This window comes from Flavobacterium sp. Arc3 (assembly GCF_041431375.1).
Classification (GTDB): domain Bacteria; phylum Bacteroidota; class Bacteroidia; order Flavobacteriales; family Flavobacteriaceae; genus Flavobacterium.
Map to the genome: position 1 here is coordinate 1 of NZ_JASMRI010000022.1, position 57,671 is coordinate 57,671.

General features: G+C 35.1%; 42 protein-coding genes and 1 tRNA gene (1 of these 43 running past the window's edge). 17 read left to right on the top strand and 26 right to left on the bottom strand.

Annotated features, from left to right (window positions below; all coding sequences use genetic code 11):
• Positions 1-91: 91 nt before the first annotated feature.
• The 3 genes from lpxB (at position 92) to QO200_RS14885 (ending at position 3,882) form a co-directional block, all read left to right on the top strand.
• Positions 92-1,201, top strand: coding sequence for a lipid-A-disaccharide synthase (gene lpxB / locus QO200_RS14875; RefSeq protein WP_371541453.1), 1,110 nt, complete (start codon positions 92-94; stop codon positions 1,199-1,201).
• 47 nt (positions 1,202-1,248) lie between these two features.
• Positions 1,249-1,746, top strand: a complete 498-nt coding sequence (locus QO200_RS14880; protein WP_371541456.1) for a C40 family peptidase — start codon at positions 1,249-1,251, stop codon at positions 1,744-1,746.
• Positions 1,747-1,845: 99 nt separating this feature from the next.
• Entirely contained in the window at positions 1,846-3,882 is a 2,037-nt protein-coding gene (locus QO200_RS14885) for a ComEC/Rec2 family competence protein (protein WP_371541459.1), read from the top strand.
• Positions 3,883-3,885: 3 nt separating this feature from the next.
• Here the strand turns inward: QO200_RS14885 and QO200_RS14890 are convergent, their stop codons facing one another.
• Genes QO200_RS14890 through QO200_RS14910 form a run of 5 tightly spaced genes read right to left on the bottom strand, consistent with a single transcriptional unit; the run spans position 3,886 to position 11,203 of the window.
• Positions 3,886-4,347: a thioredoxin family protein gene (locus QO200_RS14890; RefSeq protein ID WP_371541462.1), complete on the bottom strand. Its 462-nt coding sequence runs from the start codon at positions 4,345-4,347 to the stop codon at positions 3,886-3,888.
• Between the two features lie 45 nt (positions 4,348-4,392).
• Positions 4,393-5,943, bottom strand: coding sequence for a peptide MFS transporter (locus QO200_RS14895; RefSeq protein WP_371541465.1), 1,551 nt, complete (start codon positions 5,941-5,943; stop codon positions 4,393-4,395).
• Between the two features lie 32 nt (positions 5,944-5,975).
• The gene (locus tag QO200_RS14900) at positions 5,976-7,490 is read right to left on the bottom strand and encodes a peptide MFS transporter (protein ID WP_371541468.1); all 1,515 of its coding nucleotides are present in this window, start codon (positions 7,488-7,490) and stop codon (positions 5,976-5,978) included.
• A 22-nt stretch (positions 7,491-7,512) separates the two neighbouring features.
• Positions 7,513-9,027: a peptide MFS transporter gene (locus QO200_RS14905; RefSeq protein WP_371541470.1), complete on the bottom strand. Its 1,515-nt coding sequence runs from the start codon at positions 9,025-9,027 to the stop codon at positions 7,513-7,515.
• 7 nt (positions 9,028-9,034) lie between these two features.
• A complete protein-coding gene (locus QO200_RS14910; protein WP_371541473.1) occupies positions 9,035-11,203 on the bottom strand; it encodes a S9 family peptidase in 2,169 nt (722 codons plus the stop codon).
• A gap of 180 nt (positions 11,204-11,383) precedes the next feature.
• Here QO200_RS14910 and QO200_RS14915 point away from each other — a divergent pair, with 180 nt between their 5' ends.
• Both QO200_RS14915 and QO200_RS14920 read left to right on the top strand, forming a co-directional pair.
• Positions 11,384-12,703, top strand: a complete 1,320-nt coding sequence (locus tag QO200_RS14915; protein ID WP_371541475.1) for a hydroxymethylglutaryl-CoA reductase, degradative — start codon at positions 11,384-11,386, stop codon at positions 12,701-12,703.
• 144 nt (positions 12,704-12,847) lie between these two features.
• A complete protein-coding gene (locus QO200_RS14920; protein WP_371541477.1) occupies positions 12,848-13,765 on the top strand; it encodes a GYDIA family GHMP kinase in 918 nt (305 codons plus the stop codon).
• Positions 13,766-13,874: 109 nt separating this feature from the next.
• On the opposite strand, the gene QO200_RS14925 is transcribed toward QO200_RS14920, so the two are convergent.
• The 6 genes from QO200_RS14925 to QO200_RS14950 form a co-directional block, all read right to left on the bottom strand.
• Positions 13,875-15,971 (bottom strand): peptidylprolyl isomerase, encoded by a 2,097-nt coding sequence (locus tag QO200_RS14925; RefSeq protein ID WP_371541479.1) that lies wholly within the window; start codon positions 15,969-15,971, stop codon positions 13,875-13,877.
• A gap of 107 nt (positions 15,972-16,078) precedes the next feature.
• Entirely contained in the window at positions 16,079-17,338 is a 1,260-nt protein-coding gene (locus tag QO200_RS14930; RefSeq protein ID WP_371541481.1) for a hemolysin family protein, read from the bottom strand.
• A 3-nt stretch (positions 17,339-17,341) separates the two neighbouring features.
• Positions 17,342-17,536 carry a hypothetical protein gene (locus QO200_RS14935; RefSeq protein ID WP_371541482.1) on the bottom strand — a complete coding sequence of 65 codons (195 nt, stop codon included), beginning with the start codon at positions 17,534-17,536 and terminating at the stop codon, positions 17,342-17,344.
• A gap of 17 nt (positions 17,537-17,553) precedes the next feature.
• On the bottom strand, positions 17,554-18,108 hold the full coding sequence (gene lptC / locus QO200_RS14940; protein WP_371541484.1) for an LPS export ABC transporter periplasmic protein LptC: 555 nt from the start codon (positions 18,106-18,108) through the stop codon (positions 17,554-17,556).
• Between the two features lie 41 nt (positions 18,109-18,149).
• A complete protein-coding gene (locus QO200_RS14945; protein WP_371541486.1) occupies positions 18,150-19,400 on the bottom strand; it encodes a hypothetical protein in 1,251 nt (416 codons plus the stop codon).
• Positions 19,393-20,127: a type III pantothenate kinase gene (locus QO200_RS14950; RefSeq protein WP_371541489.1), complete on the bottom strand. Its 735-nt coding sequence runs from the start codon at positions 20,125-20,127 to the stop codon at positions 19,393-19,395. The genes QO200_RS14945 and QO200_RS14950 overlap by 8 nt, the downstream gene beginning before the upstream one ends.
• Positions 20,128-20,255: 128 nt before the next feature.
• Here QO200_RS14950 and QO200_RS14955 point away from each other — a divergent pair.
• Positions 20,256-20,328, top strand: a tRNA-Phe gene (locus tag QO200_RS14955).
• Between the two features lie 146 nt (positions 20,329-20,474).
• On the opposite strand, the gene QO200_RS14960 is transcribed toward QO200_RS14955, so the two are convergent.
• The 11 genes from QO200_RS14960 to QO200_RS15010 form a co-directional block, all read right to left on the bottom strand.
• Positions 20,475-21,134: a CoA transferase subunit B gene (locus tag QO200_RS14960; protein WP_371541491.1), complete on the bottom strand. Its 660-nt coding sequence runs from the start codon at positions 21,132-21,134 to the stop codon at positions 20,475-20,477.
• A gap of 3 nt (positions 21,135-21,137) precedes the next feature.
• Positions 21,138-21,839, bottom strand: coding sequence for a CoA transferase subunit A (locus QO200_RS14965; RefSeq protein WP_371541494.1), 702 nt, complete (start codon positions 21,837-21,839; stop codon positions 21,138-21,140).
• 105 nt (positions 21,840-21,944) lie between these two features.
• Positions 21,945-22,715, bottom strand: a complete 771-nt coding sequence (locus QO200_RS14970; RefSeq protein ID WP_371541495.1) for a 3-hydroxybutyrate dehydrogenase — start codon at positions 22,713-22,715, stop codon at positions 21,945-21,947.
• Positions 22,708-23,490, bottom strand: coding sequence for an alpha/beta fold hydrolase (locus tag QO200_RS14975; RefSeq protein WP_371541498.1), 783 nt, complete (start codon positions 23,488-23,490; stop codon positions 22,708-22,710). The genes QO200_RS14970 and QO200_RS14975 overlap by 8 nt, the downstream gene beginning before the upstream one ends.
• Before the next feature lie 23 nt (positions 23,491-23,513).
• The gene (locus tag QO200_RS14980) at positions 23,514-25,982 is read right to left on the bottom strand and encodes a carboxypeptidase-like regulatory domain-containing protein (protein ID WP_371541500.1); all 2,469 of its coding nucleotides are present in this window, start codon (positions 25,980-25,982) and stop codon (positions 23,514-23,516) included.
• A gap of 136 nt (positions 25,983-26,118) precedes the next feature.
• A complete protein-coding gene (locus QO200_RS14985; protein ID WP_371541503.1) occupies positions 26,119-27,546 on the bottom strand; it encodes a hypothetical protein in 1,428 nt (475 codons plus the stop codon).
• An 18-nt stretch (positions 27,547-27,564) separates the two neighbouring features.
• A complete protein-coding gene (locus QO200_RS14990; RefSeq protein WP_371541505.1) occupies positions 27,565-28,428 on the bottom strand; it encodes an alpha/beta fold hydrolase in 864 nt (287 codons plus the stop codon).
• Positions 28,429-28,493: 65 nt separating this feature from the next.
• Entirely contained in the window at positions 28,494-29,999 is a 1,506-nt protein-coding gene (locus QO200_RS14995) for a class I adenylate-forming enzyme family protein (RefSeq protein ID WP_371541508.1), read from the bottom strand.
• Positions 29,996-31,483, bottom strand: coding sequence for a sodium:solute symporter (locus QO200_RS15000; RefSeq protein ID WP_371541511.1), 1,488 nt, complete (start codon positions 31,481-31,483; stop codon positions 29,996-29,998). The genes QO200_RS14995 and QO200_RS15000 overlap by 4 nt, the downstream gene beginning before the upstream one ends.
• Before the next feature lie 251 nt (positions 31,484-31,734).
• Positions 31,735-32,352 (bottom strand): PolC-type DNA polymerase III, encoded by a 618-nt coding sequence (locus tag QO200_RS15005; RefSeq protein WP_371541513.1) that lies wholly within the window; start codon positions 32,350-32,352, stop codon positions 31,735-31,737.
• Positions 32,353-34,272 carry a DUF294 nucleotidyltransferase-like domain-containing protein gene (locus QO200_RS15010; RefSeq protein ID WP_371541515.1) on the bottom strand — a complete coding sequence of 640 codons (1,920 nt, stop codon included), beginning with the start codon at positions 34,270-34,272 and terminating at the stop codon, positions 32,353-32,355.
• Positions 34,273-34,491: 219 nt separating this feature from the next.
• Here QO200_RS15010 and QO200_RS15015 point away from each other — a divergent pair, with 219 nt between their 5' ends.
• The 8 genes from QO200_RS15015 to acs all read left to right on the top strand — a co-directional run bounded on the left by QO200_RS15015 (position 34,492) and on the right by acs (position 45,525).
• Complete coding sequence (locus QO200_RS15015; RefSeq protein ID WP_371541518.1) at positions 34,492-34,911, top strand: helix-turn-helix domain-containing protein; 420 nt, start codon at positions 34,492-34,494, stop codon at positions 34,909-34,911.
• Between the two features lie 108 nt (positions 34,912-35,019).
• On the top strand, positions 35,020-36,258 hold the full coding sequence (locus QO200_RS15020; protein WP_371541521.1) for a hypothetical protein: 1,239 nt from the start codon (positions 35,020-35,022) through the stop codon (positions 36,256-36,258).
• A gap of 27 nt (positions 36,259-36,285) precedes the next feature.
• Entirely contained in the window at positions 36,286-36,546 is a 261-nt protein-coding gene (locus QO200_RS15025) for a DUF4212 domain-containing protein (RefSeq protein ID WP_187009457.1), read from the top strand.
• Between the two features lie 28 nt (positions 36,547-36,574).
• Positions 36,575-38,326, top strand: coding sequence for a sodium:solute symporter family protein (locus tag QO200_RS15030; protein ID WP_371541524.1), 1,752 nt, complete (start codon positions 36,575-36,577; stop codon positions 38,324-38,326).
• Between the two features lie 268 nt (positions 38,327-38,594).
• The gene (locus QO200_RS15035) at positions 38,595-41,309 is read left to right on the top strand and encodes an ATP-binding protein (protein WP_371541526.1); all 2,715 of its coding nucleotides are present in this window, start codon (positions 38,595-38,597) and stop codon (positions 41,307-41,309) included.
• Positions 41,306-41,668 (top strand): response regulator transcription factor, encoded by a 363-nt coding sequence (locus QO200_RS15040; RefSeq protein ID WP_371541529.1) that lies wholly within the window; start codon positions 41,306-41,308, stop codon positions 41,666-41,668. Before QO200_RS15035 ends, QO200_RS15040 begins: the two co-directional genes overlap by 4 nt.
• A 16-nt stretch (positions 41,669-41,684) precedes the next feature.
• Entirely contained in the window at positions 41,685-43,601 is a 1,917-nt protein-coding gene (locus tag QO200_RS15045) for an acetate--CoA ligase (RefSeq protein WP_371541532.1), read from the top strand.
• A 16-nt stretch (positions 43,602-43,617) separates the two neighbouring features.
• The gene (gene acs / locus QO200_RS15050; RefSeq protein ID WP_371541534.1) at positions 43,618-45,525 is read left to right on the top strand and encodes an acetate--CoA ligase; all 1,908 of its coding nucleotides are present in this window, start codon (positions 43,618-43,620) and stop codon (positions 45,523-45,525) included.
• 139 nt (positions 45,526-45,664) lie between these two features.
• Here the strand turns inward: acs and QO200_RS15055 are convergent, their stop codons facing one another.
• The 4 genes from QO200_RS15055 to QO200_RS15070 form a co-directional block, all read right to left on the bottom strand.
• Positions 45,665-48,553, bottom strand: coding sequence for an alpha-amylase family glycosyl hydrolase (locus tag QO200_RS15055; RefSeq protein ID WP_371541537.1), 2,889 nt, complete (start codon positions 48,551-48,553; stop codon positions 45,665-45,667).
• A gap of 70 nt (positions 48,554-48,623) precedes the next feature.
• Positions 48,624-49,706 carry a SusE domain-containing protein gene (locus tag QO200_RS15060; RefSeq protein WP_371541539.1) on the bottom strand — a complete coding sequence of 361 codons (1,083 nt, stop codon included), beginning with the start codon at positions 49,704-49,706 and terminating at the stop codon, positions 48,624-48,626.
• Between the two features lie 21 nt (positions 49,707-49,727).
• The gene (locus tag QO200_RS15065) at positions 49,728-51,320 is read right to left on the bottom strand and encodes a RagB/SusD family nutrient uptake outer membrane protein (protein ID WP_371541542.1); all 1,593 of its coding nucleotides are present in this window, start codon (positions 51,318-51,320) and stop codon (positions 49,728-49,730) included.
• Positions 51,321-51,337: 17 nt separating this feature from the next.
• Positions 51,338-54,289: a SusC/RagA family TonB-linked outer membrane protein gene (locus QO200_RS15070; RefSeq protein ID WP_371541544.1), complete on the bottom strand. Its 2,952-nt coding sequence runs from the start codon at positions 54,287-54,289 to the stop codon at positions 51,338-51,340.
• A gap of 333 nt (positions 54,290-54,622) precedes the next feature.
• Between QO200_RS15070 and QO200_RS15075 the strand changes: the two genes are divergently transcribed.
• The 3 genes from QO200_RS15075 to pgmB all read left to right on the top strand — a co-directional run.
• Positions 54,623-55,654 carry a LacI family DNA-binding transcriptional regulator gene (locus QO200_RS15075; protein WP_371541547.1) on the top strand — a complete coding sequence of 344 codons (1,032 nt, stop codon included), beginning with the start codon at positions 54,623-54,625 and terminating at the stop codon, positions 55,652-55,654.
• A gap of 344 nt (positions 55,655-55,998) precedes the next feature.
• The gene (locus QO200_RS15080) at positions 55,999-57,528 is read left to right on the top strand and encodes an MFS transporter (protein WP_371541549.1); all 1,530 of its coding nucleotides are present in this window, start codon (positions 55,999-56,001) and stop codon (positions 57,526-57,528) included.
• A protein-coding gene (gene pgmB, locus QO200_RS15085) for a beta-phosphoglucomutase (RefSeq protein WP_371541552.1) crosses the window boundary here: on the top strand, positions 57,521-57,671 show its beginning. Its footprint extends 503 nt past the window's final position; the window shows 151 of its 654 coding nt (coding positions 1-151); its start codon is at positions 57,521-57,523; the stop codon falls past the right edge of the window. Before QO200_RS15080 ends, pgmB begins: the two co-directional genes overlap by 8 nt.

Below are 57,671 nucleotides of genomic sequence, written 5' to 3' on the forward strand. Positions count from 1 at the left end.
AAAAAGATTTAATTTTGAAACACCAAATTATATGTTTAACCAAAAAGTTGCATTAGTAACTTGAATCCAGCAACTAATTCACATCTTTAAAATGAAATACTACATTCTAGCTGGAGAAGCTTCAGGAGACTTGCACGGATCTAATTTGATTAAAGAAATATTCAAACAAGACAAAGACGCACAAATAAGATGTTGGGGTGGTGATTTAATGCAACAAGCTGGAGCCGAATTAGTTTCTCATTACAAAGAGCGTGCTTTTATGGGCTTTGGCGAGATCGTTAAAAACCTTTCTTCCATCTTAGATTTTATAAAGTCCTGCAAGCAAGACATTGCCGATTACAAACCTGATGCTTTAATCTTTATAGACAATTCTGGTTTCAATCTACGAATTGCTAAATGGGCAAAACCCGCAGGGTTCAAAACCTTTTACTACATAAGTCCACAGGTCTGGGCATCTAGAGCGAGTCGAGTAGAAACAATTAAAAAAACAATTGATCATATGTATGTGGTTTTACCTTTCGTAAAACCATTCTACGAAAAATACAATTACGATGTAACCTATGTAGGCCATCCATTAATTGACGCTATACATAATCACCCATCAATAGATTCCACGGTTTTTAAAACTGAAAATCAACTGAGTGAAAAACCTATTATTGCTTTGCTTCCTGGTAGCCGTAAACAAGAAATTACCAAAATGCTTACCGGCATGTTAAGTATTATTGATGATTTCCCAGATTACCAATTTGTTATTGCTGGTGCCCCAAGCCAAGATTATTCGTTTTATCAACAGTTCATCAAGAAGGATAACATAAAATTCATCTCGAATAAAACTTATGATTTATTGAATAACGCTACAGCGGCATTAGTAACCTCCGGAACAGCAACCTTAGAAACTGCGCTTTTAAAAGTTCCAGAAGTAGTATGCTATAAAGGCAGTTGGGCATCATACCAAATTGCAAAACGAATAATAACACTAAAATATATTTCCCTTGTCAATCTGATTATGGATGAAGAAGTAGTCACTGAACTGATTCAAGAAAACTTTAATACAAAAAATATTAAAACCGAATTACAAAAAATACTGGAGCCTAATCATCGCTCGCAGCTATTGAAAAAGTATGATATCCTAGAAAAAAAACTAGGAGGTACTGGAGCAAGCGAAAAAACGGCTCAACTGATTGTTACAGCATTAAAATAAATATATTCCCAATCGGTGACGATTGAATTCCATTAAACTAAATTAATTTGAAAAAGTCATTTTACATTCTATCCCTAATTGTTCTATTTGCCTCTTGTAAATCATCTTCGATAGTTACTCGCGCATCCACTGAAAGCAAAAATGAAAATGCAGATAAAGTTATTGATAAGATAATAAGTACCGCATCAGAAGACATAGGTGTTAAATACAAAACGGCTGGCACTACAAAAGCAGGTTACGACTGTTCCGGACTAGTCTACTCCACTTTCGGCTTATATGACGTCAAACTTCCCCGCTCCTCTTATGAACAATCAAAAATAGGAATTGAGCTAGGGCAAAATCTAAAAAAAGCAAAAAAAGGAGATTTGATTTTTTTTAAAACCAATAGAAGGTCTCAAATTAATCATGTGGGAATAATAACTGAAGTCAAAGACGACGATATCAAATTCATCCACGCGTCTACCTCAAAAGGTGTAATCATCTCTTCTATGAGAGAAAAATACTATCAGAACACTTTTGTTCAATTAAATCGTGTTATAAACTGAAACGCATTACAAACCCCTTCCTTTATATAGCGAAAACGTCATTTTTTCAACGATAAAATAAACCCTTTTTTTATTGTTAAAATTCTGTACTTTAGAACTATGAAAGTACTGCAGTTCCCCTTAACGAGAATTACAATAGCTTTTGTGTTAGGGATACTAATCGCCTTTTACACAAAGCCCGCTCCGGCAATCCTTTTTGGACTATTAACCGTTGCTTTATTGTTTTTTGCTGCAAGTTATTTTTTGCAAAAAAAAGTACTTAAAAACACCCTCTTTTTTGGACTGACCACCTATTTACTTTCGTTTTTTATAGGAGCTGCTACCCTCATTGCTCACACTGATTCTTATCAAAAAAGCAATTACACACACGAAAGAGGTGTTTTTGAAAAACCACAGCTTTTGTCATTGGTAATTAGAGAAAAACTAAAAGGAACTAACACTAACGACCGCTATATTGCTATTCTCAATCAAATTGGCACTAAAAATTACTCGGGAAAAATACTTTTAAATATTCACAGAGACAGCGTTTATCATACATTAGAAACCGGAACTATAGTAAGCATTAAAGGCATACTCTACAAAAACAAACTGCCAAACAACCCAAACCAATTCGATTATGGCGAATACCTTTCGAAAAAACAAATTTATGCCCAACTATACACTGATTCAGGGCAGATAATTAATAGTGCCGAATTAAAAAAAGATGTTTGGTATTATGCTTCAAAAATACGAACGACGATTATTCATAATCTAGAAAAAAATAATTTCCAGAAAAAGGAATTAAACGTTGCCATCGCATTAATACTAGGGCAAAAACAAGATATTTCACCTGACATTCTCCAAGATTATCAATATGCTGGCGCCATACATATTTTATCAGTTTCAGGATTACACGTTGGATTCCTCTTGCTTTTTTTAACCTTTATTCTTAGCCCAATCCCTAACACAAAAAGAGGGGCGATACTTAAGTTAATTCTAATTCTGCTATGCCTAGCTAGTTTTGCGTTAATCGCAGGACTCGCCCCATCTGTTGTGCGTTCAGTCACTATGTTTTCCTTTGTAGCCATCGGATATCAGTTGCGAAGAAGCGTCAACATTTATCACACTTTATTGGTTTCAATATTACTAATTTTACTTTTTCAGCCTTCCTTCTTGTTCGATGTTGGATTTCAGTTGAGTTACATCGCTTTGTTTTTCATAGTATGGCTACAGCCGTTACTAGCTTCTATTTGGAAACCAAAAAACAAACTTCTAAATTATATTTGGGGAATTCTCACCGTTTCCTTTGCGGCACAAATTGGCACTATGCCTTTGAGCATCTACTATTTTCACCAGTTTCCAGGCTTATTTTTTATAACCAACTTAGTAGTAATCCCATTATTGAGTTTCATAATGATTCTAGGAGTTCTGGTTATGGGATTAGCCGCTTTTGATTACGTACCATTTTTTCTTTCTAAATCGTTAGAATGGAGTATTCATTATCTCAACAAAATAGTTAATTCGATAGCTTCGTTCGAACAATTTATAATTCGAGACATTCCTTCCAACTCCGATTTACTACTTACTTCTTATTTGCTTATACTAGCAACTATAGTTTGGTTCAAGAAACCTACTTTTGACAAACTTGTGATCGTACTATTAACCGTCATTGCCGTACAGCTTACCTATATGCAAACGCAGTGGAACATTCAAGACCAACAAGAATGGGTAATCTTTAATCTAAAAAGAAATACAATGATAACGGAGCGTCATGGAACCAAAGTAATTCTCTATGCCAATGACAGCATCAGGACGAACTCAAAAAACAACAGCGTACTTAAATCGTATCTAACCGCTAATTTCAGTGTGATAACCAGCAAAGAAAACATACATAATACTGCCTACTATAATGAAAACAAAATTCTTATTATAGATAGTACGGGCACTTACCCAAGGGGCATACGACCAAATGTGATTCTGCTCACACAATCCCCAAAGATAAATATAGACCGAATGCTACTAGAATTGAAGCCAGAAGTAGTCGTAGCTGATGCGTCGAATTACAAAAATATTCAAATATATTGGAAACAAAGTTGTGAAAAACAAAAAATCCCTTTTCACGCTATTGGCGAAAAGGGATTCTTCAAACTAAATTGAATGTTATTTTTGTTTAATAATTTGATTTGCGACAGCTAACCAGGCTACAGGACCACCGGCAACATAACCCGTACTTCCCAAACCTTCAAAATTAACCTTTCCTTCTACATCTGCACCGTTAGCAAAATGAATAGTTGGAAAACCTTGTATTCCAAAAGCTTGTTGTAACTCGTTATTCTGATTCTTTATTTCAGGAGTTTGAGGTGTTCTTCTTGGATAATCTAATTCTACAAGAATCACGTTGTCTGCTGCCCATTTTGCAAATTCAGGTGTCAACAACACTTCTTTTTGCAACCTTATACACCATCCACACCAATCACTTCCTGTAAAAAACATCATTAACGGCTTATGCTCTTTATTCCCTATCGAAATAGCTTCTTTAACATTAGTATGCCATTTTAATTCTTGTGACTGAACCGCCTGCATTCCAAAAAACAAAACGCAGAGTAAAATTATTTTTTTCATGTTTATTTCTTTTAACCTCTAATCAACAAATATAATGCCTTAAAACTATTTTACACCATGCATTAACTTTTTCATAAGAGGAGATAATAGTATCATGATTAAACCAGCTCCAATAGGAACAATCGTAAAAATCAAAAAGAAAGTAGATAAACTATACTGATGCGTAATAGTTTCAATCATTCCTCCCATTGACCCTGCAATCTTATTTCCTGTACCAATAAATAGGTAGTACACTCCAAACATGATTCCGATCCATTTAGCAGGAACCAGTTTACTTACATAAGACAAACCTACTGGCGAAATACACAATTCCCCTAACGTATGGAACAAATAAGCAGCAATCAACCAGAACATGCTTACTCTAACAACTGATGCAGCGCTAGTATCGATACCCATACTTCCGTAAGCTAAAAATCCAAAACCTAAACCTAGCAAAGAAAGTCCTAAACCAAATTTCATGGGTCCGGATAGATTATACCTACTTTCCCACCATTTAGAAAACACTGGCGCAAAAACAACAATAAATAATGAATTTAATATCCCGAACCAAGTTGCAGGAACCTCAGTACCTGTAGCAGAAAATTCTCTACCTACTTTCCAAAGGACAATAGCCCAGATAATCACAAAACTTAATGCTAAGATTAAATTTCCTTTAGAATACCTTTTGAATGTTTTAGAAAACAATTTAATCAACACATAAGTTATAATTAACAAAGGAACGATTGTCAATAAAGTATCGGCAATTTTAAATAATGAAGCACTGCTTCCAAATAATTCTCTTTGCGTAAATTTCTCGGCAAAAATAGTCATAGACCCACCCGCTTGCTCAAACGCTGCCCAGAAGAAAATTGTAAATACTGAAAAAATCAATACCGCTATGATTCTATCACGAACAATATTAGCAGGAACTTTTTCAAGTGCAGCCTTATCTTCCGATTCTTGTTTAGATGCCGCAGTTGGTTTTAAACCAATGTTCCCAAAAATATCTTGTGTAAAATAAAATTGCAACATACCGAAGAACATAAATATTCCGGCTAGACCAAATCCCCAACTCCAAGATATTTTTTCTCCTATGTACCCACAAAGCATAATTCCTAAGAATGCTCCAGCATTTACTCCCATATAATATAAAGAGTAAGCACCATCTTTTTTCTCAGGATGACTTTCGTAAGCATTAGATATTATCGAAGTCATGTTAGGTTTGAATAATCCGTTACCAATAATCAAGCAACCAATACCTATGTATAACATAAGCGGTGTTTCAAATGCCATAGAAGCATGACCTAAAGTCATTGCCAAAGCACCCAAAATTACTGCCCATCGATATCCTAAATATTTATCAGCTAAAAAACCACCTATTACAGGAGTAAAATAAACAGACATAGTATAAGTACCATATAATCCCAAGGCATCTTCAACACTCCATGCCCAACCACCTTTGGCAATTGAAGAAGTTAAAAACAATACTAATAAAGCACGCATTCCGTAATAAGAAAAACGCTCCCACATTTCTGTAAAAAACAACACAAACAATCCTGCTGGATGTCCTAAAACAGAATCTTTAAAAAATTGATCCGAAGAAGTATCTTGACTCATATAAATATATTTAATTGTAATCTAATAAATTATTATTTCTCGTTGTCCTCAGCACCGTGAGTTAATCTATTAAGCGGTTTTAATAACATTAAGAACAATGCACCTATAACAATAGTAAAAACTAAAATCCCCATAAATACCGCATATTCACCTAATTCACTTGCTGATTCTCCAATAATTCCAGCCACTTTATTCCCTAAACCTGTAGCAGCAAAGTACACACCCATCATTAATGAGGCATATTTAACTGGTGACAATTTAGTAATAAATGATAAGGCTACCGGTGAAATACATAGCTCTCCAATAGTATGGAACAAATAAGCCATAACCAACCATAACATACTTGACGAACCTACTTTTTCAAATTCCATTGTAGCAAATACCATGAATAAAAATCCAAACCCCATGATTATAATACCAATTGCCATTTTGAATATAGAAGAAGCTTCTTTCCCTTTTAATTTTCTTTTAGCCCAATAAGAAGCTACAATAGCAGCAAATATAATGATAAATCCTGCATTTAAACTTTGGAACATAACCGTAGGAACCTGCATTCCTAAAAGCATTCTGTCTGTTTTAGAATCTGCATATAAATTCATTAAACCTCCGGCTTGTTCATAAGCACCCCAAAAGATAATTACCATGATAAAAGAAAGTAATAAAACTAAAAAACGATCTTTATCTTGTTGTGAATCTAATTCTTTGTAAATCATCATCATTAAAGCAGCAATAACTGTCAAAAAGATAAATAGTAATCCAAATCCCCATCCTAAACTATACCACCCAAAAAGAGAAACCACGGTCAAGATAACAGTAAATGTCAATTGTTTTTTTGAAGTCAATAAATTTTGAAAAAGTGCTCCATAAGAACTTTCATCAACTGTATTTTTTTCTTGAATTTCTAAATTACCCACATGCGTTAAATATTTTTGACCCCATACATAAACGACAAGTCCAAAAACCATTGCAATTCCAGCTAATCCGAAACCTGCATGCCATCCATATTGTGCTACTACAAATCCAATAACCATCGTCGCTAATAAAGACCCCGTATTGATTCCGATATAGAAAATACTAAATCCTTTATCTCTACGGATATCTCCTTGTTCGTAAAGTCCACCTACCATTGTAGAAATATTAGGTTTTAACAAACCAACACCTAGAATCACTAATCCTAAACCAGTATAAAATGCCCAAGTATCTGTAAACACTAAAACACCATGACCAATACAAAGTACCACAGCACCTAGTAAAACTGCTTTCTTTTGACCTAATAATTTATCGGCAATCATCCCTCCTGGAATAGACATTACATAAACTAACATGGTGTACCATCCGTATAACGCAAGTGCTTCTTGACTTGTCCATCCTAAACCTGGGCCTCTCGAATCACCCATTGTTTCAGTAGTCATATAAAGAACAAGTAAAGCTCTCATTCCGTAATAAGAAAAACGCTCCCACATTTCTGTAAAAAACAAGATATATAATCCGACCGGATGACCGAACAAAGTTGATTTTAAATGAGCGTCTGCAGTAGTATTTGACATAATTTATTTTTTGGTTTGTAATTTATTTAACTTCTTGCATTAATTTTTTCACCAGAGGAGAAATTGCAATTAAAACTATTCCAGCAATTAATGCATAAATTGCTAAGTCTTTATATCCATCGGCATACACCGTTAATTTTTCTAAATTTGATGCGTTTTCAGAGGCTTCAGCGATATTAGCCCCTAGTAATCCAGCAAAATATTGACCATATGCACTAGCCAGAAACCACATTCCCATCATTACAGCCTGGGTTTTGTGCGGTGATAATTTAGTCATTACTGACATTCCTATTGGCGATAAGCATAACTCCCCAAAAGTAATTATAAACCATCCAAAAGTAAACAAATCTAAGGAAGTTTTCCCTGTAGCGTCAGCAAAGAACTTTGTGTAATAAAACACATAAAAACCAGCTGCCAAGAATAAAAACCCTAATCCAAATTTAACCACAGTATTAGGTTCGATTTTCCTTTTATGCATCCACATCCACACCAAACCTACTAATGCTGCAAAAACAATTACAAAAAATGAATTTGCTGAATTATTAACTCCGTTAGCATCTAATGGAATTCCTAGAAGAGTATTATCTAAATTATGTGCCGCGAATAAACTTAAAGAACCTCCACTCTGTTCGAAAAAAGCCCAAAAGAATATGGAGAAAATGATGAATACTAGAGCTGCAAATAACTTTTTATTTTCTGCAATAGAGAAATTTCTCATTTCATAAAACAAATATAGTAGTGAAGCAGGGCCAATAATAAACATGAATATATCCGTATATTCTGTATTAGACACCATGGTCATAATAATAGGAATAATTATTAATGAACCTATATAAGTAACTATTTCAAGTGTTTTTCTTTTTGATTTCGTTAAATCGAATAAAGGAGAAAGTCCTATATCACCTAAACTTTTTTGTGTTTGCGTAAAAGTCAATAAACTGATCAACATTACAAATGCAGCAAACCCAAAAGCAACATTCCATCGCAAATGTGTTGGAACAACTGAAGTTAACATTGACCCATTTGCAACAGCAATACACAAATAGCCACCTATCAAGGCTCCTAAGTTGACTCCTGCGTAAAACAATGAAAAACCAGCGTCTCTCCTGTGATCATCATCTTTGTATAGTTTCCCTACCATGGTAGAAATATTAGGCTTAAAGAAACCAGTACCAATAATAGTGAAGCTAATTCCGAAGAAAAAAAACTGTTTTGGGTCATAGGCTAAGATCATACTTCCGACAATCATTAGCAACCCACCCCAAAAAAGGGATTTTCGATACCCAAGAATTTTATCTGCAAACAGACCTCCAATAAAAGTAAACGCATATACAAAAGCTTGTGTGGCGCCGTACTGCAAGTTAGCAACGCGATCATTCATAGCAAGCTCACTCACCATAAATATAACTAACATTCCGCGCATTCCATAGAAACAAAAACGTTCCCACATTTCGCTGAAAAACAAATACCACAATTGTTTTGGGTACTTACCTTCGAAATTCTGAATTTCCTCTAAAGATAAATTGGTAGTATTCATTTAAGAATTAAAGATTTTCTTTAATAAAATTAGTCATCTTATTGTATAACTGAATCCTAGTGTTTCCTCCATAAATACCATGATTTTTATCAGGATAAATTTGCGAATCAAACTGTTTATTTGCTTGTATCAAAGCTTCCATCATTTGCATTGAATTTTGTAGATGCACATTATCATCACCACTACCATGAATCAAAAGAAATTTCCCTTTCAATTTATCTACGTGGTTTATAGGTGAATTATCATCATATCCTTTTGCATTTTCTTGTGGAGTTTGCATGTAGCGCTCTGTATAAATACTGTCATAAAATCTCCAGTTTGTTACTGGCGCTACAGCAATTGCCATTTTAAAAGTGTCATTCCCTTTAAAAAGACAATTAGAAGCCATAAACCCACCGTAAGACCAGCCAAATATACCTATTCTAGACTTATCTACAAACGAATAATTTCCAATCACTTTTGCAGCGTCGATTTGATCCTCGACTTCATACTTTCCTAATTCTAATTGAGTCACTTTCTTAAAGTCAGCTCCTTTAAAACCAGTTCCTCTTCCATCTACGCAAGCTACGATATACCCTTGTTGCGTAAGCATCATAAACCAATAGTCATTTGTTGAATTCCACTGATTAGCTACTTGCTGAGAACCAGGCCCTGAATACTGATACATAAAAACTGGATATTTCTTTGAAGCATCAAAATCCTTTGGTTTCAATATCCATGCATTCAATTCATTTCCCTTTTCGGTTTTTAAAACAAAAAACTCCTTTGTAGGTAAATTATATTTTTTAAGGGTTGACGCCAATACAGCATTATCTTCAATCACTTGCAATTGTTTCCCAGACTTAGCATCGTTTAACGTATAACGTGTAGGCTGGGTTGCGCTTGAAAAAGTATTGATGTAGTATTGAAAATTAGGACTAAAGGTAGCTCCATTTGTCCCTACTTCATTCGACAACACTTTTTTATTTTTTCCGTCTAATGCAATACTATAAACCGCTCTGTTGATAGATCCGTTTTCAGTAGATTGATAAAAAACAGTATTCGTTTTTTCATCAAAACCATAATACGAAGTTACTTCCCAATTCCCTTTAGTTACTTGATTGCGTAATTTTCCATTCTTATCGTATAAGTAAATATGATTAAAACCATCTTTCTCGCTCGTCCAGATAAAACTGTTATCATTTAAGAATGTAAGATTATCTGTAACATCCACATAAGCCTCATCTTTCTCATTCAAAACTACTTTTGTCGTTCCAGTTGTTCCATCGACAAATAACAAATCCAGATTGTCCTGGTGACGGTTTAAAATCTGAGCTGACAAGACATTTGCATCATTTGTCCATTGCATACGAGCGATGTAAAAGTCTTTATATTTACCCAAGTTGATTTCCTTAGTTACTTTTGAAGTAGGGTCATATATATGTAAAGAAACTAAAGAATTTTTCTCTCCCGCTTTCGGGTATTTAAACGTTTCAATTGTAGGATACAAATCTTTGTGAAACATAGACATGGAAAATTCAGGAACCTGACTTTCGTCAAAACGTATATAGGCCAGTTTTTTACTGTCTTTACTCCAGTCAAATGCTCTTACAAAAGCAAATTCCTCTTCATAAACCCAGTCCGTAATACCATTAATGATGGCATTTTTCTTTCCGTCAGTGGTAATTTGAGTCGTTGATTTGGAAGCCAAGTCATAAACATACAGATTGTTTTCTTTAGCATAGGCGATCATTTTTCCATCAGGAGAAAAAGTAGGCTCCTGTACTTGAAAATCGAATGGCTTTGTAAGTTTTTTTGTTACTGTATTGTACAAATAGTAATCTGCCGTAAAAGAATGACGGAAGATTTGATTTGAATTAGAGGCAATCAAAATCATTTTTTCGGTAGCGTCAAAAGTATAACTATCAATCATCGACATACCAGGATGATCTTTTGTATTTATTAAAGTTGCTGTTTTTTTGAGTGTTGCAAAATCATATAAATCGATTTGCATCGTTCTCGAAGCACGATCTAAGTTCAGCACTGTGTATTCATTCGTTTTTTTCATGGATTGTAATTCATCCATTCCTTTGGCACGAAATTCTCCTCCGTATATTTGTTCAACCGATATTTTTTGCTGTCCGAAAACTGTGAAACACAAAAATAAAAATAAGACCGAAAACTGTTTAGACTTCATACTATTAATTTATATGTAAAAATGAGCCCAATTTTAGTGAAAAAATTACAATTATATCACATTTGATGTGTTAAATGTTGAAAACAATATTCAACAGTGCTGTTTAATGACAATAAATAAATGGCTTCAAAACCGCTAAAAATGTATCTTTGCAGCTAATTACATTATAATCTATTGAGAATGAATAAGCCCGTTGCCGGATTTTCAAAATTATCCAAAGAAGAAAAAATAAACTGGATTGCCAAGGAATACTTTTCAACTCCTTCAGAAGCCATTGCTTTACTGAAAAACTATTGGAATTCAGATGAAAAAATACAGAAACTACACGATGAATTTATAGAAAACACCATCACTAATTTCTACATTCCCCTTGGCGTGGCTCCCAATTTTCTAATTAACGGAAAATATAGCACCATTCCGATGGCTATCGAAGAAAGCTCAGTCGTTGCTGCAGCCTCAAAATCTGCAAAATTTTGGTCTACTAGAGGTGGTTTTAAAGCAACGGTAATCAACACTGAAAAAATAGGCCAAGTTCACTTTCTTTATAAAGGCGATGTTTCAAAATTAGAATTATTCTTTGCTGAAACCAAAGACAAATTCTTTTCTGAAACAGAAAGCATTACTAAAAACATGCAAAAAAGAGGTGGAGGAATTTTGGATATTGTCTTAAAAGACAAAACGAACCTGCTTCCCAATTATTATCAACTTCATGCTACTTTTGAAACCAAAGACAGCATGGGCGCTAATTTCATAAATTCATGTTTAGAGCAATTTGCTAAAACATTAAAAGAAGAATCGCAGACCTACCAACTATTTTCACCAACAGAAAAAGACATTACGGTAATTATGAGCATTCTTTCTAATTACGTACCTAATTGCATTGTACGTGCAGAGGTTTCTTGTCCAGTAGAAGAATTAGCTGAAAAACACATACTCGATCCACAAGATTTTGCAGAACGGTTCGTACAAGCCGTTCAAATTGCCGAAGTAGAACCTTTTAGAGCCGTAACCCATAATAAAGGAATTATGAACGGAGTTGACGCTGTTGTGCTTGCTACAGGTAACGATTTTCGTGCGGTCGAAGCAGGAATACACGCTTATGCAGCAAAATCAGGTCAGTACTCTAGTTTATCCCACGCTAAAATTGAAAACGGCATATTCACATTCTGGTTAGAAATACCATTAGCATTGGGGACTGTTGGCGGACTAACTACTTTACATCCCTTAGTAAAACTATCATTGGAAATGCTTAAAAAACCTTCCGCAAAAGAATTAATGAAAGTCGTTGCGGTTGCTGGTTTAGCACAAAACTTTGCTGCATTACGTTCCTTAACCACAACAGGTATTCAGGACGGCCATATGAAAATGCACTTGAACAATATATTAAACCAGTTTGAAGCAAATGATGACGAGCGCAAGCTCATTCAAAAACACTTCAAGCACAATGCAGTGTCGCATAGTGCAGTTGTTGACTATATTGAAAATTTAAGAAAGCAGTAACCAGAAAAGCTAACCCCGCCACCATCGCGTATGGAAACTCAATCTTTACCTGATTATAGTAGTATAGGATACCGCTTCTTTAGGGATTACAAAAAAGAATACTGCAACCCTGAAATGAATTCAGTGAAATTAAATTCAGCATAAATGAAAGAAACATTTTACAGTAACGGAAAGCTTTTAATTACCGGAGAATACCTCGTTTTGGACGGTGCGATAGCTTTTGCATTGCCTACAAAATTCGGGCAGTACCTAAATGTCGAAAAAAATCCTAATCCAGAAATTCACTGGAAAAGCTATGATGCTGATGGCAAGATTTGGTTTGAAGATCGTATTTCGTTTTCAGAGATAATGAATCCTTCTGCACAAGAAATAGAAACCATAAAGTCAACATTGATTTCTATACTTCATGAGGGATATTTATTAAATCCTGGCTTTATAAAGGACGGATCGGGATATATCATTACTACGCAACTGAGTTTTCCTAAAAAATGGGGACTAGGAACCTCCTCTACCTTAATAAACAATATTGCACAATGGCTACAAATTGATGCATTTATATTGCTCAACAATAGCTTTGGTGGTAGCGGCTATGATATTGCCTGTGCGCAAAACAACAACCCCATTCTTTACCATCTCGAGCACGGAAGTCCTATTGTTGAAAAAGTTACTTTCAAACCAAACTTCACGCAACACATCTACTTTGTCTACCTAAATATGAAACAAAGCAGCAAGACCGCAATTGCAAACTACCAAGCAACTAAAACCCGAGATTTAAATAAAAACATTGATTCAATCAACAAAATAACCCTTAAAGCTTTACAAGCAAACACTCTTCACTCTTTTGCGCAAGCGATAGAAAGCCACGAAACCAAAATGAGTATTATTTTAGAAACAACAACTGCAAAAGAGGCACTATTTTCAGATTTCAAAGGCGAAGTAAAAAGCTTAGGAGCTTGGGGTGGAGATTTTGTAATGGTTATATCTGAGTTCGACCCTACAGCGTATTTTAGTTCAAAAGGATTTAATACTATTCTCTCTTATGATGACATGATATTAAGTTAGCAGCTACATAAAAATCAATAAAGACTACTTCAAAAATATATTATGCATAAAAAAAACCCGATACAATGTATCGGGTTTTTTCGTGAAATTAATAATTACTTTAAATCAACTAGTAATTAAATTGTTTTCTATTATCTTCAATAGTTGCATTGTCTTTAAGCGCAGGTAAAACTCTGTTAACATCGCCAGCAGATTGCGCTTTTAATTTAGCCACATAAGGCGAAACATCCTTCAAGGCTGCAGCTTTCACTGTACTTACATTTTTAACAACATATACTCCAGTATTTCCTTCGATTGGTGCAGACATTTTATTTGCTGCCAATGCAAATGCATTTCCAACAACTTTTGGCTCTAATCCAACACCTGTTAACATTGGGTTCTCCATAGTAACATCAGTTGCTTGCAACACAGTAGAACCTGCAGATTTAGCAATTGCTTCCATAGAACTTCCAGTCATTTTAGCTTTGATCAATTCTGCCTTTTTCTTGTTTTTAAGAATTGGCTCTACATAAGGTTTAACTTGCGTAATAGATACTAACCCTGACTTATCGATACTTTTAAGTCTAGCGATAACGTGTCCAACGTTAGCTACTTCAAATCTTTTTATTGTACCAGCTTTAGAATCATCTTCAAAAGCCCATCTTACGATTGATCTTTGTACTCCTAATGGTCCAAAATTTTCATCCATTGCTTTTACTGTAACTCCGGGAACTACTGTAAGTCCCATTCCTTTTGCTACAGTATTGAAATCTTTATCAGCTGCATCCATTTCAAATTTAGTCGCTTGTGTAAACGCTTTATCTGAAGTAGCTTCTGAAGCTTCCAGTTTTAAAGCTACCGTAGCTAAACGTATTCCGTCTTGCTTATCAGTAACTTTAATAATATGAAATCCAAAAGGAGTTTCTACTAAACCAATCGAACCAATACTACTATTGAAAACAAAATCGTTAAATGGTTTCACCATTTGATTTTGACTAAAATATCCTAAATCACCACCTTGTTGTGCTGATGAATCATCTGAGTTAGAAAAAGCTAACATCATGAAACTTTCTGGATTTGCTTTTACTTGCGCTAATATAGCTTCAGCTTGCGCTTTTGCTTCTTCTTTAGTTCTTTTTTCTTTTTTGTTTGGAACTTGTGTTCCTTCATAACTAATTAAGATATGACTTGCTTTTGCATTCACGCCTAGTTTTTTACCCATAGATTTTGAAACACAGTAGTAGTTTCCAAAAACGTAAGGTCCATATATTTCACCTGGAGCAAGATTAAACAACTGATCTGCATCAACAGCAGGTAAGTCTTTCTTAGCTACATAAGTAGAATCGTAAGGCACATCTGAATTTGAATTAACAAAATCAATTGTATTTTTAGCAGCTCTAAAACCTGCTAAAGTATCATTTTTCGCAGTTGCTTGATTATAAACAACACTTCCTGATAACAATCCAGTAATTCTAGCTTTTACTTCAGCTTCATCATCTTTTGAAGCTTTATCTGCAATTAAAACATACTCTACTTCACGAGATTCTTCTGCTTTAAATTTCTTTTCATTTTTCTTCATGTAATCTAATATCTCAGCATCAGTTACTTTAACGTCACTGTCTTTGATAGTAGAGTATAAACCGGCAACATAAGCAAAGTTCACTTTATTAGCTTCCATTTCATATTTAAACTTTCCTTCACTCTGAGTTGTATAAACACCTGATTTGATCATCGTGTTGTAGATTTGATACTTAGCGTTAAGCTCAGCATCTTTCTCTCTGTCTTTTAAATATTCTGCTTGCGCAGGATTTGATTTGAAATATTCTTTGAATTTTGCAATATCAAACATACCCGCTGCATTCAAGAACATTGGATTTTGACCAATATTAGGGTCTGCTTTTAAAACTGCTAATAAATGCTTCTCTCCAACTCTTAAACCTAATTTATCAAATTCAGAAGTTAACAAAGCTACAGAAACCTCTTGGTCCCAAACTCTGTTTGCTGCTGCTGTAGAAGTGATTCCTTCAGTACTTTTTTCAACATTACTAACTTTAATTCTGAAATCTTCAAATGAAATATCATTTCCATTGATACTCCCTACATCTTTTGATGTACTGTTAAAGCTTCCACTGTTGAATAAATCGCCAATGATAAATGCAAATAATGCAAATGCGATTACTGCAATCATTAAAGCGGAACGTTGTCTAATATTTGATAAAACTGCCATTTTTATTGTTGTTAATTTTATATTCAGTTTGCGAAAATACAATTATCTAATTAATAATTATACTAGTAGCGTTTTATTTTACAAAAAAAATACTTTTATAAAAAAAATCACTCTTTTATGGTCAATTTGACCAATTCAATTTTCTTGTTTGTAGCCTCTTCTATGATAAAATGATAGGTTCCTATCACTATTACCTCCCCTTTTAACGGTATGTCATTATTAAAATCTACAATAAAACCACCTAGAGTACCATAAGAATCACTCTCTGGTATATTAAGCTTATATGTTTGATTCAAATATTCCACATCAAATCGAGCCGAAAAAATATAAGTATCATCACCCAGTTCCTTTTCGATTAATTCTTCATCAGAATCATGTTCGTCTTCTATTTCCCCAAAAAGTTCTTCTACTATATCTTCAATAGTAACTATACCTGAAGTTCCTCCGTACTCATCCAACACCACCGCCACACTTTTTCGCTTTTTAGTAAGCAAATTCATGACATCTTTAATGTAAATTGTTTCAGGAACAAATTCAACAGGAATAACGACCGCTTTGATACTCTTAGGCTTCTTAAACAAATCAAAGGAATGCACGTAACCCACAATATCATCTAATGAATTTTCATAGACAACAACCTTAGAGTAACCAGTTTCAATAAATAATTCTTTAAGCTCCGCTATAGTATCAAATAAATCGATAGCTACAAGTTCCGTTCTAGGACTCATAACATCTCTAGCCTTTACACCTGAAAATTCCAGTGCATTCTGAAACATTTGTATTTCTGAATCGACCTCGTCATCATCCTCAACGCTACTCATTTGCTCCATAATGTAATTTCCAAGTTCTACTTTACTAAAATAAAGCTGTATCTGATCGCCATCTGTTCTAAAGAATTTTTTTAGAACAAAATCAGAAACCCAAATCAAGAATGTAGAAATAAAATAAAACAGCACGTAGAAAATATAGGCCGGTAACGCAAAAAACTTGAATAAACCATTTGCGTAAATTTGAAAAAAGACTTTCGGTAAAAACTCAGCTGTTATTAGAACAATCAGCGTAGAAAGCACCGTTTGAATCAACAAATTCAATAAGTCAGAAAAATGATATCCTAGCGAATCTATCTGACGCATCAATAAAGCGCCCATAAAAAATCCATAAACCACCAATGCAATATTGTTTCCAATAAGCATAGCAGCAATAAATTTTGATGGTTTTTCGGTAAGTTTAGTAAGGATTTTAGAAAGAAAATTATCTTGCTTCTTCTCTATTTCTAGATATATTTTATTCGAAGAAATAAATGCAATTTCCATCCCAGAAAAAAAGGCACTTAGTATTAGACATAATATTATAACACCAATTTCCATAAATTATGATTGATCATTACGGTCCTGCATCTTCTTTGCATATTTTCTCCTGAAGAAAAACATAAAAATTGCAAGTCCGGCAATCATGACACTCAACCAAGGCGTACCCTCAGGATCGTTCCATTTTACAATCGCTTCATAAATGAAGTACAAACCAAAAATAAGATAAATGTAAGGCGTGTATTTTAAGTAACCCATAGTATAGTTTTTGATATTTATTCAGCCGAATCAAATTCGCCTGTTAATCTTTGTGAATTGATAACCTTGAAATCTTTAGAAAAATCTATTCCTTGTCCATTTGAAGAACCTTTAACATCTGTAAATTTAAACTTTTTTTCAGTAAAAAACCATTCATTTTTTTGATCATAGTACAATTGCTCTGTTTCAAGCGTTTGCCCTTTCTCTGCAACAATCTTTACTTTTCCTTGCAAATCGATTATCCCCGTGATTTTATAGGAAATGGCATAATTTGATGTCACGCGGGTGGCTTTCCCTTTTTCATCGTACAATGTAATATCTATTCCTTTCGGAAATTCTGTAAAAGGAAAATCAATAGTTGAAAAATCTAACATCTTAGGACTAAGCAAAACAACCTTTATAAGTCCCGAATCAGTATATTTTAAATTCACTTTATCTGCATCCCCACTGGGCGTAAATTCCGTGACATTTATTTTTTGAACTTCTTTAAAATTACTTTCACACCCAAAAAACAGAGTCACAGCAAAAACTGTGACTAGGTTAAGTATTCTATGTGTTTTGAATAGATTCATACGTCAATATAGACAAAGTGAAATATATTTTAATGCTTCTATTATTGGAATTTTCTTTGCACGAACCATTTGTCATTCAGTGAAAATCCTATACTAATATTAGCATAATTTTCCTGAACTAAACCCGCTGAAGTTGTTCCTTTTTTCCCCATTTCGAATCCAATATTTACATTAGAAATAGTCCCAGTAATTGGCAAACCAAGCCCTAATGTAAACCCAATATCGTTTATTGATTCTCCACTAACAACCAGACCCGTTTTTTCATACTTCAAACCCCCTCTGTAAACAATCCTTTTACCGTAGCTTGAAAAGGAGTTATAATCAGGAATAAAAAAACCTCCTAAACTCACACTCCCGTATTTACCATATCCTACGTTACCCGCATTATTATAAGCATTTGCTTGTGCTGAAGATTTTGAATAAGCCACTTTTCCACCAATTAACCATTTTTGCGACTCTCCAATACCAGCGCTCAAAGATATTTTACTTGGAAATTTTAACTCAAGTTCATCATTTTGCTCTTCAAGAACATCTACAACTGATAAATCATACCCAGAACTGTAAGTTACAGTAGATATATTTCTAGTATTTTTAGACGTTAGAGTGTTTTCTAATGTATAATTTAAACTAGTATATATATTTAATTTTTTGCTCAACTTAGCCTTATACATCGCTCCGATATCAAAATTTACTCCTGAAAAATCAGCGCTATTGCTCTCCGTAGTTCCAACAGGAGTACCGGTAATAAACTCCAAACTATTCGTTTCAATTTTTCCGAAATTGTACTGAGTATCAGCTCCTATACTAAAATTAGAATTTATTTTATAACCCACTCCAATAAAAGCTTTATTCAAACCTCCTGAACCATTGTAGCGTCTATTATTTGTATCTGTATCTTCCGAAATAGCTTCTATCTTATACCCTACAGAGGAATAAGGAATTAATCCAAATCCAACTCCTATTTTGCCGAAAGGCAATCCAACAGCAAGATAGTCTAACATTGTTCTTCTTGCCTTTTCACTATTACTCTCTGATTTTACTGTTGTAGTATTATAAGTTCCACCAAGTGCAAATGTTGTAAACTTTAAATTAGCAAAACTTGCAGGGTTTTGCAAGTTAATATGAATACTGTCTTGTTCGACCGCTACTCCTGCCATAGAACGACTTTCAACTGTTCCTTTAAACCTAACATCCCCAATTCCGTAATAAGAATAAGGCGAAGAAGTCCCTTCTTGAGCAAAAGAAACTAACGACAAAAGCAAACAAGCGCTTATTAAAATTTTTTTAATCATTTTTGATTTTATATTGAAATGTTTGGTTCAAACTTTCTAAAAGAAAATTTGAATTGGCAAATATGGTATTTTTTAATCGTTTAGCCAAAAATTCTGCATCCCCTCCCGTTAAAATTATTATAAAATTTGGACAAAGAGTACGATATTCATCTACGAAACCGTCAATCTCATAGGCCAAACCATTTACAACTCCCGAATGAATAGATTCTGAAGTTGACTTCCCCACTAAACCTTTAGGACTTTCTAATGACAACAATGGCAGCTTTGCCGTAAAATCATGTAATGACTTATAACGCAATTGCAATCCGGGAGCGATAGCACCCCCAAGGTATTTGTCACTCTCATTCACAAAATCAAATGTAATACATGTTCCGGCATCTATCACTAATCTGTTTTGCCCTGGAAACTGTAAAGTTGCTCCAGCTGCTAGAACCATCCTATCTATTCCTAAAGTTTTTGGTGTTTCATACCCATTAACGAAAGGAAAAGGATCATCATGAGAAACAAAATGAACTGCGACCTCTTTTTCAAACTCTAAAAAAGACTGTTTTTCGATATTTCCGACCGATGCAACAACCAAATGAGAAGTATTTTTAAATTTTTTTAAAATATTTTTAATTTTTTTTTGGAGCTCTTCCTTCGAAAAAACAAACTGCTCCAAGAGGATATCATCCTCAAAAACAGCAGCTTTAATTCTTGTATTCCCCACATCAACTGTTAGAATCATAATTTGGATTTTGATTTTGCGAAGATACGAATTGATTTTTTTAAAAAAATGTATTGGATATATTAAAAAACATTCTATCTTTGCACCCGCAATCAACAAGCATTACAGCTTACGAAAAGCAACCAAATGGTACCTTAGCTCAGATGGTAGAGCAATGGACTGAAAATCCATGTGTCCCTGGTTCGATCCCTGGAGGTACCACTTTAAAACCCGAATAGAAATATTCGGGTTTTTTGTTTATATACGTTTTTCAATAAGGTACTACTTCAGTATCGATCAAAACTAAAACGACTCTTAATCATACAAAATTCAATTACTAAGAATCCATTTTTTTGGAAAGTGAAATTTTAATCGATTGCCATCTCTGGAATTTCAAAATCAATGATTAATCGGGCTGCGGTGGCTTTTATGATTTCTTCAACAGAAACTCCAGGCGCTCTTTCTACTAATCTAAAACCATTAGGCGTAACTTCTAAAACAGCTAACTCAGTAACTACCTTTTTTACACAACCAACACCGGTTAATGGCAGCGTACATTTTTTTAGAATTTTAGATTCTCCTGCTTTATTAACGTGCATCATTGCCACGATGATATTTTCGGCCGATGCCACTAAATCCATCGCACCCCCCATGCCTTTTACCATCTTTCCTGGAATTTTCCAATTGGCAATATCTCCGTTTTCAGATACTTCCATGGCACCCAAAATTGTCAAATCTACTTTTTGAGCCCGAATCATGCCAAAACTAAATGCCGAATCAAAAAAACTTGCCCCAGGCAAGGTCGTAATCGTTTGTTTTCCGGCATTAATGATATCGGCATCTTCTTCTCCTTCATAAGGAAACGGTCCCATTCCTAAAACTCCGTTCTCGCTTTGAAATTCTACTGAAATATCACCTTGAACAAAATTTGCCACCAGTGTAGGAATACCAATTCCTAAGTTCACAAAATAGCCTTCTTTCACCTCTTTAGCAATTCTTTTTGCTATCTGATTTTTATCTAAAGCCATGATTTAATTTCTTTTGCGTGTTGTACGTTGTTCAATTCTCTTTTCAAATTTCTCTCCTTTAAAAATGCGCTGCACCATAATTCCGGGTATGTGAATTTGGTTTGGATCCAATGCTCCTGCAGGCAGTAACTCTTCTACCTCAGCAATTGTGATCGTAGCTGCTCCAGCCATACATCCGTTAAAATTTCTCGCCGTTCCTTTAAAAATCAAATTCCCAGCCTCATCTCCTTTCCAAGCTTTTACAATTGCAAAATCGGCTTTGTATGCTAATTCCATAAGGTGCATTTTTCCGTTAAACTCGCGTACTTCTTTCCCTTCGGCTACTTCCGTTCCGTAACCTGCGGGAGTAAAAAAAGCAGGTATTCCGGCCTGAGCTGCTCGACACTTTTCGGCCAAGGTTCCTTGCGGAGTAAGTTCTACCTCTAATTCACCCGAAAGCATCTGACGTTCAAATTCTGCATTTTCGCCTACATAAGAAGAGATCATTTTTTTGATTTGTTTCTTTTGCAGCAATAGTCCTAGTCCAAAATTATCGACTCCTGCATTATTTGAAATACAGCTTAGATCGACTATTTCTTTTTTTACCAATTCAGCTATGCTATTTTCTGGAATTCCACAAAGGCCAAAACCACCTAACATAAGCGTCATTCCATTCTCGATTCCTTCCAGAGCTTCTTGCACCGTATTTACTTTTTTATTTATCATAATTTATCTTGTTTATTACCTATTAGAATTAAAAAAAAATCTGTCAAAATTACTTCTGACAGATTTAATCCAAACGAAACTAATTTAAAAAACCAAACCAAAATATTATTGAGCGCTCCAACCTCCGTCTAAAGTAAAAGTCGACCCTGTTATTGTCGTTGCGTGTTCGCCAGCCAAAAGAAGTGCCATTTCAGCAATAGCCTCAATAGGAATAAATTCTTTTACAGCCTGCTTTTTTAGCATAATCTTCTCTACCACCTCATCCTCTGAAAGATTATGTGCTTTGGCCTGATCCTTAATTTGGTTTTCTACCAAAGGTGTTCTTACATATCCAGGGCAGATTGCATTAGACGTTATATTATATGGTGCTCCTTCTAATGCCATTACTTTTGTCATCCCCACAACACCATGTTTTGCAGTCACATAAGCCGACTTGAACTCAGAAGCCCTAATTCCATGAACAGAAGAGATATTGATTATGCGACCAAACTTTTGTTCTTTCATGTATTTCCATGCTGCTTTACCAGCATAAAACACAGCATTCATATTAATCGCTATTATCTTTTCATACATTTCATTTGGGAAGTCCTCGATTGGAGACACATACTGAATCCCGGCATTATTAATCAAAACATCAATCGAGCCCAATTGCGACACTGTGTCTTCAACAAGCTGAGCAACTGCAGCTGACTCCAACAAATTAGCATTTGAATACCCCGTTTTTACTTTATATTTTTCTCCAATGTTTGATGCAATTTCAGCACCATTTGCTTCCAGTCCATGAAACATTATTTGGTAGCCGTTTTTTGCAAAAACTTTAGCTATCCCCAATCCGATTCCGCTGGTACTTCCTGTAATAAGAACTGATTTACTCATTTTCTAAAAAGTTTAAAATGATCTTGTTAAAAGCTTCGTGTTGATCCATTACAACTCCATGTCGTGAATTAGAAACAATAGCTACAGTTGCATTTTGCATTCTGGAAGCATACTCTTCTTTATAAGACACAGGCATATAGTCCATATCAGATCCAACTACTAGTGTTTTATGGGGAATAGTTTCTAGTTTGTCTCCTAGCCCCCATTCCATCAATGTCACAAATGTTTTGTAATATACTTCTGGATTATTTTTACCGCAACGTTCTTCAAATTCCTGTCGAAGCTTCTGTTGTTGTGGCTCAGGAAACATGTTTTTTGAAATTTCTTTGGCGAGCTCTTGAAGTCCTTTCATTTTTAGAAACGCAGTTCTACTTTCTAATAGTTCCGTCCCCATTTTTCCCATATTGTCAAAATCAGGTCCACTGTTGACAATTATTAGTTTGTCAACTATTTCCGGATGCGATACAGCCATTTGAAAAGAAACAGCTCCTCCCATGGAAAAGCCGACAAAAGAAGCTTTTTCAATCTCTAATTTTTGCAGCAACTGAAAGATATCTTCTGTTAAGAATTCAACTCCAAAATCATCGTTATTAATCCCTGATTTTCCATGACCTCTAAAATCAGGAATAATTAATCTAAATTTTTCAGATAAGACTGGGATTTGAAAATCCCAGTCTTTTATTGTTGAACCCAAACCATGAAGCAGCACTAGAGTTTCCCCACGACCAACATCTTCATAATTGATTTCTATTGAGTTAACCATTGTTTTTGGCATTCCAATTGTTTTTAGTTAACTACTTATTTTTTAGCAAAAAAGTCTATCGTATACTTCATCTCAACATTAAATAAGGTGCTGATTACTGGCGAAGCGACAAACTCTCTCACTTTTGCGTTGAAAAGATTCGTAAAACTAGCCCCAAACGACAAGCGATCTGTTGCATAATAACCCACGTTTGCATCAACTGTAAAACCACCTAATTGCCCGTAGTTCCATGTTCTTCCGTTTCTTGCATTTTCTACTACATCATTAGTTCCGTCACCGTTTAAATCCTGTGTTTTAGCAGCAATATTAATTCCTGAGAAGAAGTCATACTTTTGAACGTATCGTCCATAGATAGCACCATAGAATTTACCTTTGTTGTAGTGTAGCCCCACACTGAATTTGTGCGTTGGCGTATTGATTGGCAAATCCGTTTCAAGTACTTTTCCATCTTGATTCCCGTCATTACCTAGATCATTAGTATCTAAATCTCTTCCAAAATAGGAATAGTTGATTGTAGTTCTAAAAGCATCATCAAAATAGTAATTTAATCCAAGGTCAAAACCATAAGTATCTACTGCTCCAAAATTAGAATAAGTAAGTATATAAGCTCCATTAGAACCAGGAACTACCTCTCCAATTGGTTTATCTCCAACATAAGTTACCGTTCTTCCGTTTGTAGCGATGTTAACTAATGGACTAATGAATTTATCAGATTGGTTATAATAAGCATTTACATCAATAAAAAGTTGTTTCGAAAGCTTTCCTTTGTATCCTACTTCATACGAATTGATTGTTTCCACTTCTAATTTTGCTATTTTAGTTCCATCCGATAGGGTAAAACCTTCTCCATTCCCTAATACCAAACCACCAAATAAATTTCCTTTCAAATTCAGAATAGAAGGTACTGCCATTCCTTTCCCATAGGTTAGACGAAAAGTACCCGTTTCAAACGATTTTGTAATTGCAGCTTTAGGAAGAAAATTGGATCCATAAAAATCATGGTTATCTACACGCATAGCGGCTAAGAATGCCCATCCTGATTCTGGCGCTTTGTATTCAAATTGGGAATACACACCAGTTTGAGCTATCTTGATTACTCCATCCTGGTCTAATAAGTAAGTCCCTTTAGAATCGGCCATATCGTACTGATACTGAGCCCCAGCAGTTAAGTAGAAATTACTCCAGTTGTTATTATACTGCCCTTCAGCATTGTATCTTTTTGAAGCGTCTTTGAATAATGCTCCTCTTTGCAAGGGCACTCCTCCTGATCCTATTGGAAACCATTGTTCAGCATAAGATCTTCTTAAGGCCTCTTCCTCTGAAAAACCATTGTTGATAAAAGAAACATAATTTTGCGTTCTTTGGTTAATAGCGTAGGTTTTATCCGTTTTACTCCAGCTGTAATACGTATTCAAAAATAGACGTGGCGAAACATATTTCAATTGCGCTACATCAATAGACCAATCTTTAATTTGATTTCTACCAGCACTCGTTACTCCTAAGTTATTATTGTTACTATGTCCATAATAACTACTTAATTCTGAATTAGGAGTTAGTTTATAAAATAATCCAGCTCCATATTTTTGAGTATCAAACTTGCGGTCTAATTCTAACTCTTTATATGCTTTTGTACCCACATAAACAGAATCCGTGTAGTTGAACTCCGTTCCTTGTGATCTTTCAAAATGGAATTTATAAGCAAATTTATCAGAAACCGCCTGTGCATGACGCACTCTTGCCGTTAATACATCTTGGCTTCCCGCACCAATTGCAAAAGTAGTACCCTGGTATTTGAATGGATTTTTAGTAATAGTATTCACTAAACCATTGTGCGCATTTGGGCCGTATAGGGTTCCGTTTGGTCCCAATAAAATTTCGACTCTTTCCACATCATCCTTAGTCACGGTTTCCATAGATCCTAAAGGCAATCCCGTTGCTACTAAAGAAGACAAACGGTCGTCTGTTATCTGAAGGTTTTTAGAGTTGAATGCGGAGTTAAATCCCCTAATATTGATTCCTGTTCCCAAAACTCCTGTTCGAACAAAATCAACTCCTTTTTGTCTTGATGCTAATTCCCCTAAGTTGAAGCTTGAAAACTGCTCAATTTCTTTAGTTTTTATAACATTTACCGTGGCCGGAACCTCGGTCAGTTTTTGTGGCTTCTTGCCGGCTGAAACGACAACCTCGTCTAATTGCCCATAAGATTCTTCCATTTTCAGGTTCAGTTGCGTGGCCCTACCAGCTTGAATTGTTACTGATTGAGTAAAACCCTCAAAACCTACAAATGACACAGCTACTTTATAACTTCCCGCAGGAACTTTATCAATAGCAAACTTTCCATTTATATCTGTTACAGTCCCTATTTTAAGACTGACTATCTGAATCGTCGTTCCTGAAAGCGGCATACCGTATATATCAGTAATTGTTCCATTTAACGAGCCATTATCCTGAGCACAGATGAGCTGAGCAAACAGGACAAGAAAAAGGTAAAGATGTTTTTTCATTGGATTAAGTATTTGATTAGTAGGTGCAATCTAAAACGAAATCAAAGAGAGCTTTCCTACATTTGACGATTTTTTGGTATGACTATAATAATAAAAAAGCCCAAAACACACAGAGACTACATTAGACCTCCTTAATTTACTTGGAATTTTTCAGGTGTGACTTTAATTTTGAAAAAGCTTCGGGAAGATTTTTTGACAATCGATTTATCACTTGAATCATTAGATTCCTTTGGCTTTCAGAAATAATCATTCCCTTCAAAGGCTCTTTAATTTCTTCCAATAATCGAGCTGAATTGATTTTTCCCTCCATATAATTGGACAAGGAAACGCTCCATGTAATCGTAGGCACATAATTATCTCTTTTCCTGCGATCATTTTCAAGTTCCTGGAGTTTGTATTTTTGAAAAATTTGCAAAACGGCATCGTATTTTTCTTTTGTAATCAACACATTAAAATAAGACGTAAAGAAAAGATGCCAGCGGTGTTTTAGAATTGCTTCTTCGTTTTTCCTTAGAAAAAGACGCGCAATATTTTCAGCTTGTAAAAGTTGGCCGAATTCAGTCAATAATCGAATGTGATAGGAAGTGTAACTGATTTTTTGATGGTAATTGTGTGTCAACTCTGAAAGCGATTTGAAATTCTCCAAAAGCTCTAATGCTTTTTTGGGCTTATTGTTTTTTATCAAAATAGCGACTAAGTTATTCACATACATCAAGGTATCATCATTATCCTGACGAATAGAAAGAAATCCGAAATACTCTGCTTTTATCAGTTCATTTTCTTTACTGTGCAGCAAAACTCTATTAGCATAATAATTTGATAACAACCTGCGTGAATACATTTCGCCTCTACTGAAAAAGACATCAATTTGATCAAAAAGCAGTTTCAATTTCTGATTGTCGTTGTAATTTGTAAACATAAAAGCCAATAAAACAAAAGCCTGATACCTATTCCTACCATCAATTGTTGTGGTACTAAAAACTTTATACAACCATTTTTCCCAATATTTAGTTTCGCTATTCTTGAGCGTATATTGGTTAGTAATTTCAGTGGTTGCCTGATAGAGTTTGTCCTGAATTGTTTTTGCTTTTGTAAAATGGGGCGAAAATAGCTCCAGAAAATCTGCGATAATTTGATGATCATTGTACCTCATCCGGATCAAAACATAAGCTCTGTATTCTCGGGCTAATTCATAAAGGTTCTGGAAGTTGTAGTCGAGTTGTTTGTAGTTTTGAATGTATTGAAGAAAGTGGTCTTCTTCTAATGACGAAATTGTGTCAGTTAGAATTTTCTTTTTATAAAGCATAATCCATTCGGTAGTCAGGTCGACATCGATGAAAGTTAGCTTTTTTTCCATCCAGTTTTTAATATAATTGTACTTTCTCTTATCGATATTTTCGTCGAAAGAAATAAAAACGCTCTGCGAAAGTGCATTTTTGACAACTTGATTAAAAATTTGCTGTTTTTCCTCATCCTGAAAATTATGAATCAAAGCGAGGTATTGCGCTTCATGCGGCAGGATTTTTTTGCTGAGCTCAGTAAATTTTTTTAGTTTAATCTTCATTAAATAACCTTATGACTTTTACTCTAACCAAGTTGTAATTATACGATTTACTTCGGTAGGTTTTTCAAACTGAACAAAATGCCCACTTTCGGAAACAAAGTGTAAGGTACTGTTTTTGATCTTTTCCTGTCCGATACCGCCTATTAAATTTGTTGTCAAATTTGGATTTAAGTACCTATTCGGAATCAGATTATCGTTTTCTCCAAAAACCACTAATGTTTTCACTGCAATCAAATTCAGTTCTGCATGAGTAGGCTCGTCTAACATCCCTGCAATACTTTTTACAATTGCATCACAATATTCCGGAAAATCAGCGGCTTGCTTAATTCTTTTTCGATCAGAAATCATCGTTTGTGCTTCTTCAGGCAACTTAAAAAAATTGAGTTGATAATTACGGTCAATCTGCTCGTCTGTAGTTTTAGACACCATATCAGCAGTTACAGCATTTTTCATCAAAAGAGCCTGTTGCGCATTGAATTCTTCTATTCCTGCCGGAGCAATTAGAATAAGTTTTTTTAGTTTTTCAGGATGCTTTAAAGCTAATTTAATAGCCGCCTGTCCACCCATAGAATGCCCTGCCACAATAACATTTTTCAATTTCAGTTTATCTATTAATTTCACCACAATATCAGCATAATAAGTGGGCGTATAAGCTGGTGCAACTTTCGATGATTTACCAAAACCCGGTAAGTCTAATGCTACGCAGGTATATTTATCTTTCAAGTTTTCAATATTGCGAGACCAGGCATCAGCATTACTACTCAAACCGTGAATAAAAACTATCGTTTGCTTTCCTTTACCTTCCTTAATGTAGGCAATTTCCAAATTATCAATACTGGTATAATGAGTGGCAAACGTATAATCTGAGGTGATATTTTTCATGGTTTCAGCTTTTTGAGAAAAAGAAACAGTACTGATGACAAGACTTAAAAACAAATACATTTTGATCATGATTTTGGAATTAATGAGTTAAAATATTCATATAGTTTTTTACGCGAGACTTTACCTAAACTCGTCAGCGGAATTTCATCTAAGATAAAAATGTATTTCGGGTGTTTGTAATCTGCTAAATTAGCGCTGAGAAAATCATGGACCTTTTCACTCGTAAGTAACGCATCATTACATGTCACAAAAGCAATACTACATGACCCCCATTTTTGATCTTTTACAGGTAAAACCAGAGCTTCTTTGATACCTATTAATTTTTCTATGCAAAACTCAATCTCTTGCGGATAGATATTTTCTCCGCCGGAAATATACATATCATCTTTTCTCCCTTTTAGGTACAAATATCCTTCAGAATCGCTGTACACTAAATCACCCGTATGTAACCAGCCGTCTTTAATTTTATCCCTTGTAGCTACTGAGTTGTTCCAATATCCAGGAGTTATAATATCTCCCTGAATACATAACTCGCCAATTTCATTTTCTTTGAGCCTTTTTCCATTTTCATCTATGATTTTAATTGAAAGATAAAAGTTAGGTTTACCAATAGAATTTGGTTTTAATAACGCCATTTCATGATGGAGAGAAGTGATGCTTGGTCCAGCTTCCGTTAAGCCGTAACCAGGTCTAATATCAATATTTTTTTCTGTTTTCCAATGTGAAACCAATTCAAAACTAACCATTTCTCCTCCCGAAATGATATATCGCAAATCGGCTAATTTTGCTTTTTGGAATATAGCGGTTTTCTGCATCATCGTCAACATTGTTGGCAAAGCCATAAACAAAGTTGTTTTATTCTCTTCCAAAAGATATAAAACGCGTTCAGCATCAAATTTTTCTACCATCCCAATGTGTGCCCCTTTGTGCAATAAAGGAGTAATAAAAATATTCCACCCTGAAGTATGATACGGCGGTAGCGCATTAATAGTAGAATCCTTGAAAGTGATTCCCAATTGCATTGAGGTATTCAAACTGTTCCAAAACAACATTTTATTGGTATACAAAACACCTTTTGGCATTCCAGTTGTTCCTGAAGTATAAAAAAGAAATAGCGGGTTACTCTCTTTTATTTCTTTTTTAATTACGAAAGCGGATTGCTCTTCTCTTTTGAAAATAACCGTCAATTCCGAAACATCATAAAAAGGAATATTTAATGCCCCAAAATTAACTTTTGCCTCCTGGGCTTTACTGTAAATCAATAAAGAGGGACGACAATCGGCTATTAAACCTTTGATTTCAGCCTCTGAAAGCCGATAATTCAAAGGGGTCAGTATTGCGCCTAACCTTTGGCATGCCGAAAAAAGCACGAGATAAAAAGGGCCGTGCTCTGCTAAAACAGCAATTCGATCTCCTTCCTGAATATTTATACTAATTAGATGGTTTACTACATGGTTAGCATAGTTATGAATAGCCGCATAAGTGTAACTCTCCTGATCATCATATGATGTCACAGCTATCTTATCAGGCGTATAATCAGCCCATTTCGCAATCCAGTCTAAGGTATTCATATGTTGGCAGTTTTATTACTTAATTTATAAAAAATCAATCCAGTACATAAGGAAGTCAAAATTGCAATCGCTGCTGATACTCCAGGATTATTTACAGTCTCTTGCATATAAGGTGTGATACGTAAATAATAAATTCCAAAATGGGACACTAAAGCCACTACACTAGCGGTAAAAACCACTTTTATAGGCACTTCTTTAAAAAATGTACCAAACAAAACTGGAACAAAAGCTGCAGCAAAATAAGCATAAACTCCATTTTGAGCAAAAATAGCGACACTTAATGCTGGATGTTGAATTTGTTCCCAACTTAAAATAAAACTAACAACGGCTAGCAACACAATTACCACCTTATTGATTAAAAATGATTTTTCTTTCGATTTTGGAGCTACTGTTCCAATAATATCTGTTGTAATTGTAATGGATAATGACTGAATCAAACTCTCTAAAGTAGATAAGCCAGCAGAAATAAGCCCAACAACTACCAATACTCCTGCAGCTACAGAGAATTTAGTAACCACATAAGTAGGAATTATTTCATCCATTTTTAGAGGCTTGCCATCAACAGTTAAATCAGGAAAAGTTAGTCGCGCGTATAGCCCCACAAACACAACCAAAAAATAAATCGACATAAAAAATATACTGCTAAGCAAGTATAAATTTACTTTAGAAGGATCTTTTAGCATCAAGGACTTAGTAATAATATGAGGCTGACAAACAATGGCTACCCCAATCACGATTTGTGCAAAAATAATTTCGAAATAATCCCTAAACAAAAAACTGCTTTCATTTGTTGTTTGTGTCAATTTAGGGTCAATCGCGTTTAGCTGATCTATAAAACCTGAAATGCCATTTTCAAAAAACTCTCTTCCGGAGTAAAGCATCATAATAGCCACTATGAGCATTATTATCGCTTGGATAGTATTGGTGTAAACCATAGAATTAGCTCCTCCAAACATCATATAGCCGAAAACAAAAATCGTAATTCCCATTAAGACATAAAAGGGATCTGCTTGTAGTGATTTAGAAATTACCTGTGTTAAACCAACATTAATTAGAACAACAAAAGTAATCAATAACAAAGCAATAACACCGAAGAAAAACTTGTATGAATTACTATTATAACGGTTCCCCATCCATTGTGCCATCGTAGTTGCTTTTACCTTACTACCGTATTTTGCAAAGCCTTTGGTAAAAACGATGAGAGAAATAATTGCCGCTATTGGCATTACAATTCCAAATGAAATGAATCCGGAAACCCCGTACAACGCAATAAACCCTGGATTAATTACAAAAGTAGCCGCACTTGTCATCGAAGCAGCTAATGACAAACCAACGACCCACGAAGGGAAGCCCATATTACCCACCGCATAATCAGAAATACTTTTTGCTTTTAAAGCGCCTCTGACAACAAAAAACAAAATAACTAGAGCATATAAGACTAATATTATACCGATATACAGCGTCCAATTTTGGGAATCCTTCATATTTTCGAAATTTATCTATAACAAAAAAAGACAATTAATGACTACAGTTCTATACAAGTATATTAATATCCTAGTGTGACTATTACAATTAAAAACTAATTTTAATGTAAAACATCAACAAAAACAATAATTAAATAACAGTGTGACTTAAAATCATATTCCGAATCATCATGTTTCAAGTCCATCCGAAATCCCCGAAATTTTTGAATATGCCCATTATCAAACTTATGATTTAAACTTTATAAACAATACTACTGCTTCCATTTGTTTTTAAGTCGCAAAAAAACCAATGCTGTTATATACGCATCGCCAATTGCCGTATGTCGATCACTTTTTTGAATTTTAAAAATCCCACATAATTCATCCAAACCAGTATGCTGATCTTCCTGCAGTCCTTTAAATTTTTGATACATCAAATCAGTATCGATACTTCTATTTTTGAGTTTACCCAGCCCCATCCGTTTTAATGCTTCATTTATCATTTTAACATCAAAACTCACATGATGACCCACAAGTACCGCATCCTTTATAAAAGCGAGAAATTCCATTATTGCTTCGGTCTCTGCAATTTTTACTTCCTTACCCTCCTTTAAAATCCCATGAATAGGCACTGTTTCTTTCTTAAAAATATCTTGCGTCAAAAACAGTTCTAAATAATCGTTTACGCTAATGGTATTTTCATAAATACCAACAGCACCAATCGACAGAATCACATCTGTTCTATAATTCAGACCTGTAGTTTCTGTATCAAAAGCCACAAGCCGCCGCTCTAAATCATTTTTTACTTTAGAGTCAAAACAGGACAAATAGCTTTTCCAAAATTCAGGATAGACTTTCGTATCTTTTTTAAACCAATCGAATAGCTTCATTTACGTAAAATAAGTGAGTTGAAATCGGGTTTTGAGAATTTCCTGTACATCATGAATCGGCTGAAAAGCATTTTTAAGTTTTAGCCTATCCAGTTTTGACAATTTATTTAAATCCAGGTATCTTCCACCGGAATTATTTGCAAAACCTTCTTCGGTTCTAAATTTTAGCAAAACAGAGAATGCATCAGAACAAGCCTCGTAAATCGCAGCATTTTGAGGTTCTAAAGCTGCCAATTCTTTAAATCGTACGAGAGTATTATTTGTTCCTGTGATTTTTTGATCCAAGCACAACAATCTGGCAGCATCAATTAAAGGCATTAAGCCACGGCCTTTAACATCAAAACTATCTTTATGTTCGCCATCTTTCTCTACTAAGAACTGCCTGAAAAAACCAAGTGGAGGCGGGTTTTTCATAGCATCACCTCCCAAGTATGCAAAGAAAATCTGATTGTTAGCTACATTTTTAAAAATAGCCTCCGTGATTGAATCAACCAACTCTTTATTGCCATAAACAAAGTCATAATCAAAAAATATGGAGCACATTAAAATCCCTTTCTCTCCCGGACTATTGATCCAGGTAGCATATTGATCCTTCCATTCAGTTACAGACTTGCACCATAATGGATTACTCGCCATCATTTCTGCAGGACAAAATTCGTAGCCAACAACATTTAATATATTGGTCACATTTTCCGCTAATTGAATAAAATATTTCTTAACCTCATCGTGTTTTTCTGCAGCTACATCTTCAAAAACCAAAGCATTGTCTTGATCTGTCAATAACAATTGCTCTTTTCTTCCCTGACTCCCTATATTCAACCATGCAAATTGAACAGGAGGCTGTTGCTTCATTTTTAAAACAGACAACTCAATTGCTCTTTTTGTAATAGCTGAATTAATCTCCCCTGTAATCTGGCAAATATGACCAATAGGAATATTTTCATCCAAAGCATTCTGAATTAATTGCGTTAGGTTTTCTCTAATCCCTTTAAGCTCTTCTGCTGTGTTTGCCCGTTTTGTTTGTTTTATAAGTACTCCTGGATTATTCGCTTGCGCAGTAAAAACATCATGTTCAGAAATAATTCCTATGATTTCTGACGCTGGCGTACCATCTGACGTCACACATAAATGCCCAATATTGTGCTGCATCATCAACAACTGGACTTCAGCAACAGATCGATTTACCGCTACAGTAATTACGGGTGCCGACATAATTTGGTCTGCACTATCATTTATAGAAAACATTCCCGTAGCAATTTTAGAACGTAAATCTTTGTCGGTAATAATACCTATTGGCAATCGATTCTCTTCAATAACAACACTGCCTATTTTATACTTTACCATAATTTCAGCTATGGCCTTTACGGTTTCTTTTCCGTTAGCTGTAATAGGATTTTCAGTATGCGAAATAGGTTTGAAATACTGAATTACAGCATCTTGTTCATTATAGATTATATTTTCTGAAATCAATTTTCCCTTATTTTCTTTGTCGTAGGGATTTCGTGTATTAGAAGCAAAACTCTCTAATAAAAACTCAGATACCTCTCGATTTTGAAAAACATACTTTTTAAAAACAGCAATAGGAATCGCGTAGAGCAAACTTTCTTCTCGAGCCATGGCGTCCATCAAATAATTATCCTTGGCAAAAAAAGGTCGGAGTCCCAAAATATCACCTTCATCACATTTATCGATAAGAATTTCTTTTTCGTCATAAGAAATCGACAAACCCACTGCTCCGTCTTTAACAATATAAAAAAAGGGATGCGGTTGATCATTCACATTAAAAAGCACCTGATTCTTTTCCAAATAAACCACCTGCGATTCTTTAGAAATCACAATCAAATCAGGCATACTAAGACTTAAAAAAGGAGGGTGTTTTTTTAAAAAATCGGCTATTCGCTCTGCTATTGAGTTTTTCATAAACTTATTATTGATATCTAAAATTACACAAAATAGACAAGGTTCTGACTAAAGGCTAATTAAACTGTAAAAAAAATAAAGGTAAATCGCGCTTAAAAGTGCCAAAACCCTAACAAATCAACACTAAAAATAAGTTATCTATAAATTAAAAGCATTTTATTTACATTATTCTTTTAAACATAATTGCTAATTTACTATATTTATGCAAATTTTATATACATGGAGATTTTAGCCTGCCCAAAATGCCAAGGAAACCACATCATAAAAAGTGGCGTAATCAACAACAAACAAAGGTATTTATGTAAAAAATGTAATTATTTTTTTACTGTTAACAAAATCGGAAAAAAGATAGATGATTACTATGTCACCAAGGCACTCCAACTATATCTCGAAGGATTGAGTTATCGCGAGATTGAGCGTATTATTGGGGTATCGCATGTAACTGTTAGTAACTGGGTAAAGTCTTTTAATATAAAAAAACCATCTCACGCTAACTACCACCCTACTTATAAGATTTTTAATCACTTAGAACTAGTCGAATACATCAAAAACAAAGATTTACTATCAGGAGCAGGTATGATAATAACCGAGCTCGGGGATAAGTTCATGCTTATAAAATGGGAACGTTTTAAAGATTAACTATAGTTGTTTACATCTATATATAGCTTACTTTTTTTTCTTAACAAAAAATTAGACTTTGGTACCCTAGAAACTAACCATTTCTCCTAACCAAACTAAAAGTTTATTATGAAAAAAGTTTATTTGATCGCAGCAGTCCTGCTTTTATCTTTAAAAGGCTTTTCACAAGGCTCTCCTGATTATGGAGCCGGAATGAAATTTAATCTTAATGAGGATGGCTCAAAGTACCTTAGAGTATTGTCATGGGCCCAAATTTGGGGACAATACAATTCTGACCGTCCACTTGACGGTAACGGCAATGAACAAGCTGATCTGGACTTCAGCGTAAGAAGGGCACGTGTATTGATTTACGCGCAAATTAATAAAGACTTTTTAATTATAACTCATTTTGGACTTAACAGCCTAAACGTAGATACAATGAGTCCAACAGGAAAAGGGGATGGTTCCCAACTATTCATGCATGATGCTTATGTGCAATACAGTCTTGGAAAGGACAATGCAGTTGGAGGAGGATTACATTACTGGAACGGAATCTCTCGTTTAAATAATCAAAGCACATTAAACCTAATGACACTGGATAACCAAAGACAAGCATGGGCAACTCTTGGTTTATCTGATCAATTTGCCAGACATATTGGAGCATTCGCAAAAGGTGCTTTTGGTAAATTTCAATATCGCGTTGCCATAAACGGTGCATCTACAAATAATTTACAAGCCTCTACAGTACCTGTAAACAATGGCGCAGCAACTTACACTGGCGCTAGATTACTAGGCTCAAAAGAAGCAGGAAGAACATACGCTGGTTATTTTGAATATGGCTTTTTAGATTCTGAAAGCAACTTTTTACCTTATAAAGTAGGTACTTACTTAGGAACAAAAAAGGTCTTCAATATTGGAGCTGGTTTCTTCTCACACCCTAATGGTTCCGTTATAGCTGATGCCGCTGGAAATTTGAGCGGAGAAAACGTTACAATTTTTGGACTAGATGCTTTTTACGATGTGCCAGTAGGGACAAAAGGCGCCGCTCTTACTGCTTATGCCTTATATCAAAACACCGATTACGGAAAAGATTATAGACTAGGAACAACTTATGAAACTGGATCAATGGTTCATGCACATCTGGGTTATGTTCTTCCTGGAAAATCAAAAACTCGTTTTCAGCCGTATGTATCTTACGATGAAAGACAAATAGATGCCATAAACGATAATGCTTCTCAATTTGGCATTGGAGCAAATGCATTTTTTAGCGGTCACAATTCTAAACTGACTTTAGAATACCAAACCTTAAAATATGCTACAAACAAAGCAGTAAATACACTTACGCTGCAAGCAATGATTTACCTATAATCTATTAACTTTTTAATCACAACTATCATGAGCGATAAACAAGACAACGCAACTGCGTATTGGAAGGAAAACCTAAGATACCTTCTGATATTATTAAGCATTTGGTTTGCTGTTTCCTACGGAGCAGGAATCCTTTTCAAAACTGCATTAGACTCCATTAAGTTAGGTGGCTTCCCACTTGGTTTTTGGTTTGCACAACAAGGTTCTATTTATGTATTTGTCATACTGATATTTGTCTATGTTCGACTAATGAACAAGCTAGACAAAAAATACGGTTACGACGAATAATTTAAAAACTATAAAAAAATAAAACATCATGGATTTACAAACTTGGACCTATATACTCGTTGGAATAACATTTACGCTCTATATCGGGATTGCAATTTGGTCTCGTGCGACATCGACTAAAGAATTTTATGTTGCTGGTGGAGAAATTTCACCATTAGCAAATGGTATGGCTACGGCCGCTGACTGGATGAGTGCTGCTTCCTTTATATCTATGGCCGGAATCATCTCCTTTGATGGATATGACGGTGCCGTTTATTTAATGGGTTGGACTGGTGGATATGTATTACTAGCACTTCTACTTGCACCTTATCTGAGAAAATTCGGGAAATTTACTGTGCCGGATTTCATTGGAGAGCGTTACTATTCTAATAGTGCTAGAACCGTTGCTGTCGTTTGTGCGCTAGTTGTTTCATTTACTTACGTAGCTGGACAAATGCGTGGTGTGGGTCTCGTATTCTCTAAATTTTTAGAAGTTGATATTAATACTGGTGTTATCATAGGAATGGTAATTGTTTTGTTCTACGCCACGCTGGGAGGAATGAAAGGAATCACTTATACCCAAGTAGCACAATATTGTGTTTTAATATTTGCCTTCATGGTTCCAGCTATCTTTATTTCGATACAAATGACAGGAAACCCAGTTCCACAATTAGGAATGGGAGCAACAATCACAGGAACTGACACTTATTTAATTGACAAATTAAACGGTCTTTCTACAGATCTTGGGTTTGCAGTTTATACCGATGGTACAAAATCAATGATAGATGTCTTTGCAATCACATTAGCCTTAATGGTGGGTACGGCAGGATTACCTCACGTAATTGTACGTTTCTTTACCGTTAAAAGAGTAAAAGATGCCAGAAAATCTGCGGGATATGCTTTGATCTTAATTGCCATATTATATACTACTGCACCAGCAATTGCTGTTTTTGCAAAAACAAACTTAATCGAAACTGTTAACGGAAAAGACTATACTTCAATGCCAGCTTGGTTTACTAAATGGGAGAAAACAGGTCTATTGACATTTGAAGATAAAAACGGAGACGGAAAAATTCAATATTATAATGACAACTCTAAAGACGCTGCATTTTTAGCAGCGGAAGAAGCAAAAGGAAATAAAGGTAGTGAGCTGATTATCGATAAAGATATCATGGTTCTTGCTAATCCAGAAATTGCCAACTTGCCTAACTGGGTTATTGCATTAGTTGCTGCTGGAGCATTAGCTGCTGCCTTATCTACTGCTGCTGGTTTATTACTAGTAATTTCAGCTTCTGTGTCTCATGATATTATCAAAAAAATGATCAACCCTAATATTTCTGAAAAAGGAGAACTTTGGGCTGCTCGTGGAGCCGCAGCTGTTGCTGTAATTATTGCAGGTTATTTTGGCATCAATCCTCCAGGCTTTGTGGCCGCAGTTGTGGCGCTCGCTTTTGGACTAGCCGCTGCTTCTCTTTTCCCTGCAATTATCCTTGGTATTTTTGACAAAAAAATGAATAAAGAAGGCGCTATTTCAGGTATGGTTATCGGGCTATTATTGATGCTTTTCTACATGTTGAAATTCAAATTTGGACTTTTTGATGGTGGAAAAGATGCTGTTGCTGGCTTAAAAGAAAGCTGGTGGTTCGGAATTTCTCCTGAAGGTTTTGGAACCATAGCAATGATTGTAAACTTTGCCGTAGCATTTGCTGTCAAAAGTTTCACACCAGAACCTCCACAAGATGTTCAAGATATCGTAGAGCATATTAGAATTCCTTCTGGTGCTGGAGAAGCAACACACTAGAAATTATTAAATAGGTTATAAAAATATTTTTAAACTATACAATCTCTACATTTGTTTGTAGAGATTGTATTATTTAACACCATGAAAAAAAGACACGAACAAAAGTTGGTTATCCTCTCAATGCTTTTAGTATTAGCACTGAATATTCCGCTATTGCTATTATTTGACAATTCAAAGTCTCTCTTTGGTTTTCCAATTATCTACGTGTATATCTTTTCGGCATGGTTGTTCTCTATAGCGATCTCATACATAATCATAAAAAAATATTATGAGTAGTATTGGTCTTATATTGATTTTAGGGCTCTATGTATCTATCCTCTTTTACATAGCGCATTGGGCAGAAAAAAGGAGTAATTCTAAATGGACTACTAATCCGTATATCTACTCATTTTCCTTAGCTGTATATTGCACGGCTTGGACTTATTATGGAAGTATTGGCGTGGCTGCACAATCAGGTCTAAGCTACCTGCCTATTTATTTAGGTCCAATTATCATCATTCCAACTTGGATGATTATCCTTAAAAGAATTGTACGCATCTCAAGAGTAAACAAAATATCCAGTATTGCTGATTTTATTTCTTTGCGTTATGGAAATAGTAGATTTCTGGGTGCACTAGTAACCTTAGTATGTATTTTTGGTATTTTACCGTACATTGCTTTACAACTAAAATCCATTTCAGACACTTTTAATATTGTAACTAATACGCAGTCGAGTTCTAATATTTTTAGTGATACCACCACTTACGTTTGCATCGCACTCGCATTATTTGCGTCCTATTACGGGACAAAATATGTAGATGCTTCCGAAAAAAGACACGGAATCGTTACCGCTGTTGCGATGGAGTCTATCTTAAAATTAGTCTTCTTTTTAATCATAGGTATTTATGTTACCTACTTTGTGTTTGATGGCTTTGATGACATCTATGCTAAAGCAGCATTACTTGATAATTTTGACAAAAAAAATACTATTGGAGGATTAACAGAAGGTATCAACTGGTTTTTTCTTTGTGTTTTGTCCATGTTTGCTATTTTTCTATTACCAAGACAATTTCATACTGCTATTGTCGAGAACAATAAGGAAACACACATTAGAACAGCAATATGGATTTTTCCACTGTATTTATTACTTTTTAATATTTTCGTTTTTCCTATCGCTTGGGGTGGAAACATTCTTTTTGAAGGACAGGGCTTAAATGCAGATACCTATTCGCTATTAATTCCACAATTTTTCAACAACAACGTTCTTACCGTTTTAGTATTTCTAGGAGGGTTTTCGGCTGCAATTTCCATGATTATTGTTTCGTCAATCTCCTTATCCACTATGCTTAGTAACAACTTATTAATTCCTTATGGATTTGTAGGTTCGTTAGAGAACTCTTCGCAGAAAAAAAACAACAAACGAATATTGAACTCTAGGAAAATTGCTATTTTCTCATTGATTATTTTAGCTTATTTTATCTATAGATTTTTTGTTTTAGATTACTCATTAGTTTCAATAGGTCTAGTTTCATTTGTAGTTATTGCGCAATTAGCACCTGCTTTTTTTGGTGCTTTATTTTGGAAAAGAGGATCTAAAAAAGGGGCCGTAACAGGAATTATTCTTGGTTTCCTTGTTTGTTTTTACACTTTATTGCTTCCGTATGCTATAGGAATCACGTCTTCTTCTAGCACATTCATTCAAGAAGGACCTTGGGCAATTGAAATATTAAAACCTTTTCAGCTTTTTGGACTGGATTATTTAGAGCCTATCCAACATGCCTTTTTTTGGAGTTTGTTGCTAAACTCGATGAGTTACCTCGCCGTTTCAGTGGGTTTCAAAGGAAATTACAGAGAGCGCAACTATGCTGAAATGTTTGTGGACATTGATAAATACATCACGAATCACGAGAATGCATTTGTATGGAAAGGAACCGCCTACATCTCTGATATTCAAAAAGTGTTGCGCCGTTTCTTGGGTGAGGAAAGAACAGAACGCGCCTTAAACATTTTTAACTTGAAATACAGTATCGACAAAAACATTACTACTGCCGATGCCCGATTTATAAAATTTGCAGAGAATCTATTGACTGGTCATATTGGTACGGCTTCTGCCAAAATTTTAATTTCAAGCGTAATTAAAGAAGACAAAATTAGCCTTCCTGAAGTATTGCGCATTCTAGAGGAATCAAAAGAAAACATAATTATCAACAAAAAATTGACCGATACTTCAAATGAGTTAAAGAAAATAACAGATCAGTTAAAAAACGCAAATCAGGAATTGATAAATAAAGACATTCAAAAAGATGAATTTCTGGATACTGTTACGCATGAACTGAGAACGCCTATTACTGCAATACGTGCGGCAACTGAAATCCTGCATGATGACGATGATGAAATTCCAAATGAATTAAGAAAACAATTTCTAAAAAGTATTATATCAGAGTCTGATCGTTTGAATCGTCTGATTGATAAAATACTGGATTTAGAAAAATTTGAAACAGGGAAGCATAAAATTTACTTGTCAAAAAATAACATTTCAAAAACCATAAAAAATACGATCGATTCAGTAAGACAGTTAATAAATAACAAAAACATTACTATTATATTTAATGCCGCTTCAGAAGAAACAAAAGCCTTTTATGATGAGGAAAGAATCATTCAGGTTGTTCATAATTTAGTATCAAATGCCATAAAATTTTGTCCTACAACAGATGGAGAAATTACGATTACGGTAACTGAGAATACCAAAGACATAGCTGTCCGCGTTCATAATAATGGCAAAGGAATAAAGGTAGAAGAGTTTGAGCCCATATTTGATAAATTTTATCAATCTCGAAATCAGAATGTAAAAAAACCTATAGGAAGCGGTTTAGGACTTGCGATTTGCAAACAAATTATAGAACACCATAAAGGAAGTATTTGGGTCGAAAGTACCGAAGGAAATGGCGCTACATTTATTTTTACATTACCCAATTATAATACAACTGAAAACCAACAGAGATGAAGAAAATTTTAATTGTAGATGACGAGCCCAATATTGTTATGTCTCTGGAATATACATTCAAGAAGAATAATTTTGAAGTTTTCATCGCACGGGACGGACAAGAAGCATTAGATATACTGAATAAACAATTACCAGAGGTAATCATTCTAGATGTCATGATGCCCATGGTTGATGGTTTTGCCACATTGGAACAAATAAAAAAAGACGAACGATTACAACATTGCAAAGTCATCTTCCTATCAGCAAAGAACAAGGAGAAGGACATTGAAAAAGGACTATCATTAGGAGCTAATCTTTATGTCACAAAGCCTTTTTCGATAAAAAAACTAGTGGAACAAGTACAAGAATTAATTCAATAATTAAGATATTACTATTATGAATTACAATGAATATTACGCAAAAAGCATCACTCAACCTGAAAAATTCTGGAAGGAGCAAGCAGGCACAATAGAATGGTACAACAAACCTGAAATCATTTTGTCAGAAGACGAGAACGGTTATCCACTATGGTATAAGGACGGTGAACTAAATATGTGTTACCTCGCCCTCGATAAGCACATCCAGGATGGCTACGGTGATCAGGTGGCAATTATCTACGATTCCCCAGTAACCCAAACTGTAAAGAAATATACTTTTTCTGAAGTAAAAAACGAAGTAGCAAAACTCGCTGGAGGGATGCAATCCTTAGGGTTAAAAAAAGGACACACCGCTATAATTTACATGCCAATGATTCCCCAAGCAGCCTTTGCAATGTTAGCTTGTGCTAGAATTGGCGTAACCCATTCCGTGGTTTTTGGTGGTTTTGCCCCACATGAATTAGCGATAAGAATAGACGATTGCAAACCTAGATTGATTATAACCGCCTCCTCTGGAATAGAAGTGGACCGACTAATCACCTACAAACCACTAGTGGATGAGGCTATTGAACTGGCTTCCCACAGACCAAAAAAAGTAATCGTATTCAATAGAAAATTAGGAGCCCGAGTTCCATTTAAGAAATATGATGTGGATTATGATGCATTAATTTATGGCTCAGAAGAAGCGCCCTGTGTACCTGTTAGCGCCACACATCCATTGTACATCCTGTACACTTCTGGAACAACTGGGAAACCAAAAGGAGTAGTAAGGGACACTGGCGGATGCGCAGTTGCCTTAAAATTTTCGATGCAAAAAATATACAACATAAAAGAAGCCGAAGTTTTTTGGGCGGCTTCAGATGTAGGTTGGGTTGTAGGACACAGCTTTATCGTTTATGGTCCTTTAATTAATAGAAACAGTACTATTATTTTTGAAGGAAAACCAATAAAAACACCAGATGCCAGCACTTTTTGGAGAATTATTGACGAACACAAAGTAAATGCAATGTTTACGGCACCGACAGCTATTCGCGCCATTAAGAAAGAAGATCCAAATGGGGATTTTATAAAAAAATATGATTTAAGCTCTTTAAAAACACAATTTCTGGCTGGAGAACGTTGTGATGTTCCCACCTTAGAATGGTATAACCAACACATTCCTGCTCCAGCAATTGACCATTGGTGGCAAACTGAATCAGGATGGCCTATGATTGCAAATATGATAGGAGTTGAAACTTTACCAATAAAACCAGGTTCTGTAGGTAAGGCAGTTTGTGGCTACGACATTAAAATATTTGATGAAGAAGGAAATGAAGTGCAAGCAAATCAGCAAGGATATGTGGTGGTAAAACTACCCCTACCTCCTGGAACGCTACTTGATTTATGGAATGATAGTCCACGATTTAAGTCAGGCTATTTAAAACAATTTCCTGGTTATTATTTTTCAGGTGATGGAGGATATAAAGATGAAGACGATTATATTTACATCACCGGAAGAGTCGATGATGTCATCAATGTTGCGGGACATCGTCTTTCGACAGCCGAAATGGAAGAAGTAGTTGCCTCGCATCCATCGGTAGCAGAATGTGCCGTTATTGGCATTAACGATGCCCTAAAAGGACAAATACCTTTGGCATTGGTGGTAACTAAATTATACGACGATACAGAACATTTTCAATTAGAACATGAAATTATCAAGATTGTACGCCAAAAAATAGGAGCTGTCGCTTCTTTGAGAAATGTGGTTGTCGTAAATCGATTGCCAAAAACACGTTCCGGTAAAATTCTCCGGAAACTCATGCGAAGTATTGCAGACGGGGACCAGTTTCAAATCCCGTCGACAATCGATGATGAAGCCATCATCGACGAAATCACCGAGGTCTTACAAAAATATGAAATCGGTACTTTTAATAAAAATAACACACTAACTAATTAAATATATCCCACAGATTATGAGTCGCTATAAAATTAACAATCTAGAAGAATACTTTAAAGAATATAAAAAATCAGTCCGCGAGCCAAGAAAGTTTTGGGACAAAATTGCTTCCGAAAACTTCACTTGGTACCAAGAATGGGACAAAGTGGTTGACTTTAATATGGCTGAAGCCGAAATAAAATGGTTTGTCGATGCTAAAGTGAATATCACCAAAAACTGTATTGACAGACATCTTGCCAAAAAAGGAGACAAAACCGCAATCATTTTTGAACCCAATGACCCTAGTGAAGAAGCCCTTCATATTTCCTACACTGAATTGCACGAACGCGTTTGTAAAATGGCAAACGTATTACGTGAACAAGGAATAGAAAAAGGAGATCGCGTTTGTATTTATTTACCAATGATTCCTGAACTGGCTATTACCACTTTGGCTTGCGCTAGAATTGGAGCCATCCATTCCGTTGTTTTTGCTGGGTTTTCAGCATCAGCAGTGGCAACCAGAATAAATGACAGTGATTGTAAAATGGTCATCACTTCAGATGGTGGATATCGCGGAAACAAAACGATAGATTTGAAAGGAATCATCGATGAAGCATTGGTAAACACACCTTGTGTTGCTAACGTTTTGGTGGTAAAAAGAACAAACAGCTCGATAAATATGCAAGAAGGACGTGACCAATGGTTACAACCCCTTTTAGATGCAGCTTCAGACAATAATACGGCAGAAATTATGGATGCCGAGGATCCGCTATTTATACTTTACACTTCCGGTTCAACTGGGAAACCAAAGGGAATGGTACATACCACAGCAGGATATATGGTTTACGCAGCCTACACTTTCAAAAATGTATTCAACTATGAAGACAATGATATATTCTGGTGTACTGCAGATATTGGTTGGATAACTGGGCACTCCTATATTTTATACGGACCTTTATTGAACGGCGCTACAACGGTAATTTTTGAAGGAGTTCCTTCTTATCCAGATTATAGTCGTTTTTGGGAAGTTATTGTTAAACACAAAGTAACACAGTTCTATACTGCGCCAACTGCTATTCGTGCTTTAGCAAAAGAGAGTTTAGATTTTGTACAGAAATACAAATTAGATACCCTCAAAGTAATCGGTTCCGTAGGAGAACCTATAAATGAAGAAGCTTGGCACTGGTACAATGACCACGTGGGCGATAAAAGGTGTCCTGTAGTAGACACTTGGTGGCAAACAGAAACAGGAGGTATTATGATCTCCCCTATTCCTTTTGTGACTCCTACTAAACCAACTTATGCTACACTCCCATTACCAGGAATCCAACCCGTATTAATGGATGAAAAAAGAAATGAAATAGAAGGAAATCAAGTAGTGGGTAGTTTGTGTATTAAATATCCATGGCCAGGGATTGCCAGAACCATCTGGGGTGATCATAAAAGATATAAAGAAACCTATTTCAGTGCCTTTCCAGGAAAATACTTTACTGGAGACGGTGCCTTACGTGATGAAGTAGGTTATTACAGAATTACAGGTCGTGTAGATGATGTTGTTATCGTTTCTGGTCATAATTTAGGAACTGCTCCTATTGAAGATGCTATCAACGAGCATCCAGCCGTTGCTGAGTCAGCGATTGTAGGTTTCCCTCATGACATTAAAGGAAATGCACTATATGGCTTCGTTATTCTAAAAGAAACGGGGGAATCTCGTGACAGAGAAAACCTAACAAAGGAAATCAACCAACAAATTTCGAACCAAATTGGGCCTATCGCCAAGTTAGACAAAATTCAATTTGTATCTGGTTTACCTAAAACTCGTTCTGGAAAAATTATGCGTAGAATCTTGCGAAAAATAGCTGAAGGAGACTATTCTAATTTTGGAGACACGTCCACTTTATTGAATCCGGAAATTGTGGAAGAAATAAAGAACGGTAAAGTTTAATTTTTTATTAGCTTTAATTTGTTAAGAAACTGCTTCATAAATGGAGCAGTTTCTTTTTATATAAAAATGCCTCCAAATAGTGTCTAACTTTTTGGAGGCAGTTTATTAAGCAACAGCTTTTTTAAAACAGAATCAAAAACTATTTTTTTATAAATTTCATCACTTGAACCTCATTGTTTTCATTCAGTGCTTTTACAACATACACTCCATTACTTAAATCACTCACGTTATATTGAGACGATGTAGACTGATTGCCGTTGAAGCTTTTCATCAATTGTCCAGTGACAGAATAAATTTGGACTTTAGAAGCTGCCGTATTTAATGTGAAGTAATTAGTTGCAGGGTTAGGATATAGATAGATTCCATTTTCTTTTTCAAAATTGGCTATAGCCAAATTAGCGACCTTATTACCATATATTCTAAATTCTCCGGCAGGAATACTAATTGCCGCATTAACATCAGTAACAGTAATCGAGGTATTATCCATTAAATTATACCAAGTTCCTGTGTAAGGAAAACCAGTAGGTACATTTTTAGTAGCTAAATCAAAATTAGCTAACACTAAAACATCTTTCAATTGGCTTGAAGCCAATGAACTATTAGTGATTTTAATAGTAGGAGTTAATGATGAACTACTGATGGTTGCAGTCCCTGAAAAAACAGGTTCCTTAATTTTCATCGTAATCATTTTAGCCCAATCGGTATAAATTTTATTTCGATTGTTATCGCCAAGCCAATTGTTCACCCATTGCGGTTGCGGCTTAGTGTCTAATTTACAATCTCCTGAAATAGCATCATCAGAAGTATTTACAGAACCATTGTTGCATGTAAAAATGGAAAGATCCCACCCCAGCTCACCAAAATGATAAATCATCTTTGGTCCCGGAACTAACAATGTCACAGCCCCTAAAGCAGACATTCTGGAAAGTGCAGTAGCTGGTGTTTTTACATTGTATCCATTTAGATTAGCACCATACTGTATGTTTTTATACATTAAGCGCTCCTCATCATGGCTCTCTGCATAACCCATTAATCTATTCTTTGTAAATCCGTGAGCAGTACTATTTATTCTAGAAATGTTATTATCTGAATTATACCCCATGGTCAACTGATTGTATTGTTCAGTCATTTTACCCCACATCATAATCCCTTTGCTAACCGCATCATCAATTCTATAATTCGCCCATTGTTGTTCCTCAGTATCTGTACCTAAATGCTCAAAAATGGTATAGTGTGTAGCGTCCAAACTCCAAGAATAATCTGCATACGTTTTCAATACCGCTACTCTGTCCGCTTGCAATTGATTTGTACAATTATCTTGACCACCAGCAACACTTGAAGGACAGTTTTGAGTAAAACCTTTGGTTAAATCCCAACGCAATCCATCAATTTTATATTCTTCTATCCATTGTTTGACTACTCTTTTTACATAGTTTTGAGTTCTAAGCATCTGATGGTTAAAATCGCTCCCTACATTATAACTGTGCATGGCTTCTGTATTAAAATAAGGATTTTCAGCTGATGGCGAACCCCAACCGTCACCGTCAGGATCATTCATCCACATACGCACCATAGGGTTTCTTCCGAACGCGTGATTTAAAGCAACATCAAGAATTACGGCAATCCCGTTTTGATGACAAACATCTACCAGTTCCTTGAATTTACTCGAAGTTCCATAAAACTTATCCAAAGCCATATGAAAAGAAGTATTGTAACCCCAACTTTCATTACCTTCAAATTCCATTACTGGTAATAATTCGATAGCGTTTATCTTTAGATTTTTGAAATAATCCATTCTATCAATTACACTTTGATAAGTTTTGGCAGCATCAAAATCACGAACCAATAGCTCATAAACCACCAATTTCTCTTTTTCTGGTTTTACAAAATTAGTTGTTGCAGTACTCCATGGATATGGAGTCTGTCCTGTTTGCAAAACAGTAACATCTCTTTGTTGACCTACTGGATAAACAGGTAAATTTGGATACGATAATGCTGGAATATAAGGATCATCATCCGCCGATAATACCAAAGTAGAATAGGGGTCAGCCGTTTTTACCAGTGATGGTGTTCCTGCGATAGGTGTGACATCAACCACCCAATATTGATAGGTATAATTTGTACCTGATATCAATCCAGTTAGTTCTAACCAAAACTTACCTGAGCTAGGATCCTTTTTCATGGCATAGTTAGTATTTGGCTCCCATCCGTTGAAACTTCCCGCTACATAGATAAAATCTTTTAGCGGAGCATCTAAAACTAACGTTGCCTTTGTAGCATCTGCAGTATTATAATTGATACCATCCAATAATCCAGAAGGCATTGCTGCCGGGATTGTACCTGGATTAAGAACCACACTGAATTTTTTGCTAACTGTTGTTGCTCCTTGTGTAACTACCAATTCATAGTTTTGATTAGCGTTTATATTCGTATGGTTATAGCTATAACTTGAAGTGCTGGTATTTGTATTAATACTTACTCCATTAGCCTTTAAATTATAACTGGCATTACCATTAGTATTATTTGCGACAATATTTAAACTTCCTCCTGAGGCTATAATCGTTGAACTATTTACTGCCGGAGAACTTAAATTCACTTGAAAACTACCAACCTCTGCTAAGATATCTTGTGATTTTTTGTCACCAGTACCATCTTTAGCTTTAATTAAAAAGCCTATTTTTCCTATACCTGTAATATTATAATACGCAGAAGGCGTGATTGTTTTAGTATAAATATCAGATCCTGGATTATATGAAAATTTACTTGCTTCGTCAGAAGAAGTCCAAGAACCATTTAATGGAGTCCCCTTTTGGTTCGTATCATCAATATCAAAAGCCCAAGCCCAAAGGTACAAAGCATTTCCAGTTACTCCCCAAGCAGACTCATTTATACTACTCCCATTTATGGTGATAGTAATTGAAGTCGTTTCTTCGAAAGTAGCTGGATTAATGCTATAACTAACAGTTTGTTGTTGGGCGAAAGCCCCAATTGATAAGAAAAACAGTATTAAGAGTAGAGTTTTTTTCATAATATTCATTCTTTAAAAATTATAAAAAAGGGCTATCGAAAAGATAGCCCTTTTTGGAAAATAAAATATATTATTGTTTTACCATAGTATAAGTATATGCTCTTGGGTGACTTAAATCTAAAGTAATTAAATAAGTACCTGCAGTAGTACTAATATTAGTACCTCCTGCGTCTAAAGTACCATCAGCACCAGTATCTCCAAAGTTATAATCCCAGTTGTTATTAGCTCTAAATTTCATTCCATTATCTGGAGCAGATTGAGTTGTCAAAGTGGCAATAATGGACCAAGTTTTAGCTACCTTATTATAAGTCATCTTAGTATCAGCAGCCCAACCTCCTGGAGTACCATTACCTACAATTCCCCAAACTAGCGGAGTAGCTTTGTATGTTAATTTCTCTGTATCTACTTCAATTTTGTAATAACCAGCTGCTGGAATTTTAAAATTTGCTCCAGTTGCAGCAATAGTCCCTGCTGTAGCTCCGGCAGCATATTCACCTTTCCAATCTGGGAAACTTGTAAATTTAAATTGATCCTCTTGATCTGCACCTGTAAAAGCCGCAAAATTTACATAACCTTCAAAGTCTACTTTTCCGTATCCTGAAGCTGAAAGCGTTGGAGATGTAGCAGGATCCCAATTATTTGGGTATCCAGAAGCTTTTGCATATCCACCAGGAACCCATAATTTAGGGCTTTCAGTTGTGTAAGGAGTAATAACTATTCCAACTACATTAGAAAGCATTACTTCAGTACCAACAGTAGATTTCACTCTTATTTCAAATTCAGATGGAGCAAAAGGCGTGCTTTTCAATGTTAATGCTGCTCCATTCATAGTTTCAACTGAAACTGATGCTTGGTTTTCAGATTTTCTTGAAGCTAATACTACAGGTGTTTTAAACGCATTTCCTTTTTTGTCGATTTCTACAGTGTAAACAACTTCTACAGTACCACCATAGTTAGCAGATTTCCATGTAAAACGCTCCGCTTGTGCAGCTGCATTTGCAGGAGAAAGTACGTAAGAAGCACCAGATGTTGGAGCTGTTAGTACTGGTGAATCAACTCCTTCGATAACAGGTCTGTCTTGAACGTCTTCAACACTACAAGACAAAGCAACTACTGCAAATAAAGCAATTATTGATTTTGTTATATTTTTCATTTTTATAAATTTTTAAAATTATTAGTATCCAGGGTTTTGTATTAATTTACTATTTGATGCTAGGGCTGTTGCAGGAATTGGGAATAAATCTCTGTAAGACTGTGTTGGAGATCCTCCGGCCACATTTCCTTTCCAAGGCCATAAATAACTTCCTCCAGAAAATTTACCAAAACGAATTAAATCCGTTCTTCTGTGTCCTTCCCAGTGTAATTCTCTAGCTCTTTCGTCAAGAATAAAGTTCAAATTAAGATCCCCTTGAGTTACTGCCGCACCTTTAGCTCTCGTTCTTAAAGCATTCATGTATGTTGTGGCAGTTGCTAAACTTCCACCCGCACCTCTTACAGCACATTCTGCATACATTAAATAAGCATCTGCCAAACGGAAAATAGGAAAATCTGAATCTGAAAAATCCCCAGACTTATCAGAACCCTGTACTCCGTTTACAGTCACATTTCTAAACTTTTGAATAGCGTACCCATCAGTAAAAGTCCCTATATCCTTAATTTCTTTAGTTTGTCCTTCTGTATAAAACTGTCCACGTCTATCAGTTGTATTCGCAGTAAACTTATCTACAAATGCTGCAGTAGTTCTGATACCAGCCCAACCACCATTGATTCCAAATTCAGCTGCTTTCATGCTTCCACCTACTGGTGCATGCGTTAAGAAAGTAGTTCCACCATAAGTTTGTGTACGAAGACCATCAAATGCGATAGCAAAAATAAATTCGTTTTGCGCACCATTTTTATCATTATCAGCAAGAAACAACTGATTGTAATTGTTGTGCAATGAATAAGATGAACCAACAATTTTTGTAATTAATGGTACAGCAGCTGCGTAATTATCAGTACCGATATACACTTTTGCATTCATATACAATTTAGCTTGTAACATCCAGGCAGCGGCCTGATCTACACGATAAGCCTCATTTGTTTTTGGCGCTTTCATTAACGGAGTAATAGCAGTTAACTCTTCATCAACAAATTTGTACAATTCAGCTCTTGTTGCATATTCTGGGTAAAAGAAAGTACTAGGAGAATCTTCAGTAACCAATGAACCACCTCCAAATGTATCAATCAAATGCCAGTACGTCATTGCTCTCAAGAAACGAGCTTCAGCTCTATAAACAGCAATTTCTGCTTTTAATGCAGCATCTATTCCTCTAGCAGCCAATTTCTCATCAGTAGTCTGACGCAAAAATTCGTTACAGTTTACAATTTGAAAAGAGAAACGAGCAAAAGTTGCATTAATAAAACTATCCGAAGAACTCCATGTTTGAGAATGGAAATCTTTAATAGACCCATCATTCCACCCAATAACTGCTTCGTCAGTTGTCAATTCTTGCATCATCCAATACCCTCTCACATATTGACTTGTTCCCTCATCAATGCCTGAAATATCTCCTTTTCCTGCAGGACCTTGTTGACCTGATGTAGCAAAACCAGCATATAGTTTTGCTAAATTTTGTTTGTACGATTCCGGCGAGCTAAAAAACTCCTCACCTGGAACTGAATCTCCTTTATCTGGAGATTGGACTAAATCATTTGTACATGATGGAAAAGTAAGCACCAGCAGGAACAAAGAAACACCCAATAATCGTTTATATATATTTTTCATTTTTCTTATTATTTGTATTAGAAATTAACGTTCAAACCTAACGTAAAAGTAATTGGTCTAGGGTATAAATTTTTATCAATACCACCTGAGATCTCAGGGTCTAAGCCATCATAATTGGTTATTACCAAAATATTTTGAGCAGCCAATGTTAATTTAACCAATGACGTAGCATTTTCTTTTTGATTAAAAGTATAGCCTACACTTACATTGTCCAATCTAATAAATGAAGCATCTTGTACGTAATAATCAGAGTGTAATTGAAAATTATCCGAATTAACAAAACCAGTTTCTAAAAGATTAGCAACACCATTGCTTAAATCAGTACTTCTAGTTAAAACACTGTTGTAAACTCCTTTATTAGAATCGATATTGTTATAATTATAATTACCCCATGATCCTCTCCAGTTCATTCCCATATCCCAGTTTTTATAAGATATGCTTGTGTTGAATGCATAAAACACATCAGCAGCTGGTTTATGAAAACGGTATTTATCATCACTATTAATGATACCATCTTTATTTCTGTCAATAAAAACCCCCTCAAGTGGTTTTCCATCAGCTCCATAAGCTTGTTCGTAAACAAAAAATGAACTTGGTGCATAACCTACTTGATGACTTTGGATATAATTTCCTGTACCGCCATCAATACCTCCTACATCAGTAATACCTGGAGTATTGTCTTGAGTCGTTGTTAACTTAGTGATTTCAGAATTTTGAAAAGTAACGTTTCCACCAACAGTCCATTGGAAATTCTCATTTCTTACAGGAATTACTTCTGCAGCTAACTCAAGTCCTTTGTTATCAATTGTTCCAATATTATAATTATCTTGGTTAGAGAAACCAAAGAAAGATGGATTGTAAGTATACAATAATAAATCTTTGGTAGTTCTTTGATACGCATCAACGCTACCCGTAAATCTATTGTTAAACAATCCAAAATCAACACCTACATTTGCAGTTGTTGTTTGTTCCCATTTTAAATTGCTATTGTAGGCCTCTGGTCTATATGTTGTATAATATGTATCCCCTAATTGATATTGAGCAGAACTATTAGACGCCAAGTACAAAGGAATAGACGGATATGAGTTACCAATATTTTGTTGTCCAGTAATACCCCATCCACCTCTAAGTTTCAAAGTAGAGATACTAGCTACATCTTTTAAGAAGTTCTCTTCGTTTAACTTCCAACCCACAGCAACTGCCGGGAAGTTTGACCATCTGAAGTCTTCAGTAAATCTTGATGTCCCATCTCTTCTATAAGATAAGGTTAGCAAATATTTGTCTGCAATTGTAATGTTAGTTCTGGCAAAGAATGATTGTAAGTTAATACGTGTTGGTGTAGATAGCTCCACATTAGTAACACCTCTTTCCACATTGTAAGAAGATTTATTTTTTGATTCTTTAAAATCTTGATAAGTATACCCTCCTGTTACATCAAACTGTGTATCAATTGCATCTACTTTTTTATTGTAGTTTAAATATAAATCCATTAACTTATTGTCACGAGACTCTATATTTTCATACGTATTGCCATATCCTGAACCCGATAATCCATTACGATAATCTAACGCATTATCTCCATATCCTCTACCACTCATTTGATCATAACCAAAGTTAGCTACCGCTTTTAACTCTGGAAAGAAATGCAACTTATAATCAAACTGAATGTTTCCAATGCTTCTATAAAAACTACCATAGTTGTTTTGTTGTTCAATTTGAGAAACTGGATTAACTCCTGCTAATGAATTTATTTCATCTCCTTCATCACCTTGTTTATACCATTGAAAATAAGTTCCATCAGCATTTTTTACTGGTTGCGAAGGGTCAAAGCTAACTGCTCCACCAATAGCACCATTAGTACTATAATTACTTTTTATTAGCGATGTATTATTATTGATTTCAATTTTCAAATGTTTATCAAAGAAATTCCCTGTTACATTAGCTCCAAGAGTACTTCTTTCCATGTTGTCTCTTTTTAAGATACCATTTAGATTCGCATATCCAACAGACGCTCTATATACTACGTTATCAGTACCACCGCTTAATGCGATATTGTGATCTGTACCAATAGCAGTTCTATAAATCTCATCTTGCCAATCTGTGTCAGCAGTACCTACAAGTGCTTGTTGAGCTGCATTTCCATTAGCCGCAACAAAATCTTTAAATTGTGTACTAGATAACGCATCCACTTTACTGGTAATTTCAGATACTTGAAGATTTCCATTATAACTTACTTGTAATTCACCTGATTTACCTTTTTTAGTAGTAATAATAATTACCCCATTTGAAGCACGTGATCCGTAAATAGCAGTAGCCGAAGCATCCTTTAATACTGAAATCGATTCAATATTATTTTGATTAATGGTACCTAATGGGTTTTTACCACCTTCAACACCTCCACTAGCCACTGGAACACCATCAATAACATATAATGGATCATTACTCGCTGATAATGAAGATCCACTTCTAATTCTAATAACCGGATCAACTCCTGGAGAACCACCTCCGTTGATGATTTGCAAACCTGCTACTTTCCCTTGAATCATTTGATCTGCAGAAGTTACAGGCCCTTTATTAAAATCTTTCGATGTCAATACGGTTACTGCTCCTGTAGCATCTTTTTTCTTAACGGTACCGTAACCCACTTGAATTACTACTTCACTTAATTGATTTGCATCTTCTTCTAATGAAACCGTTACTGATTTTTGACCATCATAGTTAATGACTGTGTTTTTGTATCCAATGAAAGAAAAAACGATTTTAGAACCTTTCTTAGTATTTGGCAATTGAAACTTTCCATCAAAATCCGTTGAAACGCCATTTGTGCTACCTTGTACATTTACATTTACTCCCGGAATGGGCTGCCCTGATGACTTATCAAGAACAGTTCCACTAAGAGTATTCTGAGCCAGAATACTAAAAGGCAGTAATAGTAATAAAAATAACAACTTTTTATAAATTGTTTTCATACTTTTTGTTTAAATTAATTTTTTTTTTGAGTTGTGTTTTTAACATTTAATTTTACTTCGAATGCTAAATTTATATAAATTTTAACAGCCTCAACACGGACTCTATTATATTAGTTTACGAAAACGTGATAGTGTTGAAAACTTTCTCATTTATGTAAATTTTTAGGGGTTAAATTGTCATTAATCAAAACAAATTCTATCTTTATTACGAAAATAATTTTTATCAATATTACAATTATGTAATCGCCAGTAACAAAAAATTTGACGCAAGCAAGCATCAAAAAATAAAAAAGCGATACCACATATAATCACTAAAAAACAAAGTCTAACTATATGAAAAGAAAAGTAACGCTTAAACAAATTGCTAAAGAACTTGACGTTTCAATCTCTACAGTTTCAAAATCATTAAGAAACAGCTTAGAAATAGGAGAAGACACCCGACTAAAAGTGCAGGCTTTTGCCAAATTTTACAACTACAGACCCAACAATATTGCCCTAAGTTTAAAGAACCGAAAAACAAAAACCATAGGAATTATTATACCAGAGATTGTCCATTATTTTTTCTCCACGGTCATCAATGGAATAGAACAAGTGGCTAATGAAAACGGCTACAGTGTAATTATAACCCTATCTGACGATTCCTTTGATAAAGAAGTCCTTAATATGGAAATGCTGGCTAATGGAAGCATTGATGGATTCATTATGTCATTATCAAAAGAAACCCAATTTAAAGGTGATTATCACCATATCACAGAAGTTATCGATCAGGGTATGCCCGTGGTTATGTTTGATAGAGTTTCTAATGAAATCCTGTGCGACAAGGTGATTATTGACGATAAGCTTGCAGCGTATGAAGCCGTTCAAAGCCTTATAGACAAAGACCGAAAAAAAATAGCCTTAGTTACTACAGTTGACTATGTAAGTGTAGGTAAACTAAGAACTGATGGATATACAAAAGCTTTATTAGACAATGGGCTTCCTTTTAATGAGGACCTAATCATTAAAATTGAAGACGTTGATACTTGCGAAATCATCATTGGTAAATTACTGGAAGAAAAAGCAATAGATGCTATTTTTGCCGTTAACGAACTTTTTGCTGTCACTTGTATAAAAGCCGCAAATAAAATGGGCTTAAACGTTCCTAAAGACCTAGCTGTAATCGCATTCACCGATGGAATTATTTCTAAATACTCTACTCCTACTATTACCACCGTGAGCCAAAGCGGTAAAAAAATGGGAAATAAAGCTGCAAAAATGCTTATAGACAGATTAGAGTCAGAGAATGAACATCTAGAAGAAGAAAATTATAAAACTGAAGTTATTGAAACCCATCTTATTGAAAGGGAATCTACCTATAATGGTTAGAAATTAGAAATGAGAGGTTAGAAGTATAGTGTACCGCTAAAATAAAAATCTTTTAACCTTTCAATTAACCTCCAGGATCTCACCTTAAACCTCGTATCTCCACATCTAACTTCACACTTCTAACTGTTAATCTCCCACTTCCTTTCTCGAACATCGATACTATTTTCTATTTTATTCATTACTACAACCTTGTAGTAAAAAAAGTTAGTTTTAATTCGCATCTAAAAAATAAAAGATTGAAATTAATTTTTATATTTACCTCGTCAATACTTTTACTTTTACTTCGAAAAATAAGTTTAGTTTTGATAAGCACAACGCTTATCGTTAATATATAAATTACGATAATGGAAAAGCGTAAATTAAGTTTCTGGCAAATTTGGAACATGAGTTTCGGATTTCTGGGAATTCAAATGGGTTTTGCCTTGCAAAATTCAAACGTTAGTAGAATATTTCAGACTTTAGGTGCCAGTATTGATGACATCCCTATTTTATGGGTGGCCGCTCCTATGACCGGATTAATTATCCAACCCATAATTGGCTATTTTTCAGACAGGACCTGGACAAAATTAGGACGAAGAAAACCTTACTTTTTAGCAGGTGCAATTTTAGCTTCGGCAGCATTATTTATAATGCCCAACTCTCCTGTTTTATGGTTTGCAGCTGGAATGCTCTGGATTATGGACGCATCTATCAATGTTTCGATGGAACCATTTCGTGCTTTCGTTGGAGACAATCTTCCAGAAAAACAACGAACCATGGGATTTGCCATGCAAAGTTTTTTTATTGGAATTGGAGCCTACTTCGCATCAAAACTGCCATTAATCTTTACCTATTTCGGAGTTCAAAACACTGCTCCTCTTGGTATCATTCCTGATTCAGTTAAATATTCCTTCTACTTTGGTGGAGTCGTATTTATTGCAACTGTTCTATGGACTGTTATCACTTCTAAAGAATATTCTCCTGAAGAACTAGAAGCTTTTGAAAAACACAAAGAAACCACATTCATAAAAGAAGAACATTCTGCTGAGTGGTTTGTAACTAACGGACAATCCCATTTAACTAAAGGAATTTTATTCCTAGTGGTGAGCGCATTATTTTCAGCATTGATTTATGAATACGATTTAAAGAAAGACTTGTACGTTCTATCACTAGGACTTATAGGTTTAGGAGGATTGGCAATGTTAGTTTCTGGCATGATGCAAAAAAACAATACAACAGACAATGGATTTGTGACCATCATGAATGATTTTCAGTTTATGCCAAAAATCATGAAACAACTGGCATGGGTTCAATTCTTTTCTTGGTTTGCACTTTTCTCCATGTGGATTTACACGACTCTTGCCGTTACACAACATATTTACGGAACGACAGATACTACATCTGAAGCGTATAATACTGGTGCAAATCAAGTAGGTGAAATGTTTGCTAATTACAATTTAATTGCTGCAATTGCCGCTTTTCTACTACCGGTATTAGCCAAATATACCAGTACTAAATTCACGCATTTTGTTGCATTAGTCTGCGGTGGACTGGGTCTTATATCCATATACTTCATTCAGGAACCAACTGTTTTTATGATGGAATGGCTTCCAATGATCGGTGTTGGAATTGCATGGGCAAGTATTCTGTCTATACCCTACGCAATGTTATCCGGTTCATTACCTTCTAACAAAATGGGCTATTACATGGGAGTTTTTAACTTCTTTATCGTAATCCCACAATTAGTGGCTGCATCTATTTTAGGATTTTTAGTTTCTAAATTTTTTAACAGCGAACCTATTTATGCTCTTTTAATTGGTGGAGTCTCGATGATTCTTGCCGGAATTATTTCTCTGACCATTAATGACGAATCAAAAATTATAATAAATGAATAAGAAAGCATTCATCTTCGACCTTGACGGAGTAATTGTTGACACCGCCAGATATCATTTCTTAGCGTGGCAAAAAATTGCAAATGAATTACAAATTGATTTCACATTAGAAAACAACGAGCTATTAAAAGGCGTAAGTCGAGTAC

Coding starts and splice junctions, on each gene's coding strand:
- lpxB (WP_371541453.1), top strand. CDS start 92: ATGAAATACTACATTCTAGCTGGAGAAGCTTCAGGAGACTTGCACGGA.
- QO200_RS14885 (WP_371541459.1), top strand. CDS start 1,846: ATGAAAGTACTGCAGTTCCCCTTAACGAGAATTACAATAGCTTTTGTG.
- QO200_RS14890 (WP_371541462.1), bottom strand. CDS start 4,347: ATGAAAAAAATAATTTTACTCTGCGTTTTGTTTTTTGGAATGCAGGCG.
- QO200_RS14895 (WP_371541465.1), bottom strand. CDS start 5,943: ATGAGTCAAGATACTTCTTCGGATCAATTTTTTAAAGATTCTGTTTTA.
- QO200_RS14900 (WP_371541468.1), bottom strand. CDS start 7,490: ATGTCAAATACTACTGCAGACGCTCATTTAAAATCAACTTTGTTCGGT.
- QO200_RS14905 (WP_371541470.1), bottom strand. CDS start 9,027: ATGAATACTACCAATTTATCTTTAGAGGAAATTCAGAATTTCGAAGGT.
- QO200_RS14910 (WP_371541473.1), bottom strand. CDS start 11,203: ATGAAGTCTAAACAGTTTTCGGTCTTATTTTTATTTTTGTGTTTCACA.
- QO200_RS14915 (WP_371541475.1), top strand. CDS start 11,384: ATGAATAAGCCCGTTGCCGGATTTTCAAAATTATCCAAAGAAGAAAAA.
- QO200_RS14920 (WP_371541477.1), top strand. CDS start 12,848: ATGAAAGAAACATTTTACAGTAACGGAAAGCTTTTAATTACCGGAGAA.
- QO200_RS14925 (WP_371541479.1), bottom strand. CDS start 15,971: ATGGCAGTTTTATCAAATATTAGACAACGTTCCGCTTTAATGATTGCA.
- QO200_RS14930 (WP_371541481.1), bottom strand. CDS start 17,338: ATGGAAATTGGTGTTATAATATTATGTCTAATACTAAGTGCCTTTTTT.
- QO200_RS14935 (WP_371541482.1), bottom strand. CDS start 17,536: ATGGGTTACTTAAAATACACGCCTTACATTTATCTTATTTTTGGTTTG.
- lptC (WP_371541484.1), bottom strand. CDS start 18,108: ATGAATCTATTCAAAACACATAGAATACTTAACCTAGTCACAGTTTTT.
- QO200_RS14945 (WP_371541486.1), bottom strand. CDS start 19,400: ATGATTAAAAAAATTTTAATAAGCGCTTGTTTGCTTTTGTCGTTAGTT.
- QO200_RS14950 (WP_371541489.1), bottom strand. CDS start 20,127: ATGATTCTAACAGTTGATGTGGGGAATACAAGAATTAAAGCTGCTGTT.
- QO200_RS14960 (WP_371541491.1), bottom strand. CDS start 21,134: ATGGCTTTAGATAAAAATCAGATAGCAAAAAGAATTGCTAAAGAGGTG.
- QO200_RS14965 (WP_371541494.1), bottom strand. CDS start 21,839: ATGATAAATAAAAAAGTAAATACGGTGCAAGAAGCTCTGGAAGGAATC.
- QO200_RS14970 (WP_371541495.1), bottom strand. CDS start 22,715: ATGAGTAAATCAGTTCTTATTACAGGAAGTACCAGCGGAATCGGATTG.
- QO200_RS14975 (WP_371541498.1), bottom strand. CDS start 23,490: ATGCCAAAAACAATGGTTAACTCAATAGAAATCAATTATGAAGATGTT.
- QO200_RS14980 (WP_371541500.1), bottom strand. CDS start 25,982: ATGAAAAAACATCTTTACCTTTTTCTTGTCCTGTTTGCTCAGCTCATC.
- QO200_RS14985 (WP_371541503.1), bottom strand. CDS start 27,546: ATGAAGATTAAACTAAAAAAATTTACTGAGCTCAGCAAAAAAATCCTG.
- QO200_RS14990 (WP_371541505.1), bottom strand. CDS start 28,428: ATGAAAAATATCACCTCAGATTATACGTTTGCCACTCATTATACCAGT.
- QO200_RS14995 (WP_371541508.1), bottom strand. CDS start 29,999: ATGAATACCTTAGACTGGATTGCGAAATGGGCTGATTATACGCCTGAT.
- QO200_RS15000 (WP_371541511.1), bottom strand. CDS start 31,483: ATGAAGGATTCCCAAAATTGGACGCTGTATATCGGTATAATATTAGTC.
- QO200_RS15005 (WP_371541513.1), bottom strand. CDS start 32,352: ATGAAGCTATTCGATTGGTTTAAAAAAGATACGAAAGTCTATCCTGAA.
- QO200_RS15010 (WP_371541515.1), bottom strand. CDS start 34,272: ATGAAAAACTCAATAGCAGAGCGAATAGCCGATTTTTTAAAAAAACAC.
- QO200_RS15015 (WP_371541518.1), top strand. CDS start 34,492: ATGGAGATTTTAGCCTGCCCAAAATGCCAAGGAAACCACATCATAAAA.
- QO200_RS15020 (WP_371541521.1), top strand. CDS start 35,020: ATGAAAAAAGTTTATTTGATCGCAGCAGTCCTGCTTTTATCTTTAAAA.
- QO200_RS15025 (WP_187009457.1), top strand. CDS start 36,286: ATGAGCGATAAACAAGACAACGCAACTGCGTATTGGAAGGAAAACCTA.
- QO200_RS15030 (WP_371541524.1), top strand. CDS start 36,575: ATGGATTTACAAACTTGGACCTATATACTCGTTGGAATAACATTTACG.
- QO200_RS15035 (WP_371541526.1), top strand. CDS start 38,595: ATGAGTAGTATTGGTCTTATATTGATTTTAGGGCTCTATGTATCTATC.
- QO200_RS15040 (WP_371541529.1), top strand. CDS start 41,306: ATGAAGAAAATTTTAATTGTAGATGACGAGCCCAATATTGTTATGTCT.
- QO200_RS15045 (WP_371541532.1), top strand. CDS start 41,685: ATGAATTACAATGAATATTACGCAAAAAGCATCACTCAACCTGAAAAA.
- acs (WP_371541534.1), top strand. CDS start 43,618: ATGAGTCGCTATAAAATTAACAATCTAGAAGAATACTTTAAAGAATAT.
- QO200_RS15055 (WP_371541537.1), bottom strand. CDS start 48,553: ATGAAAAAAACTCTACTCTTAATACTGTTTTTCTTATCAATTGGGGCT.
- QO200_RS15060 (WP_371541539.1), bottom strand. CDS start 49,706: ATGAAAAATATAACAAAATCAATAATTGCTTTATTTGCAGTAGTTGCT.
- QO200_RS15065 (WP_371541542.1), bottom strand. CDS start 51,320: ATGAAAAATATATATAAACGATTATTGGGTGTTTCTTTGTTCCTGCTG.
- QO200_RS15070 (WP_371541544.1), bottom strand. CDS start 54,289: ATGAAAACAATTTATAAAAAGTTGTTATTTTTATTACTATTACTGCCT.
- QO200_RS15075 (WP_371541547.1), top strand. CDS start 54,623: ATGAAAAGAAAAGTAACGCTTAAACAAATTGCTAAAGAACTTGACGTT.
- QO200_RS15080 (WP_371541549.1), top strand. CDS start 55,999: ATGGAAAAGCGTAAATTAAGTTTCTGGCAAATTTGGAACATGAGTTTC.